At 65.8% G+C, this 56477-nt stretch carries 48 protein-coding genes (2 of these 48 cut by a window edge); 17 read left to right on the forward strand and 31 right to left on the reverse strand.

Annotated features, from left to right (window positions below):
* On the forward strand, positions 1-135 hold the final stretch of the coding sequence (gene ung / locus ACLIMP_RS03885) for a uracil-DNA glycosylase (RefSeq protein WP_324697662.1). The gene continues 555 nt to the left of window position 1, outside the view; the window shows 135 of its 690 coding nt (coding positions 556-690); its start codon lies beyond the left edge, outside the window; it ends in the stop codon at positions 133-135.
* A 42-nt stretch (positions 136-177) separates the two neighbouring features.
* Here the strand turns inward: ung and ACLIMP_RS03890 are convergent, their stop codons facing one another.
* From ACLIMP_RS03890 to ACLIMP_RS03910, 5 genes are all read right to left on the reverse strand, one after another.
* Complete coding sequence (locus tag ACLIMP_RS03890; protein WP_324697664.1) at positions 178-486, reverse strand: putative quinol monooxygenase; 309 nt, start codon at positions 484-486, stop codon at positions 178-180.
* A gap of 155 nt (positions 487-641) precedes the next feature.
* On the reverse strand, positions 642-2075 hold the full coding sequence (locus ACLIMP_RS03895) for a glutamate synthase subunit beta (RefSeq protein WP_054441086.1): 1434 nt from the start codon (positions 2073-2075) through the stop codon (positions 642-644).
* 17 nt (positions 2076-2092) lie between these two features.
* Entirely contained in the window at positions 2093-6730 is a 4638-nt protein-coding gene (gltB, locus tag ACLIMP_RS03900; RefSeq protein WP_324697667.1) for a glutamate synthase large subunit, read from the reverse strand.
* Positions 6731-6995: 265 nt separating this feature from the next.
* Entirely contained in the window at positions 6996-8981 is a 1986-nt protein-coding gene (locus tag ACLIMP_RS03905; protein WP_324697669.1) for a hypothetical protein, read from the reverse strand.
* The gene (locus ACLIMP_RS03910) at positions 8905-10146 is read right to left on the reverse strand and encodes a TIGR04063 family PEP-CTERM/XrtA system glycosyltransferase (protein ID WP_324697671.1); all 1242 of its coding nucleotides are present in this window, start codon (positions 10144-10146) and stop codon (positions 8905-8907) included. The genes ACLIMP_RS03905 and ACLIMP_RS03910 overlap by 77 nt, the downstream gene beginning before the upstream one ends.
* 66 nt (positions 10147-10212) lie before the next feature.
* Here ACLIMP_RS03910 and ACLIMP_RS03915 point away from each other — a divergent pair, with 66 nt between their 5' ends.
* The 4 genes from ACLIMP_RS03915 to trmB all read left to right on the forward strand — a co-directional run bounded on the left by ACLIMP_RS03915 (position 10213) and on the right by trmB (position 13673).
* Positions 10213-10419 carry a hypothetical protein gene (locus ACLIMP_RS03915; RefSeq protein ID WP_185998948.1) on the forward strand — a complete coding sequence of 69 codons (207 nt, stop codon included), beginning with the start codon at positions 10213-10215 and terminating at the stop codon, positions 10417-10419.
* Positions 10412-11830, forward strand: coding sequence for a putative O-glycosylation ligase, exosortase A system-associated (locus tag ACLIMP_RS03920; protein ID WP_443478050.1), 1419 nt, complete (start codon positions 10412-10414; stop codon positions 11828-11830). Before ACLIMP_RS03915 ends, ACLIMP_RS03920 begins: the two co-directional genes overlap by 8 nt.
* A gap of 169 nt (positions 11831-11999) precedes the next feature.
* The gene (ctrA, locus tag ACLIMP_RS03925; RefSeq protein WP_054441077.1) at positions 12000-12695 is read left to right on the forward strand and encodes a response regulator transcription factor CtrA; all 696 of its coding nucleotides are present in this window, start codon (positions 12000-12002) and stop codon (positions 12693-12695) included.
* Between the two features lie 261 nt (positions 12696-12956).
* Positions 12957-13673, forward strand: a complete 717-nt coding sequence (gene trmB, locus ACLIMP_RS03930) for a tRNA (guanine(46)-N(7))-methyltransferase TrmB (RefSeq protein WP_054441075.1) — start codon at positions 12957-12959, stop codon at positions 13671-13673.
* A 105-nt stretch (positions 13674-13778) separates the two neighbouring features.
* Here trmB and ACLIMP_RS03935 read toward each other — a convergent pair whose 3' ends face one another.
* A complete protein-coding gene (locus ACLIMP_RS03935) occupies positions 13779-16046 on the reverse strand; it encodes an NADP-dependent malic enzyme (RefSeq protein WP_132469370.1) in 2268 nt (755 codons plus the stop codon).
* A gap of 114 nt (positions 16047-16160) precedes the next feature.
* Between ACLIMP_RS03935 and mutS the strand changes: the two genes are divergently transcribed.
* Together mutS and ACLIMP_RS03945 are read left to right on the forward strand one after the other, a co-directional pair.
* Positions 16161-18779 carry a DNA mismatch repair protein MutS gene (mutS, locus tag ACLIMP_RS03940; RefSeq protein WP_463920761.1) on the forward strand — a complete coding sequence of 873 codons (2619 nt, stop codon included), beginning with the start codon at positions 16161-16163 and terminating at the stop codon, positions 18777-18779.
* A 47-nt stretch (positions 18780-18826) separates the two neighbouring features.
* Positions 18827-18994, forward strand: a complete 168-nt coding sequence (locus ACLIMP_RS03945; RefSeq protein WP_231636162.1) for a hypothetical protein — start codon at positions 18827-18829, stop codon at positions 18992-18994.
* Here ACLIMP_RS03945 and ACLIMP_RS03950 read toward each other — a convergent pair whose 3' ends face one another.
* From ACLIMP_RS03950 to gluQRS, 5 genes are all read right to left on the reverse strand, one after another.
* Positions 18995-19315, reverse strand: coding sequence for a hypothetical protein (locus ACLIMP_RS03950; RefSeq protein WP_054441071.1), 321 nt, complete (start codon positions 19313-19315; stop codon positions 18995-18997). It abuts the gene before it with no gap.
* A 150-nt stretch (positions 19316-19465) separates the two neighbouring features.
* Positions 19466-20335, reverse strand: coding sequence for a 3-hydroxyacyl-CoA dehydrogenase family protein (locus tag ACLIMP_RS03955; protein WP_324697681.1), 870 nt, complete (start codon positions 20333-20335; stop codon positions 19466-19468).
* A 39-nt stretch (positions 20336-20374) separates the two neighbouring features.
* Positions 20375-20944, reverse strand: a complete 570-nt coding sequence (locus tag ACLIMP_RS03960) for a cob(I)yrinic acid a,c-diamide adenosyltransferase (RefSeq protein ID WP_324697683.1) — start codon at positions 20942-20944, stop codon at positions 20375-20377.
* A gap of 69 nt (positions 20945-21013) precedes the next feature.
* Positions 21014-21247 (reverse strand): HIG1 domain-containing protein, encoded by a 234-nt coding sequence (locus tag ACLIMP_RS03965; protein ID WP_054441067.1) that lies wholly within the window; start codon positions 21245-21247, stop codon positions 21014-21016.
* Positions 21244-22089, reverse strand: coding sequence for a tRNA glutamyl-Q(34) synthetase GluQRS (gluQRS, locus tag ACLIMP_RS03970; RefSeq protein ID WP_324697686.1), 846 nt, complete (start codon positions 22087-22089; stop codon positions 21244-21246). Before gluQRS ends, ACLIMP_RS03965 begins: the two co-directional genes overlap by 4 nt.
* 340 nt (positions 22090-22429) lie before the next feature.
* On the opposite strand from gluQRS, the gene ACLIMP_RS03975 reads away from it, so the two are divergent.
* On the forward strand, positions 22430-23038 hold the full coding sequence (locus tag ACLIMP_RS03975) for an HNH endonuclease (protein ID WP_054441063.1): 609 nt from the start codon (positions 22430-22432) through the stop codon (positions 23036-23038).
* A 13-nt stretch (positions 23039-23051) separates the two neighbouring features.
* Here ACLIMP_RS03975 and ACLIMP_RS03980 read toward each other — a convergent pair whose 3' ends face one another.
* Positions 23052-24344: a dicarboxylate/amino acid:cation symporter gene (locus ACLIMP_RS03980; RefSeq protein WP_324697688.1), complete on the reverse strand. Its 1293-nt coding sequence runs from the start codon at positions 24342-24344 to the stop codon at positions 23052-23054.
* A 166-nt stretch (positions 24345-24510) separates the two neighbouring features.
* Between ACLIMP_RS03980 and glmM the strand changes: the two genes are divergently transcribed.
* The 3 genes from glmM to thiD all read left to right on the forward strand — a co-directional run bounded on the left by glmM (position 24511) and on the right by thiD (position 26947).
* Positions 24511-25851, forward strand: a complete 1341-nt coding sequence (gene glmM, locus ACLIMP_RS03985) for a phosphoglucosamine mutase (protein ID WP_132469372.1) — start codon at positions 24511-24513, stop codon at positions 25849-25851.
* 36 nt (positions 25852-25887) lie between these two features.
* On the forward strand, positions 25888-26112 hold the full coding sequence (locus ACLIMP_RS03990; protein WP_054441061.1) for a DUF1272 domain-containing protein: 225 nt from the start codon (positions 25888-25890) through the stop codon (positions 26110-26112).
* A gap of 85 nt (positions 26113-26197) precedes the next feature.
* Positions 26198-26947 (forward strand): bifunctional hydroxymethylpyrimidine kinase/phosphomethylpyrimidine kinase, encoded by a 750-nt coding sequence (gene thiD, locus ACLIMP_RS03995; protein ID WP_324697691.1) that lies wholly within the window; start codon positions 26198-26200, stop codon positions 26945-26947.
* Between the two features lie 33 nt (positions 26948-26980).
* Here the strand turns inward: thiD and ACLIMP_RS04000 are convergent, their stop codons facing one another.
* Entirely contained in the window at positions 26981-27856 is an 876-nt protein-coding gene (locus ACLIMP_RS04000) for an LOG family protein (RefSeq protein ID WP_054441159.1), read from the reverse strand.
* Positions 27857-27953: 97 nt separating this feature from the next.
* Between ACLIMP_RS04000 and ACLIMP_RS04005 the strand changes: the two genes are divergently transcribed.
* Both ACLIMP_RS04005 and ACLIMP_RS04010 read left to right on the forward strand, forming a co-directional pair.
* On the forward strand, positions 27954-29009 hold the full coding sequence (locus ACLIMP_RS04005) for a S66 peptidase family protein (RefSeq protein ID WP_185998251.1): 1056 nt from the start codon (positions 27954-27956) through the stop codon (positions 29007-29009).
* 72 nt (positions 29010-29081) lie between these two features.
* A complete protein-coding gene (locus ACLIMP_RS04010; protein WP_324697694.1) occupies positions 29082-29783 on the forward strand; it encodes a Crp/Fnr family transcriptional regulator in 702 nt (233 codons plus the stop codon).
* A gap of 111 nt (positions 29784-29894) precedes the next feature.
* Here ACLIMP_RS04010 and rplL read toward each other — a convergent pair whose 3' ends face one another.
* The 6 genes from rplL to ACLIMP_RS04040 all read right to left on the reverse strand — a co-directional run bounded on the left by rplL (position 29895) and on the right by ACLIMP_RS04040 (position 33525).
* Positions 29895-30266, reverse strand: a complete 372-nt coding sequence (gene rplL / locus ACLIMP_RS04015; protein WP_185998250.1) for a 50S ribosomal protein L7/L12 — start codon at positions 30264-30266, stop codon at positions 29895-29897.
* A 124-nt stretch (positions 30267-30390) separates the two neighbouring features.
* Positions 30391-30903: a 50S ribosomal protein L10 gene (gene rplJ, locus ACLIMP_RS04020; protein ID WP_132469373.1), complete on the reverse strand. Its 513-nt coding sequence runs from the start codon at positions 30901-30903 to the stop codon at positions 30391-30393.
* Positions 30904-31239: 336 nt separating this feature from the next.
* Positions 31240-31500: a helix-turn-helix domain-containing protein gene (locus tag ACLIMP_RS04025; protein WP_054441052.1), complete on the reverse strand. Its 261-nt coding sequence runs from the start codon at positions 31498-31500 to the stop codon at positions 31240-31242.
* Entirely contained in the window at positions 31500-32048 is a 549-nt protein-coding gene (locus ACLIMP_RS04030) for a DUF2975 domain-containing protein (RefSeq protein ID WP_292637309.1), read from the reverse strand. The genes ACLIMP_RS04025 and ACLIMP_RS04030 overlap by 1 nt, the downstream gene beginning before the upstream one ends.
* Before the next feature lie 41 nt (positions 32049-32089).
* On the reverse strand, positions 32090-32260 hold the full coding sequence (locus ACLIMP_RS04035) for a hypothetical protein (protein ID WP_156336802.1): 171 nt from the start codon (positions 32258-32260) through the stop codon (positions 32090-32092).
* 242 nt (positions 32261-32502) lie between these two features.
* Positions 32503-33525, reverse strand: coding sequence for a hypothetical protein (locus ACLIMP_RS04040; protein ID WP_324697699.1), 1023 nt, complete (start codon positions 33523-33525; stop codon positions 32503-32505).
* 534 nt (positions 33526-34059) lie between these two features.
* Here ACLIMP_RS04040 and rpoB point away from each other — a divergent pair.
* Together rpoB and rpoC are read left to right on the forward strand one after the other, a co-directional pair.
* On the forward strand, positions 34060-38211 hold the full coding sequence (gene rpoB, locus ACLIMP_RS04045; RefSeq protein ID WP_054441046.1) for a DNA-directed RNA polymerase subunit beta: 4152 nt from the start codon (positions 34060-34062) through the stop codon (positions 38209-38211).
* Between the two features lie 78 nt (positions 38212-38289).
* Positions 38290-42585: a DNA-directed RNA polymerase subunit beta' gene (rpoC, locus tag ACLIMP_RS04050; protein WP_132469375.1), complete on the forward strand. Its 4296-nt coding sequence runs from the start codon at positions 38290-38292 to the stop codon at positions 42583-42585.
* An 85-nt stretch (positions 42586-42670) separates the two neighbouring features.
* Here rpoC and ACLIMP_RS04055 read toward each other — a convergent pair whose 3' ends face one another.
* Both ACLIMP_RS04055 and ispG read right to left on the reverse strand, forming a co-directional pair.
* The gene (locus tag ACLIMP_RS04055) at positions 42671-44314 is read right to left on the reverse strand and encodes a hypothetical protein (protein WP_324697702.1); all 1644 of its coding nucleotides are present in this window, start codon (positions 44312-44314) and stop codon (positions 42671-42673) included.
* A gap of 367 nt (positions 44315-44681) precedes the next feature.
* Complete coding sequence (ispG, locus tag ACLIMP_RS04060; protein WP_054441040.1) at positions 44682-45809, reverse strand: flavodoxin-dependent (E)-4-hydroxy-3-methylbut-2-enyl-diphosphate synthase; 1128 nt, start codon at positions 45807-45809, stop codon at positions 44682-44684.
* 170 nt (positions 45810-45979) lie between these two features.
* Between ispG and ACLIMP_RS04065 the strand changes: the two genes are divergently transcribed.
* Positions 45980-46990 carry a CorA family divalent cation transporter gene (locus ACLIMP_RS04065; protein WP_054441038.1) on the forward strand — a complete coding sequence of 337 codons (1011 nt, stop codon included), beginning with the start codon at positions 45980-45982 and terminating at the stop codon, positions 46988-46990.
* Between the two features lie 13 nt (positions 46991-47003).
* On the opposite strand, the gene ACLIMP_RS04070 is transcribed toward ACLIMP_RS04065, so the two are convergent.
* From ACLIMP_RS04070 to ACLIMP_RS04110, 9 genes are all read right to left on the reverse strand, one after another.
* Positions 47004-47516: a GNAT family N-acetyltransferase gene (locus tag ACLIMP_RS04070; protein ID WP_324697705.1), complete on the reverse strand. Its 513-nt coding sequence runs from the start codon at positions 47514-47516 to the stop codon at positions 47004-47006.
* A complete protein-coding gene (locus ACLIMP_RS04075) occupies positions 47516-47983 on the reverse strand; it encodes a GNAT family N-acetyltransferase (RefSeq protein WP_054441034.1) in 468 nt (155 codons plus the stop codon). The genes ACLIMP_RS04070 and ACLIMP_RS04075 overlap by 1 nt, the downstream gene beginning before the upstream one ends.
* The gene (locus tag ACLIMP_RS04080) at positions 47980-48951 is read right to left on the reverse strand and encodes an RDD family protein (protein ID WP_185998245.1); all 972 of its coding nucleotides are present in this window, start codon (positions 48949-48951) and stop codon (positions 47980-47982) included. The genes ACLIMP_RS04075 and ACLIMP_RS04080 overlap by 4 nt, the downstream gene beginning before the upstream one ends.
* The gene (locus tag ACLIMP_RS04085) at positions 48948-49994 is read right to left on the reverse strand and encodes a stage II sporulation protein M (protein WP_324697709.1); all 1047 of its coding nucleotides are present in this window, start codon (positions 49992-49994) and stop codon (positions 48948-48950) included. Before ACLIMP_RS04085 ends, ACLIMP_RS04080 begins: the two co-directional genes overlap by 4 nt.
* Positions 49991-51328, reverse strand: coding sequence for a DUF58 domain-containing protein (locus ACLIMP_RS04090; RefSeq protein WP_324697712.1), 1338 nt, complete (start codon positions 51326-51328; stop codon positions 49991-49993). The genes ACLIMP_RS04085 and ACLIMP_RS04090 overlap by 4 nt, the downstream gene beginning before the upstream one ends.
* A 4-nt stretch (positions 51329-51332) precedes the next feature.
* The gene (locus tag ACLIMP_RS04095; RefSeq protein ID WP_054441027.1) at positions 51333-52307 is read right to left on the reverse strand and encodes an AAA family ATPase; all 975 of its coding nucleotides are present in this window, start codon (positions 52305-52307) and stop codon (positions 51333-51335) included.
* Complete coding sequence (locus ACLIMP_RS04100; RefSeq protein ID WP_185998241.1) at positions 52304-53605, reverse strand: DUF4350 domain-containing protein; 1302 nt, start codon at positions 53603-53605, stop codon at positions 52304-52306. The genes ACLIMP_RS04095 and ACLIMP_RS04100 overlap by 4 nt, the downstream gene beginning before the upstream one ends.
* Positions 53602-54249 (reverse strand): hypothetical protein, encoded by a 648-nt coding sequence (locus ACLIMP_RS04105; RefSeq protein WP_324697714.1) that lies wholly within the window; start codon positions 54247-54249, stop codon positions 53602-53604. Before ACLIMP_RS04105 ends, ACLIMP_RS04100 begins: the two co-directional genes overlap by 4 nt.
* Positions 54250-54327: 78 nt before the next feature.
* Positions 54328-55221, reverse strand: a complete 894-nt coding sequence (locus ACLIMP_RS04110; protein ID WP_054441021.1) for a prephenate dehydratase — start codon at positions 55219-55221, stop codon at positions 54328-54330.
* 130 nt (positions 55222-55351) lie between these two features.
* Here ACLIMP_RS04110 and ACLIMP_RS04115 point away from each other — a divergent pair, with 130 nt between their 5' ends.
* Entirely contained in the window at positions 55352-55978 is a 627-nt protein-coding gene (locus ACLIMP_RS04115; protein WP_132469377.1) for a c-type cytochrome, read from the forward strand.
* Positions 55979-56047: 69 nt separating this feature from the next.
* Here the strand turns inward: ACLIMP_RS04115 and ACLIMP_RS04120 are convergent, their stop codons facing one another.
* A protein-coding gene (locus ACLIMP_RS04120; protein WP_054441018.1) for an RBBP9/YdeN family alpha/beta hydrolase crosses the window boundary here: on the reverse strand, positions 56048-56477 show its 3' portion. Its footprint extends 110 nt past the window's final position; only the last 430 of its 540 coding nucleotides appear in the window; the start codon falls outside the window, past its right edge; it ends in the stop codon at positions 56048-56050.

The following is a 56477-nucleotide window of genomic DNA, read 5'->3' on the forward strand; positions in this document are numbered from 1 at the left end:
TCGAGCCATCACCTGGTGCTGACGGCACCGCATCCCAGCCCGCTCTCGGCCTACGCGGGATTTTTCGGGTGCCGGCATTTCAGCAAGGCGAATGCGTTTCTCGAAGCGAACGGACGTGGGCGGATCGACTGGTAGGTTTGCCACCTGGCGCCCCGGATCACGTTCGGGAGAAGGGGGTCAGGCAGCCCGGCCTGGAATGGCTTCGTCCATGACGTAATGGCTCATTGTGCCGCCCACGCCCAGATCGCCAAAGGCGGCGCGAAAGCGGCCGAAGCTGTCGAGCTTGCGCGCGGAATCGTGCGCTTCCATCGAGGTCCACACGACGTTGAACGTGAACTTCGACGGGTTTTCCACACCTCGGCCGAAACGGATCGAAACAACGCCTTCGCAGGCGGAGAGTTGTTCCAGCCCGACCTCGCGCATGGCGGCGGAAAAGGCTTCCTCCGTGCCGGGGCGGACTTCTATCTCGGCGATTTCCAGCAGCATCAGGTCATTCTCCCATTCGCCCGCCAAACTCCCCGAGCGTGTTCGCGAGGTCAACGCGGATGCGCCAGAAATCGCTGCCGCGTCGGAATCCTCAGTTCAAACGAAAAGGGCGCCCGCTGCCGGACGCCCTTCCTGTTCGTTCCACGTGTAACGTGTCAGCGCGGCAGTTCGGAAACGCCCATGAGCGCCTCGTCCACCGCGCGGGCGCACTGGCGACCTTCGCGGATGGCCCAGACGACCAGCGACTGGCCGCGACGCATGTCGCCACAGGCATAGATTGCCGGATCGCTGGTGCGGTAGTCGGCCATGGTGGCCTTGACGTTGCCGCGTGCGTCCAGTTCGACGCCCGACTGGTCGAGCATGCCGGCCTTGCGCGGACCGACGAAGCCCATGGCGAGCAGGATGAGGTCGGCTTCGAGCGTGAACTCGCTGCCTTCGACTTCCTGCATCTTGCCGTCCTTCCACTCGACGCGGACGCATTCGAGGGCGCGGACGTCGTTGTCGCCGATGACGCGCTTGGTCAGCACGGCCCAGTCACGCTCGACACCTTCTTCGTGGCTCGACGAAGTACGCAGCTTGAGCGGCCAGTTCGGCCAGGACATCGCCTTGTTTTCGTGAAGCGGCGGCTTGGGCATGATTTCGAGCTGGGTGACCGAAGCCGCACCCTGGCGGTTCGAGGTGCCTACGCAGTCGGAGCCGGTGTCGCCGCCGCCGATGACGATGACATGCTTGCCGGTAGCCGAGAGCGTGCCGCGCGGGGCGGCGCGCAATTCGTCGTCACCCGCGTTGCGCTTGTTCTGCTGGGTCAGGAACTCCATCGCGAAGCGTACGCCGGGCAGTTCGAAGCCCGGAATGTTCAGCGGACGGGGATCTTCGGCACCGCCGGAGAAGACCACGAGGTCGAAGTTTTCCTTCAGCGAGGCGACCGATACCGTCACGCCGACTTCGGTGGATGTCCGGAATTCCACGCCTTCCGCCATCATCTGCACGAGACGACGGTTGATGAGGTGCTTTTCCATCTTGAAGTCGGGGATGCCGTAGCGAAGCAGGCCACCGACGCGGTCGCTCTTCTCGAACACGGTGACCGAGTGGCCGGCGCGGGCGAGCTGCTGTGCGCAGGCCATGCCTGCCGGCCCGGAGCCGACGACGGCCACCGACTTGCCGGTCTTCTTCGCGGCAGGCTTCGGCGTGATCCAGCCTTCCTGCCAGCCCTTGTCGACGATCGCGCATTCGATCGACTTGATGGTGACAGGCTGGTCCACGATGTTCAGCGTGCAGGCCGCCTCGCACGGAGCGGGGCAGATGCGACCGGTGAACTCGGGGAAGTTGTTGGTCGAGTGGAGGACTTCCAGCGCGTTGCGGAAGTCGTCCTCGTAAACCAGGTGGTTCCAGTCCGGGATGATATTGTTGACCGGACAGCCGGTATGGCAGTGCGGCACGCCGCAGTTCATGCAGCGTGACGCCTGGTCCTTCAGCGCCTGCGGCGCGAGCGGGACTACGAACTCGTTGTAGTTCTTGAGGCGCTCCTTGGCATCGCCATAAGTGCGGTCCTGGCGGTCCAGTTCGAGGAAGCCGGTTTCCTTGCCCATCTTACTAATTCCCGATCTTATTCTGCTGCGACCGAAGCGGCTTCGAGGCGTTCCGCCTCCTGCTGGCGCAGAGCCTTTGCGTAGTCGCGCGGCATCACCTTGACGAACTTGCCCAGCGTGTTCGACCAGTCGTCGAGCAGCGCGCGGGCTCTTTTCGAGCCGGTGTGCAGGTGGTGGCGTTCGAGCAGGATGCGCAGGCGCTCCGCATCGTGGCGCAGCATGTCGCCCATGCCGAGGTCGCGGACCGAGACGGTGCGCTGTTGCGGCCGGCCCGTTCCCTCTTCCTCGTCGGCTTCGGCCGAGATCCGGATGAGATCGACCATCGCCGGGTTCACCAGCTTATCGAACTCGCCGTCCTCGTCGTAGACGTAGGCGATGCCGCCCGACATGCCCGCCGCGAAGTTGCGGCCGGTCTTGCCCAGCACGGTAACAACACCGCCGGTCATGTATTCGCAGCCGTGATCGCCGCAGCCTTCGACGACCGCGATCGCGCCCGAGTTGCGGACCGCGAAACGCTCGCCGCCGACACCGTTGAAGAACGCCTCGCCGGAAATCGCGCCGTACAGCACGGTATTGCCGACGATGATGTTCTTGGTCGGATCGCGATCGACATGGCCGGGCTGGCGCACGATCACGCGGCCGCCGGACAGGCCCTTGCCGACATAGTCGTTGGCATCGCCGGTCAGGTCGAGCGTGACGCCGTGGGCAAGCCAGGCGGCGAAGCTCTGGCCGGCAACGCCGGTGAGCTTCACGTGGATGGTATTGTCGGGCAGGCCGTCATGGCCGTAGCGACGGGCCACCTCGCCCGAGAGCATCGCGCCGACCGTGCGGTTGACGTTGATGACGCTCTTTTCGATGCGAACGGCCTGACGGTTTTCCAATGCATCGGCTGCACCTGCGATCAGGGCATTGTCCAGCGCGTTTTCGAGGCCGTGGTCCTGCGCTTCGCTCCAGCCCAGCGAGGGGCTGTCGCCCAGCGGTGCCTGGTAAAGCACCTTGGACAGATCGACGCCCTTGGCCTTCCAGTGCTGGACTGCCTTCTTCATGTCGAGCTTGTCGACGCGGCCGACCATTTCCGCGATCGTGCGGAAGCCGAGTTCGGCCATGATCGCGCGCAGTTCCTCGGCGACGAAGAAGAAGTAGTTGACCACATGCTCGGGCTGGCCGGTGAAGCGGGCCCGCAGGACGGGGTCCTGGGTGGCGACGCCGACGGGGCAGGTGTTGAGGTGGCACTTGCGCATCATGATGCAGCCGGCGGCGATCAGCGGGGCAGTGGCGAAGCCGAACTCCTCCGCGCCAAGCAGCGCCGCAACGGCAACGTCACGGCCGGTGCGCAGGCCGCCGTCGGCCTGAACCACCACGCGGCTGCGCAGGTTGTTGAGCAGCAGGGTCTGCTGGGTCTCGGCCAGGCCGATTTCCCAGGGCGAACCCGCGTGAGTCAGCGAGGTCAGCGGCGAAGCGCCGGTGCCGCCTTCGTAGCCCGAGATCGTGATGTGGTCCGCGCGGGCCTTGGAAACGCCTGCCGCAACGGTGCCCACGCCGACTTCCGACACCAGCTTGACCGAGACACGGCTGGTCGGGTTCACGTTCTTGAGATCGTGAATGAGCTGCGCAATGTCTTCGATCGAGTAGATGTCGTGGTGCGGCGGCGGCGAGATCAGGCCGACGCCCGGCGTCGAGTGACGGGTCGCGCCGATGGTCTTGTCGACCTTGTCGCCCGGCAACTGGCCGCCTTCGCCGGGCTTGGCGCCCTGGGCCATCTTGATCTGGATGTCGTCGGCATTGACGAGGTACTCGGTGGTCACGCCGAAGCGGCCCGAAGCAACCTGCTTGATCGACGAACGCATGGTATCGCCATTGGGCAGGGGCGTGAAGCGCGAGGGGTCCTCGCCGCCTTCACCGGTGTTCGACTTGCCGCCGATGCGGTTCATCGCCAGCGCCAGCGTGGTGTGCGCCTCCCAGGAGATCGAACCGTAGCTCATCGCGCCGGTGGCGAAGCGCTTCACGATTTCGCTGGCAGGTTCCACTTCGGAGATGTGGATCGCCTGACCGGGCACGAATTCCATCAATCCGCGGATGGTCAGCATCCGGGTCGACTGGTCGTTGATGGTGCGGGCGAATTCCTCGTACTTGGCGGGGATGTTGCCGCGCACGGCGTGCTGGAGCGCGCCGATGTTCTCGGACGTCCAGGCATGTTCCTCGCCGCGCACGCGCGAACCGTAGATGCCGCCGACATCGAGCATGTTCGCGTAGATCGGATTATCGCCATAGGCCGCATCGTGGCGGCGCACGGCTTCCTGCGCGATCTCCGCGAGACCGGCACCCTCGATCGAGGTCGCGGTTCCGGTGAAGTACTTCTCAACGAAGGCGGTCGAGAGGCCGACAGCATCGAAGATCTGGGCGCCGCAATACGACTGGTAGGTCGAGATGCCCATCTTGGACATGACCTTACGGATGCCCTTGCCGATGGCGTAGACGTAGTTCTTCGCCGCCTGCTCCGCCGTTACCGGCAGGTTCTTGCGAACGCGCACGGCTTCGATGGTCTCGAAGGCGAGGTAGGGGTTGATGGCTTCGGCGCCGAAGCCCGCCAGCGCGCAGAAGTGGTGGACTTCACGCGCTTCGCCGGTTTCCACGACGAGGCCGGTCTGCATGCGCAGGCCCTGGCGGACGAGGTGGTGGTGGACGGCGGCGGTTGCCAGCAGCGCCGGCATCGGGATGCGGTCCGGGCCCTGTGCGCGGTCGGACAGGACGAGGATGTTCTTGTCCGCCAGCACCGCTTCGGTCGCGGCCCAGCACATTTCCTTGATCGCCATTTCGAGGCCCGCGGCGCCGCTCTTGGCGTCCCAGGTCATGTCGATGGTGGCGGTGCGGAAGGCGCCGTCAAGTGCGGCTTCCACCGAGCGGATCTTGGCGAGGCCAAGGTCGGTCAGGATCGGCTGGCTGACTTCGAGGCGCTTGTGGCTGCCGGCGTCATGGCCGAGCAGGTTCGGGCGCGGGCCGATCATCGAGACGAGGCTCATGACCAGTTCCTCGCGGATCGGGTCGATCGGCGGGTTGGTGACCTGCGCGAAGTTCTGCTTGAAGTAGTCGTAAAGCAGACGGGCCTTGTTCGACAGCACCGGGATCGGCGTGTCGGTGCCCATCGAGCCGAGCGGATCGTCGGCGGCGACGGCCATCGGCTCCAGGAAGCGGGTAACGTCTTCCTGGGTATAGCCGAACACCTGCTGGCGATCGAGAAGGGTGCCGGTGGGCGCGGGCAGCTCGGCCAGCTCGGGCTCGATCACGTCGAGGTCCGCCAGCTTGTACTGCGCCTGGTCGAGCCACTTTTCATAGGGCTCGGCGGCGGCAAGCTGGGTCTTGATTTCCTCGTCCTCGATGATGCGGCCCTGATCGAAGTCGATCAGGAGCATCCTGCCGGGCTGGAGGCGCCACTTGCGGACGATGTTGTCTTCCTTGATCGGAAGCACGCCGGATTCCGACGCCATGACGCAGATATCGTCGTCGGTGACGAGGAAGCGCGCGGGGCGCAGGCCGTTACGGTCGAGCGTGGCGCCGATCTGGCGGCCGTCGGTGAAGGCCACGGCGGCCGGGCCGTCCCAGGGCTCCATCAGGGCGGCGTGATACTCGTAGAACGCGCGCCGTTCCGCCGTCATCAGCGGATTGCCCGCCCATGCTTCCGGGATCAGCATCATCATCGCGTGGCTGAGCGAATAGCCGCCCGCGAGCAGCAGCTCGAAAGCGTTGTCGAGGCAGGCGGTGTCCGACTGTCCATGCGGGATCAGCGGCCACATCTTGTCGAGGTCGGCGCCGAGCAGCTCCGATTCCATGGTGCGACGGCGGGCGTTCATCCAGTTCACGTTGCCGCGAACCGTGTTGATCTCGCCGTTGTGGGCCATGAAGCGGAACGGGTGTGCCAGCTTCCAGCTCGGGAAGGTGTTGGTCGAGAAGCGCTGGTGCACGAGGCCGAGCGCCGAGACGAACTCGGGATTGCGCAGATCGTCGTAGAACGAGCCGACCTGGGTTGCCAGCAGCAGGCCCTTGTAGACGATCGTGCGGCTGGAGAAGCTGGGCATGTACAGCTCGGTCAGGCCGGGCAGGTTATGCTTCTTCGCCATCGCTTCGAGCGGGTTCTGCGTCTGCTTGCGGATCGCCAGGATCTTGCGCTCGAACGCGTCCTGGTCGGCGCAGTTGTCGCCGCGGCCGACGAAGCACTGGCGGATCACCGGCATTGAGTTGATGACGGTCTTGCCGAGGCCATCGAGCGTGACGGGCACGTCGCGCCAGCCGATCAGGTGCTGGCCTTCCTTGGCGATGAACTTCTCGAAGGTCTGCGTGATGAGGTCGCGGCTGGCTTCGTCCTGCGGGAGGAAGCACATGGCGACGGCATAGTCGCCCGCCTGCGGCAGTTCGACGCCGGTGGCGGCGGCCCAGCTGCGGAACAGCGTATCGGGAAGCTGGGTCAGGATTCCTGCGCCGTCACCCAGCAGCGGGTCGGCGCCCACCGCACCGCGGTGGTCAATGTTTTTAAGGATTTCCAGTGCCTGAGTAATGATCGCATGTGTTTTCTGGCCTTTGATATGGGCTACGAAGCCCACACCACAGGAGTCGTGTTCGTTACGCGCATCATAAAGGCCCTGGGGCTTAGGAAATCCCATCGATAAAACCCATCCTGTCATTTTTTGTCGGGTTGCCTTCCATGCTCCGCCTCGGCGCGCACGAATCGTGCGACGCCGATACGCGTCATGGGGTCCCAAGCGCCCCCATGACGATTACGAGACGTTTTTGCAATGGCGAAGGCAGGGGGTCGCGCAGGATTTAGTGCGTGTGCACGGTAAAAAAGGGAATTTTGTTATGCAAAAACCCGGAACGGTTGCGCCGGACCGGGTTTTTGCAGGGATGTGACGTCGATTTGCCGGGGCGTCAGGCGGCGCCGCTCATCCGCTGGAGTGTGGCGAGTGCGGCGCGCAGTGCCTTTTCGGTTTCGGTAGGATCCGGCCGGGCCGGCGGATCGAACGGCCGATCGGGCGATGCCTGCGTCATACCGCTCTCTTCGGCATCCGCCGGAAGCATGTTTGCATCGAAATGAACGAAATTCTGCCGCGGGGCCTGACGGGAAAGGTTCAGCAGGGACGAGTAGCCCTGTTCGAGCACGGCCTCTTCCTCGTCGTCCTCGGGCTTCTCGTCATAGGCGAAGTCCTGCGAGAGAGCGTCGAATTCGGCATATCGGCCGGCATCTTCCTCTTCTTCGTCCCCGGCCTCGAACGCGTCAGGCCCGATTTCCACTGCAACGGCATGCGCGGTGCCGAGGGAGACCGGCGCGGCGGCGAGGCTGATATGGCGCGGCGGAAGGTAGCCGGGCAGGGCATCGTCGTCATTTCCGAACGAATCGAGCCCCACCGGGCGCAGGGCCGCCGGGATGCGGGAAATTGCGGAAGGTCCGTCCTCGCTTTCACCGGGCGCCTTATGCACGGGCAATGCGAATGGGGCGACCGAAGCAAGGCGCGGCAGAGGCGAGCGCAGGGTTTCGGTGAATGGCGGTTCTGCGAAAGGCGGGGCAGGGAATGCGATGGTTTTCGCCGTCGTGACCGAGGCTTCGGTTGCCGTCGGGAGTTCCGGCGAACTTGCGGGTGCATCGGGCGCGAACAGCGGTTGAGGCGCGGGCTGCCCGACGAACGCCGACGAGGAGGGCGTCACGGCGCTGCGCTTGCGGCGCTGTTCTTCCATCGCAAGGGCGAGGCGTTCGAGCAGTTCGACCTGCGACAGTGTTTCCAGTTCGGCTGCCGCGATTCGTTCCGCGGCATTCCGCGCGCTCTCCGTGTCCGCTTCGGGCAGGGTTGCGGCCGCGTCTGATTCGGCCGCCGGCGGGGCGGAAGCCGCGAATCCCGGAGCGGGTGTGCTCGCCTCGGCGGGTTCGGAAACCTTGTTCGCATAGGCTTCGAACAACCGGTTGTTCAGCGCTTCCGGCGCCGGCGTGGAAGGCGCGGGTTCCGTTTCCGGCCCGTCTTCGGCCTCGGCCCCGGTCTTGTCTTCGTGCGCCCATGCAGCCGGTGAGAAGCTGTGGATTTCCTGGCGAGGCTCAAGCCATTCGGGAACGCGGCCGAACGGAGCTTCGGAGCGATCGTCGCTTTCTTCCCGGCTCTCACCTGTCTCTTCTGCCGGGAACTGGCCGGGAACCGTCCATGCAGGAGCGGCGTCCGGCGCTGCCGCGATCGGCGCGAAACTGGGTCCGTCCTCGAAAGCGGGGGCCTCCGAAGCCGTTGAAGCGGGAAGCTGCGTGGTCACGATCCCGTCGATGTCGAGCTCCGACAAGTTGAGGATCTGGGGGGCTTCCTCGCCTTCGGGCCGTGTTTCGAGCGCTTCGGCGGGCTGTTCCTCGGCCACCAGCGCGAATGCGCGACGGCGGCGTGGCTGGTTTGCCTGCGGTGCGGGATCGGCCTCTTCCGCGCTTTCCGCCGTCTCGAAGCCGGCGAAAGGCATGCGAGCGGGCTGTGCCTCGGTGGTCTGGGCGACCCGGCGGCCGGCCACGAGGCCGACAAGTCCGCCGAGCCCGGTCATGGCGAGTGCGAAGAGGATGCGGGCGGTGTTGCCCAGCGGCGGCGTGGCCATCGGGAGCACCTTGCCCAGCCCGGTTGCGCCGACGATGCGTTCCAGCAGTGCCGGGCTCACCATGATCGACCCGAGGCCGAAGAGGGCGGCAAACCACAAGGCGACGATCGCGGGAAACAGGGGGTGACGGCTGATCGGCTGGGCCACGGCGGGCTTCCTGTTCTCTGCTTTCGCCACGAATTGTACCCCGTTTCTCACGTTGGAATTGCGGAATTCCGCCTTGTCAGGCAGCGGTTCCCAGTCCTTTTTCAGCATCGAGAGGTGCCACCATTTGGTAAACGTCTCGATAACGACGGGCATTGGCGGCCCAGTCGTGCCGTTCCCGGACATGTCGGCGCCCGGCCTCGCGATAGGCTTCCCACGATTCGCGGTGTGCGAGCAACCCTGCAAGAGCGGCCGCGCAGGCAGCCGGATCGTCAGGCGCGAACAGGGTTCCGGTCACGCCGTGGTCCACCAGTTCGCGGTGCCCGCCGACATCGCTGGCCGCGACAAGCTTGCCCTGTGCCATGGCCTCGAGCGGCTTGAGCGGGGTGACGAGGTCCGTGAGGCGGCTTTTCTTGCGCGGATAGGCCATGATGTCGGCCAGGGCGTAATAGCGATCGACTTCATGGTGAGGCACCCGGCCGATGAAGCGGATTGCCGACGCCGCCGGGGAGGCCAGCGCCTGAGCGCGCAGCGCCTCCTCGCGCGGGCCGCCGCCGACCATGAGCAGCCGCGCGTCGGGTTGTCTCTTCAGTAGCAGCGGCATGGCGGCGATCAGGTCGTCCAGCCCCTCATAGTCGTAGAAACTGCCGATGAAACCGATCACCGGACAGGCGCGGCCATCGGTTTCGAAGCCCAGTTCCTTTGCCAGCGCCCTGTCGCGCGCGGGCGGCGTACCGAACAGTTCCAGATCGACGCCGTTTGGCATTTTCGTGATCTTCGCGGTGGGAACGCCCCGGGCGATGAGATCGGCGCGCAGGCCGTCGCAGATCGTCACGATCGCATCGGCGCGGGCGACGACCCGGTTTTCGAGGGCGCGGGTCAGCCGGTATTTCAGCGAACCCTCGGCGCCGGTACCGTTGCCGACGGCCGCATCCTCCCAGAATGCGCGGATTTCATAGACCAGCGGGATGCCGTGCCGGCGCGCGACGCGCGACGCTGCGGCGCCGCAGAGCGAGGGGGAATGGGCGTGGATCACGTCGGGGCGCCATTCGCGCACCACCTGTTCGATGGTCTGCGCGAAGAGCCCGATCTCGCGCCATTCGCGCAGCCCGGCGGGCCCGCTTGCACTTCCGCGGGTGCGGTGGAAGACGAGGCCGTCCGCATCCTCGACATCGGGGCCAGTCGCTGTATGGCGCAGGCCTGTCACGCCGCGCACCTCGAAGCCCATCGCTTCCTGTGCCTTGAGGATCGCGCGGGTCCGGAAGGTGTAGCCGCTGTGCATCGGCAGCGAATGGTCGAGGACGTGGAGAACACGGGTCATGGTCGCAATTCCTATGCCTGCAAGGCTTAACGCCGCGTCAACTCCGTACTGCTAGGCCCGGCAGCGATGGTCGACATCCTTGCCCTTGCCGTGAGCCACGCCCTCTTGGCGCTTGCCGCCTGGCGCCTGCTGTGGCGGCCGGAACTGGACGTGGAGGGCGGGGCGGAGAAAAGCCGCCGCATCGTCCGCCGCGGGATGCAGTGGGGCGGCGCGGACGACCGGGCCGGAAGCCCGGATTCGAGCGACACGCAAGAGGCGGCAGGCGATGATTGATCTTGCGCTGAGCGGCTTTCTCTTCGGGTTTCTCCTGCTGGGGCTCAAGCGTCCGTTTCTCTGGGTGCTGTGCTATCTCTATGTCGACATCGTGTCGCCGCAGGTCATTTCCTGGGGGATACTGGCGCATTTTCCGGTCTCGCTCATGGCCTTTGCCGCAGCCTTTCTCGGCTGGGTTCTGTTTGACGACAAGCGCGATTCGCGCATTACCGGGCGCCAGATCCTGCTGGCGCTGCTGTTGTTCTATTGCGCGGTAAGCACGCTTCGGGCCGTTTATCCGGTGGAGGCGCAGGAGAAATGGGCCTGGGTCTGGAAGGCGCTGGTCTTCGCGATCTTCCTGCCTTTCACCTTGCGAACGCGGTTGCGGATAGAGGCGGTGGCGCTGGTCATGGTGCTGTCCGCTGCGGCGCTGATCGTCGATGGAGGGCTGAAAACCGCGCTTGGCGGCAGCGGCTACGGCACTTTGCGGATCTTCGTGGACAACAACACCGGGCTCTACGAAGGGTCGATCCTTTCCTGCGTGGCGATCGCCATCATTCCCATCATCCTGTGGCTGGCGAAGTACGGGACGGTCTTCCCGCCTGACTGGCGCGTGCGTGTTTTCGCGGCGGCGCTGATCTTTGCCTGTGCCCTGATTCCGGTGGGAACCCAGGCCCGGACGGGGCTGGTGTGCCTGGGCGTGCTATGCCTGTTCTACTTGCGAACGGCCCGGCACAAGGTGCTGATCGCGGGGGGAATGGCGCTGGCCGTCATGGTTGCCTTGCCGTTCCTGCCGGCCTCTTTCCTGGCGCGCATGGGGACGATCGAGAACCACCAGTCCGACCAGTCCGCCGGTACCCGTCTCGGGGTGTGGAGCTGGACCTGGGACTATGTGAAGCACAATCCGCTGGGCGGCGGCTTCGTGGTCAGCATGGCGAGCAAGGTGGCTTACGATACGGTCTCCGTGCAGACGGTGGGCAACAGCACGACGGTCACGCGAACGCCGGTCGTCGAGCAGGGGCGCGCCTTCCATTCGAGCTATTTCGAAATGCTGGGAGAGCAGGGTTTTCCGGGGTTCTTCCTGTGGATACTGCTGCAACTGACCGGGCTGGTGCAGATGGAGATGATCCGCCGCCGCTGGAGGAAACGCACCGGTGCCGACGAGGCCTGGGTGGCGCCGCTGGCGATCGCGCTCCAGCTTGCGCAAGTGGTCTACCTGATCGGATCGCTGTTCGTTGGCATCGCTTTCCAGCCCTTCATCCTGATGCTGATCGGCCTGCAATGCGGCTTCTGGAGCTACCTGAAGCGGATCGACACAACCGCACCAGAACGACACCTGAAGGCACCAGAGATGCGGGTGCAGGCTGCCACGTCGCCCAGGGGGGTAGCCGGTCGGCACAGGCACCGGATCGGGACCGGCCGTGCTCCTTGAGAAAATTTAATCCTAACGCGCGACGGTTTCCTATCGCTCTGAAAAGTCCCGGGCTTCGCCATTTACGGCAAATTAACCTTTAACCTTCATTGGTCCTATGGTTAATACAGGGAAATGTCCGTTCCGGCTGGGGTTTGCGCCGAGAGGACGGGGGCGAAAGGGAATTCCGATGCGAGTGCTGCTGATCGAGGATGAACCGACCACCGCGCGGGCTATCGAGCTCATGCTGACGGCCGAAGGCTTCAACGTCTATTCGACGGATCTGGGCGAAGAAGGCCTCGATCTCGGCAAGCTCTACGATTACGACATCATCCTGCTCGACCTCAACCTGCCCGACATGCACGGCTATGACGTGCTCAAGAAGCTGCGCGTCGCCAAGGTGCAGACGCCGGTGCTGATCCTTTCGGGCATCTCGGAAATGGATTCGAAGGTCCGCTCGTTCGGCTTCGGCGCCGACGACTATGTGACCAAGCCCTTCCACCGCGAAGAACTGATCGCGCGCATTCACGCCGTGGTTCGCCGCTCGAAGGGCCATTCGCAGTCGGTCATCCGTACCGGCAAGCTGGTCGTCAACCTCGACGCCAAGACCGTCGAGGTCGACAGCGCCCGCGTGCATCTGACCGGCAAGGAATATGCGATGCTGGAGCTGCTCTCGCTGCGCAAGGGCACCACGCTGACCAAGGAAATGTTCCTCAACCACCTTTACGGCGGCATGGACGAACCCGAACTCAAGATCATCGACGTCTTCATCTGCAAGCTGCGCAAGAAGCTGGCCCATGCCTGCGGCGGCGCCAACTACATCGAGACGGTCTGGGGCCGCGGCTATGTGCTGCGCGACCCGGACGAGCTTCAGGACGTCGCCTGAACCGACCCGCCTCTAAACATAGGGGCGCGTGCGTAACTGATGCGGGAACAAAGCGGCCTGCCCTTCCGGGGGCGGGCCGTTTCGCTTTCGAGGCCTGCGGCCTTCAGGTTCCCCCTTCGCCTTCGGCGCCGGCGAAGGCCGGGGAAGGGGGCTGAGAACAGGCCCGGTTCCGTCTCCGTCGCCGGGAAATCGGCGCGAGTGGGGCCGTAGCGGCGGGTCCCACGTTGACCTTGCCGGGCAACGGTGCCAGTGCCCCGCGCCATGACGGCTCACAAACCCGGCGATCCGACCACGCTCAACCGCCTCTACGGCCGCGCCAAGGGCAAGCCCCTGCGCGCGGGCCAGCAGGCGCTGGTCGACAACCTGCTCCCGCGAATCGCGGTTCCCCTCGAAGGTCCGGTCACCTCCGACCTGCTGTTCGGCGACGATCGCCCGATGCATTTCGAGATCGGCTTCGGCGGCGGCGAACATATGGCGGGCCGGGCGGACATGCTGCCCAACCACGGCTTCATCGGCGCCGAACCCTTCATCAACGGTGTTGCCCAGGCGCTCACCCATGTTGCCGGAGACAATGGCGCCAGCACGCCGCTCGGCAATGTGCGCATTCATCACGGCGATGCGCTGGAAGTGCTTTCGCGCATTCCCGACGGTTCGCTCTCGTTCCTCTACCTGCTGCACCCGGACCCCTGGCCCAAGGCGCGCCATGCCAAGCGGCGCATGATGAACGATGGCCCGGTGGACATGTTCGCGGCCAAGCTGAAGCCCGGCGGCGAGTTCCGTTTCGGCACGGACCACGCGGTCTACGTGCGCCACGCGCTGATGGTGATGCAGCGCCATACCGACCAGTTCGAGTGGCTTTGCGAGAAACCGCAGGACTTCCAGGTCCGTCCGGGCGGCTGGCCGGAGACGCGCTACGAGAACAAGGCGCGCACCGTCTACGGGCACGAGGTCTGGTATTTCCGCTATCGGCGCAAGTAAGCGTCAGGCCCAAAAGAAACGCCGCCCCGGATCAGGTCCGGGACGGCGGCATCTCTGGGAAAAAAAGGGGCGTCCGGACATGATCCGGGCGCCCCTTTTTCGATGTTATCCGGCGATACCGGCCGCCGCGAGCACGGCCAGCGTCAGCACGTCCGGCGCCAGCGCGGTCATCGGCACGATCTGCACCGGCTTTTCCGCGCCCAGCAGCATCGGGCCGATCGACGTCGTGCCGCCGATTTCCTTGAGCAGCTTGGCCGAGATATTGGCGGACTGCAGGCCCGGCATGATCAGCACGTTCGCCGGAGCCGACAGGCGGCTGAACGGATAAAGCGCCATGATCTTGGGGTTGAGCGCGGCGTCAGGCGCCATTTCGCCTTCGTATTCGAAGTCCGGCTTTTCCTCGTCGAGGATGCGGATGGCTTCGCGGGTCTGCTCCAGCCACTTGCCCGAGGGATTGCCGAAGGTCGAGTAGCTGAGGAAGGCGACGCGCGGTTCGTGGCCCAGGCGGCGGGCGACGGCGGCAGTTTCCTTGGCGATCACCGCGAGCTGTTCGGCGTTCGGGCGTTCGTTGATGGTGGTGTCGGCCATGAACACGGTGTGGTTCTTGCCCACCAGCATGTGGATGCCGAACGCCAGCTTGCCCGTTGCCGGGTCCAGCACGCGGCGCACTTCCTTCATGGTCTGCGCGAAGGGGCGGGTCATGCCGGTGATGAGCGCATCGCCCACGCCCAGCTTGAGCAGGCCGGAGGCGAAGATGTTGCGGTCGGTATTGACCATGCGCTGCACGTCGCGCTGGAGGAAGCCGCGGCGCTTGAGGCGCTCGTAGAGCATCTCCACCATCGGGCCGACGTGCTCGGACACCATCGAATTCTCGATGTGGTAGCTTTCGGGGTTGGGCACGCCCAGTTCGGCCATCTTGTCGAGGATGACCTGGGTGCGGCCGACCAGCACGGGCTCGCCGTAGCCGAAGTCGCGGTACTGGATCGCTGCGCGCAGGACCACTTCGTTGTCCGCTTCGGCGAAGATCACGCGCTTGGGATTGGCGCGGACCTGCTCGTAGACGCGGGTGAGCACCGAGGTCGTCGGGTTGAGCCGCGCCTTGAGCTGGTCGCGGTAGGCTTCGAAGTCCTCGATCGGGCGACCGGCGACGCCGGATTCCATCGCCGCGCGGGCGACCGCCATCGGTACGACTTCCATCAGGCGCGGGTCGAACGGCGCGGGGATGATATAGTCGCGCCCGAACTGCTGGGTTTCACCGCCGTAAGCGGCGGCCACGTCTTCGTGGACCTGTTCGCGGGCCAGTTCGGCGATGGCGTTGGCAGCGGCGATCTTCATCTCTTCGTTGATCGCGGTGGCATGGACGTCCAGCGCGCCGCGGAAGATGAAGGGGAAGCCGAGCACGTTGTTCACCTGGTTCGGATAGTCCGAACGGCCGGTGGCCACGATCGCATCGGGGCGCACGGCCTTGGCATCGGGCGGGGTGATCTCGGGATCGGGGTTGGCCATCGCGAAGATGATCGGCTGTTCGGCCATCTTCTTCACGTATTCGGGCTTGAGCGCACCGGCGGCGGAAAGGCCGAGGAACACGTCGGCGCCGACCAGCGCCTCTTCCAGGGTGCGGTGCGGGGTGTCGATCGCGTGCGCGCTCTTCCACTGGTCCATGCCGGTCTCGCGGCCGCGATAGATCACGCCGGTACGGTCGCAGACGGTGACGTTCTCGTGGCGCACGCCGATCGACTTGATAAGCGCGGTGCAGGCCAGCGCCGAGGCGCCGGCGCCGTTGACCACGACCTTCACGTCCTTGAGGTCACGCCCGGTGATGAGGCAGGCGTTGATCAGGCCGGCGGCGGCGATGATCGCGGTGCCGTGCTGGTCGTCGTGCATGACCGGGATGTTCATCCGTTCGCGCAGGGCCTGCTCGATGATGAAGCATTCGGGTGCCTTGATATCCTCGAGGTTGATGCCGCCGAAGCTCGGCTCCATCATGGCGATGGCCTCGATCAGGGCGTCGGTATCCTCGCTGGCCAGCTCGATGTCGATGGAATCGACGTCGGCGAAGCGCTTGAACAGCACGGCCTTGCCTTCCATCACCGGCTTCGACGCCAGCGCGCCGAGGTTGCCCATGCCCAGGATCGCGGTGCCGTTCGAGATCACCGCAACGAGGTTGCCCTTGGCGGTATAATCGTAGGCGGTGGCGGGATCGTCGGCGATCGCCTGGACCGGAACGGCCACGCCGGGGGAATAGGCAAGGCTGAGGTCGCGTTGCGTGGCCATGGGCTTCGACGCAATGATCTCGATCTTACCGGGGCGGATCGTGTTGTGATAGAACAGCGCTTCGCGCTCGGTGAACTGGATCTTGGCTTTGTCGGACAAGCGATTTCTCCCGATTTGGAAGCGGCCCTAACGAATGTTCTCGCCACGCGATAGGGGAAAGGCACGCCAGACACGCTTCACAACAGGGGAACCACAGGGCTAACGCTCTGGGCCATGAGCGGTATTCCGGAGAAGACGGGCACGACCCCGATGATGGCCCAGTACCTTGCCTTGCGCGAGGTGGCGGGGGATTGCCTGCTGTTCTACCGAATGGGCGATTTCTTCGAGCTGTTCTTCGAGGATGCGAAAACCGCAAGCCAGGTTCTCGACATTGCACTTACCACGCGGGGCGAGCACGGCGGCCAGCCGATCCCGATGTGCGGCGTGCCGGTCCATGCCGCGGAGGGCTACCTTGCCCGCCTGATCAAGGCAGGTTGCCGCGTGGCTATAGCCGAGCAGACCGAGACCCCGGCCGAGGCGAAGAAGCGCGGCGGCTCCAAGGCGCTGGTCACGCGCGATATCGTGCGCTTCGTCACCGCGGGCACGCTGACCGAGGAATCGCTGCTCGAACCGCGCCGGGCCAATGTGCTGGCGGCGGCCTGCGAACTGCGCGGCGTGGTGGGGGTGGCGGCCTGCGACATTTCCACCGGGCGCATGGAACTGGAAGAGTGCCCGCCCGACCGGCTGGGCGCGGCGCTGGCGCGGCTGGGGGCACGCGAACTGGTCGTGCCCGAAGGCTGGGAACTGGCGCCCGACGGCGCGATCCCGCGTTCGGGCCACGAGTTCTCCTCCGATGGCGGGGACGAGCGGCTGAAGCTGGTCCACGGCGTCGCCACGCTTGACGGCTTTGGCACGTTCACCCGCGCCATGCTGGCGGCGGCGGGCGGGCTGATCGCCTATCTCGACCATGTCGGCCGGGGCAAGCTGCCGCTGCTGCTGCCGCCCGAGGCGCGCAGCGGGGACGCGGCGCTGGCGATGGACGAGGCGACGCGCGCCAGTCTCGAAATCCTCGAATCCTCGCAAGGCGGCCGCAAGGGCAGCCTTGTCGAGGCGATCGACCGCTGCGTGACGGGCGCCGGTGCGCGCCAGCTCGCCGAGGACCTCTCCGCCCCGCTGACCGATCGCCATGCGATTGCCGAGCGGCTGGAACTGGTCGAATGGCTGCACGATGACGCCCTGCTGCGCGAGGACATGCGCGCGGCGCTGCGGGCGCTGCCGGACGTCGGCCGCGCGCTGGGCCGCGTGGTGGCGGGCCGTGGCAGTCCGCGCGATCTCGGCCAGCTTCGTGACGGTCTTTCCGGTGCGCGCCGGATCGGCGAGCGGCTGGCGCCCATGGTAGGGTTGCCGGTGCTGCTGGACCGGCTGATGCCGGACCTCGGCGGGCACGCGGCGCTGGTCGATCACTTCGCGCGGGCGCTGGTGGAAACCCCGCCGACCGAGCGCGGGCAGGGCGGCTATATCGCCAGCGGCTACGATGCCGCCCTTGACGAACTGCGCGTCACTTCGGGCAATGCCCGCCGCGCCATCGCCGCGCTGGAGGCGAAGTACCGCGAGCAGACCGGCGTGGCCGCGCTCAAGATCAAGCACAACAACGTGCTCGGCTACTTCATCGAAGTGCCGCAGCGCCATGCCGACAAGCTGCTGGAGCCGGACAGCGGCTTCTCGCACCGCCAGACCATGGCGGGTGCCATGCGCTTCAATGCGCTGGCCCTGCATGAGGAAGCCAGCCGCATCACCGAGGCGGGCGCCCATGCGCTCGCCGCCGAGGAAGCGCATTTCGAGGGACTGGTGGCGCAGGCCGTGGCCGCGCGCCATGCCATCGCCCGCACCGCCGCTGCGCTCGCCCGTATCGACGTGGCGGCGGGACAGGCCGAGCGCGCCGCCGAAGGTGGCTGGACGCGGCCCGTGGTCGTGGACGGTATCTCGCTGGACATCGAAGGCGGCCGCCATCCGGTGGTCGAGGCCGCGCTGAAGGTGCAGGGCGAGCGCTTCGTCGCCAACGACTGCCGGCTCGCCAGCCATGACCGGCTCTGGCTGGTCGGCGGCCCCAACATGGGCGGTAAGTCCACCTTCCTGCGCCAGAACGCGCTGATCGTGCTGCTGGCGCAGGCGGGCGGTTTCGTACCGGCCAAATCGGCGCGGATCGGCATGGTGGACCGCCTGTTCAGCCGTGTCGGCGCTTCGGACAATCTTGCGCGCGGACGTTCGACCTTCATGGTCGAGATGGTGGAGACCGCCGCCATCCTCGCGCAGGCGACCGACCGCAGCTTCGTCATCCTCGATGAAGTGGGGCGCGGCACCTCGACTTACGACGGGCTTGCGCTGGCCTGGGCCGTGGCGGAAGCCGTTCACGAAACCAACCGCTGCCGCTGCCTCTTCGCGACGCACTATCACGAGATGGCGCGGCTCGGCGAAACCTGCGAGGCGCTTTCGCTGCATCACGTCCGCGCGCGGGAGTGGAAGGGCGATCTGGTGTTGCTGCACGAACTGGCCGAAGGTCCGGCGGATCGCAGCTACGGCCTTGCCGTGGCGCGCCTTGCCGGGGTGCCGCCCAAGGTCATCAGCAGGGCCAAGTCGGTGCTGGAAAAGCTGGAGAAGGGCCGCGCGGAAACCGGCGGCCTCGCGGCGGGGCTCGGCGACCTGCCCCTGTTCGCCGCGGCGCAGGACGCGCACGAGGAACAGTGCGACGCCCTGCGCGACAAGCTGCGCGACATGGACATCGATGCCCTGAGCCCGCGCGACGCGCTGGAGATCCTCTACGATCTCAAGCGAGAGGCAGGCACGGAGTCTTAACCAGCCTGCGCTAGCCTGCGCGCATGTTCGGGCCCAAGATCAGGAATGTGTTCAAGAGCCGCTGGCAGGCGCTGTTCTGGTCGGCCAGTGTCCTGCTGACCGCCTATTGCTCGGTGCCGTCGCCCGACGATCAGGGGCAGGGCGACACTGCGGCCAAAGCCGCCGCGAAGCCCTCGCACAAGAACCCCTGGGCCAGGGACGCTGGGCCCGGCTAGTCAGCTATCGTCGTCCGCGAAATCCTCGTCGGCGGCGTTTTCCTTGCCGTAGCGGTCTTCGAGATCGTCCATCGTCTCTTCGCCGCGATAAGCGGACATGTCGATCACGCCGCTGGAATCCATCTGCTTCATGTGATCGACGAGATCCTCGATGTCGTCCTCGTCGGCGATGCCGCCCTTCACTTTCTCGCTGTCTTCCAGACCGAAGCTTTCAGAGCCGCGACCTTGCGCCTCCTCGGCGAAGGTCTGGGCCTGGGTGTCTTCGTCTTCCTGCTCGGGGTTGACCGTTTCGGGGGCGCGGTCGTCGGGGCGTTCGCTCATCTCGGGTCTCCTTTGCCGAAGTAACGGTCAGGCGGAGTGGCCGGTTCCTCAGGCGGCGTGGACAATTTCGGCCGCGCCGCCTGAGCAAGGTGGAATGAGACGCCAGTATGGGGACAGCGCTGCCGCCCCCTTCGCTCCGGGATCGCCGGTTCAGCGCGTGGGAACGGGAACCTCGCCCGAATAATCGTAGAAGCCGCGGCCCGTCTTGCGGCCGTACCAGCCGGCCTCGACGTACTTCTGCAGCAGCGGGGCAGGGCGGTACTTGGGATCGCCGGTGGTCGCCAGGAACACTTTCATGATCTCGTAAAGGGTATCGAGGCCCACGAAATCCGCCAGCGTCAGCGGGCCCATCGGGTGATTGGCGCCAAGCCGCATGCCCGCGTCGATATCCTCGACCGAGGCCAGCCCTTCGCCCAGCACGAAGATCGCCTCGTTGAGCAGCGGGCAGAGGATGCGGTTGACCACGAAGCCCGGCGCATCGCCCGCCAGCACCACGGTCTTGCCCAGCGCTTCGCCGAAGGCCTTCATGCGCGCGGTGGTTTCCGGCGAGGTGGCAAGGCCGGGGATCACTTCCACCAGGCCCATGACCGGCACCGGGTTGAAGAAGTGCAACCCGCAGAACCGCGCGGCGTCGGGAGAGGCGGCGGCCATGCGGGTGATCGGAATCGAACTGGTGTTGGAGGCGAGGATGGCATCGGCGCCCAGAACTTCGCCCACGGCGGCGAAGATCTTCAGCTTGATATCCTCCCGCTCGGTCGCGGCCTCGATGATGAGGTCGCAGTCGCCCATGGCGGAATAATCGCCCGCCGTGGTGATGCGGGGCAGCAGCGCGTCGACGTCGGCCTGGGCGATCTTTTCCTTGGCCACCAGCCGGGCGAGGCCCCTGGCGATGCCGGCCTTGCCCTTCTCGGCGTTTTCGATCGAGATATCGGACAGGATCACGTCCATGCCCTTTCCGGCCACGGTCTGGGCGATGCCCGAGCCCATGATGCCCGCGCCGATGATTCCGACTTTACGCACTGCCAAACTCCTCTGCTGATCCGGTGACGGAAAAGGTGCCTAGCGGTTCTGGCCCGGCACCCAAAGGACGTCGTCGGCCCCATTGGCATTCACCGCCCGGGCGAGGACGAAGAGATAGTCGCTGAGCCGGTTGAGATAGCCGAGCGCGGCCGGATTGGCAGGCACTTCGGCGGCCATGGCGACGGCGGCACGCTCCGCCTTGCGGGCGGAGGCGCGGGCGATGTGGACGCGGGCGGCGGCTTCGCTGCCGCCGGGGAGGATGAAGCTCCTGAGCGGCTGGAGATGGGCGTTGATCGCGTCGATCTCTCCTTCGAGCCAGGTGACTTGCGAGGGCACGACGCGCAGGGTCATCTCGCCGGGCGCGAAATCGTCCCCGGGGGTCGCGAGGTCGGCGCCAAGGTCGAACAGGTCGTTCTGGATACGAGTGAGGGTCGCGGCATGCGGGGTTTCGCCCAGCGCGCAGACGGCCAGGCCGATGGCGCAGTTCGCCTCGTCCACCGCGCCGATCGCCTCCATGCGGGCGGCGTGCTTGGGCAGCCGCGAACCGTCGACGAGGCCCGTGGTGCCGTCGTCACCCGTGCGGGTGTAGATCTTGTTGAGCTTTACCAAGTGAGAGTCCTTCGAGAATCCGCCGGGGGCGAATTTTTGGCGGCACTGCCGCCATGCTCATCGAAAAGGTCAGCGGGCCATTGCCAGCAGGATGGCGCAGACCAGCACTGCCGCCGCCTGATACTTGATGCGGTTGAACATCATCTTGTTCTGGAGAAGCTGGTTCGCGGACGGCCCGGTTGCGGCGGGATCGCGGTTCAGGTCTTCCTTGGCGCCCTGCATGAAGGCGACGATGCCGCGCACGAGGGTGACGACGACCATGATCATCAGCAGGATGATGATGGGGATGAGAATGGTGCTCATGCCGGATGGTCTACGCCCGCCGAAAGCGAAATGCCAGCAGGGAACTGGCGCCGGCGAAGCGCCTCGGCGATGGCCTTGCCATCCTCTCCCGCGCGGCGCCGATCGCCGAGCGAGGGCGATCCGCGCCGCTTGGCCAGCTTGCGGCCATCGGATTCCACCAGCAGGGGGTGATGATGCCAGACCGGCACCGGCAGGCCGAGCAGGGCCTGCAGCAGCCGGTGGACGTGGCTCGCCGGGAACAGGTCCATCCCGCGCGTGACGAGCGTGATGCCGTCCGCCGCATCGTCCAGCGTGGCGGCGAGGTGGTAGCTGGCGGGAAGATCCTTCCTCAGCAGCACCACGTCCCCGAATATCTCCGGCGTGGCGGGCAGGGTGCCGGCCTGTTCGTCGGTCCATTCGAGCGGGCCGGCGATCTCCAGCGCGCGGGCCACGTCCAGCCGCCAGGCCGCGCCTTCCGCCTTGGCCTGCCGGTGGCGGCAGGTGCCGGGATAGACCGGACCGTCAGGCCCCATCCGCGTGGCGGCGGCGGCGATTTCGGCGCGGGTGCAGTGGCAGGGATAGAGCAGGCCCATGGCCTTCAGCCGCTCCCCGGCCTGCGCGTATCGCGCCAGCCGGTGCGACTGGAAGCGCGCCTCCCCATCCCAGGCGAGACCGAGCCATTCGAGGTCGCGAAAGAATTCCTCGACGAACTGCGGGCGGCTGCGTTCGCCGTCGATATCCTCGATCCGCAGCAGGAATTCGCCGCCGCGCGCGCGGGAAAGGTCGTGCGCCGTCACTGCCGCGAAGGCATGGCCGAGGTGCAGCGGGCCGTTGGGGCTGGGGGCGAAGCGGGTGCGGATCATCTCGCCCGCGTCCTAGCCGCGCCGCCGTTTGTCGCAAAGAGGGCATGGAGGAAGCCTTCGGGGGCCCGAACCCGGTACGCCGCGCCCGCTCTTGCAGGAAAGCCCGCCGCCGGCGGCCGTCATCTCGCGCCCGGCGCGGGGGTAAGGGTGTGGATAATAGTGGTATATCCTGTCTTCAGGGTGTGGAGTGCCTGTGGGGTGTTTGTGGAATTCTTGTGGTGAACCTGTGGATTGTTGTATGGGGCCACCCCGGTCCCGGCTTGACGGCGACTCGCGTAGATGCTGCAAAGAAAAACATGCGTTGCCATGAAACCGCAATCAGGGCCTGCGACAGGAGGCCATGCTCAAGTCGGAGCTGATCGAGCGCGCGGCCCGGTTCCGCAGCGCGGAGGATGACCCCTCCCGAAGTCTTTCCGACTGTCCTGCTCTGGTGCTCAATGCGGACTACACGCCGCTTTCCTACTACCCCCTCAGCCTCTGGCCCTGGCAGACCGCGATCAAGGCGATCGTCCTGGAAAGGGTGGACATCATCTCCAGCTACGACCGGGTGGTCCACAGCCCCAGCTGGTCGATGCAGATCCCCTCGGTCATCGCGCTTCGCCAATATGTGAAGCCGTCCGAATTTCCCGCCTTCACCCGCTTCAACCTGTTCCTGCGCGATCGCTTCAGCTGCCAGTATTGCGGCTCTCCCCAGCACCTTACGTTCGATCATGTGGTCCCGCGCCGCCTCGGCGGGCGGACGAGCTGGGAAAACATCCTCACCGCCTGCGCGCCGTGCAATCTCAGGAAGGGTGGCCGCACGCCGAAGCAGGCGAACATGCCGCCGCTGGTGGCGCCGATCCGGCCGACGAGCTGGCAACTCCTCGAACGCGGCCGGGCCTTCCCGCCTAACTATCTCCACGAAACCTGGCGCGACTGGCTCTACTGGGACATCGAGCTGGAGGCCTGAGCGCCTCTGTCGCTCAGTGCAGCGTTTCCGGGGCCGCTTCGCGCTCCTGCGCCGGGGCATTGCGGTCGGCCGCCGTGGTTATGGCCACGTCCATTGTCACATTGCCGAGGGTTCGCATCAGGTCGGGCAGGACTTCCACCGCCACCAGCACGCCCAGCGGCCAGAGCGGCACGCCCATGGCGGCCGCGATCGGCCCGATGGTCGAGACGAAGCTGATCGTGCCCGGCAGCGAAACGGTGCCGAACGTCGTGACGAAAGCGACAAGCGCGCCTGCCGCCAGCGCCCCGGTGGTCAGCTCCATGCCCGCCAACTTCGCGGCATAGACCGCCACGGCCATGTTCATCGCCGGTCCGGTCGCGCGGAACAGGGTTACGGCAAGGGGCAGGACGAACTCCGCCGTCGTGCCGGAAACCCCCAGCTTGCGGCTGGCGGCGAGCATGGCCGGCAGGGTTGCCATGGAGGACTGGGTGGAGATCGCCACGACTTGCGCAGGCAGCACGGCAGCGGCGAAAGCGCGCAGGCGGCGCCGTCCGCCGAAGACCGCGATCAGGTAGCCTGCCGGTAGCACCACGGCGCCCACCGCCACCACCAGCACGATGTAATGCGCCAGCGCCCCCAGCGCCGCGCCGCCGCTTCTCACGCCGAGCCCGAAGCCCAGCGCGAAGACGCCGATCGGCGCCAGCGCGAGCACCCAGCCGATCACCACCATCATCGCGCCCGCCACGCCTTCGAACAGCACCGCCAGCGCGCGGCGCGGCTCCTCGGCCAGTCTGGTGGAGGCGATGGCGAAGAGCGTGACGAAGACGATCACCGGCAGCATGGCGTCGGCCGCGGCGGCGGAGATCACGTTTTCCGGCATAAGGGAGGACAGGAAATCGGCGATGCCGGGCACTTTGGCGGGTTCCTCGCCGTGGGCGAACCGCACGCCGGAGGGAATCGGGAACAGGTCCAGCAGCAGCGGCATGGCCACCGCGCCCAGCACGGCGCTGAAGGCAAGGAAGCCCACGATCATGCCCAGCGCCCGCCGCGCCAGGGCGCCTGCCTGCGCGGCGGCGATGGTTTCCACGATGCCGCTGAACAGCAGACCCGCGACCAGCGGCAGGATCGTCATCTGCAGGCCCTGCAGCCAGAGCGTGCCGATCGGCCCGGCGATCCCGAGCACCGGCGCCGCGCGCGGATCGCCTGCCAGAACCAGCCCCAGCACCAGTCCGGCGACGAGGCCGGCCAGCGTCAGCATTCCGGGCACCCGAATCTCGGGAATGCGGGAGGTGCCCGTTCGAGGTGGCGTGGGGTTCGGGGAAGTCATCGGGCTCCTGGGAAAATGCGGCCTGAAGTCTTGCTTTCTCATAAGCGGCGGCGCGCCCGATGGCAATTTGCCCTCGCTGCGGTTACAGAGCGCGCTTGAGGGAGCGGCGAAGGCCGGGGTGCGCACGTCATTCGGCGTTAACGAAAGAGTCTCCAAGGGGCAGGTCATGAGCAGACAGTTCTTCGGCACCGACGGTATCCGCGGTCGCACCAACCACGGCGCGATGACCGCCGCCATCGCCATGAAGGTCGGCCAGGCGGCCGGCACCCGGTTCCTGCGCGGCACGCACCGGCACCGCGTGGTGATCGGCAAGGACACGCGCCTTTCTGGCTACATGCTGGAAAACGCGATGGTCGCGGGCTTTACCAGCGTGGGCATGGACGTGGTCCTGCTGGGACCGATGCCGACCCCGGCGGTCGCCCTGCTCACCCGCGAACTGCGCGCCGATGTGGGCGTGATGATCTCGGCCAGCCATAACCCTTACGAGGACAACGGCATCAAGCTGTTCGGCCCGGACGGCTTCAAGCTTTCCGACGAGGACGAACTGGCGATCGAGGCCATGCTCGGTCAGGAAATCCCGCTCGCCGCATCGGAAGACATCGGCCGGGCCCGCCGTATCGACGATGCGCGCGGCCGCTACATCCACGCGGTCAAGCGCTCGCTGCCGGAGGCCGTGCGGCTGGACGGGCTGAAGATCGCGGTCGATTGCGCAAACGGCGCGGCCTATCAGGTTGCCCCGTCGGCGTTCTGGGAACTGGGCGCCGAAGTGGTGGCCGTGGGCGTCACGCCCAATGGCCGCAACATCAACGCCAAGTGCGGTTCCACCCATGTCGAACTGCTTCAGGAAACCGTGGTCTCCTCGGGCGCCGATATCGGCATTGCGCTCGATGGCGATGCCGACCGCCTGATCGTGGTGGACGAGAAGGGCAAGACCGTGGACGGCGACCAGATCATGGCGCTGATCGGCACCCAGCTGGCCGCGCGCGGCGCCCTGCGCGGCGGCGGCGTGGTGGCAACGGTCATGTCGAACCTCGGCCTCGAACGCTATCTGCAAGGGCAGGGGCTGACCCTCGAACGGACCAAGGTGGGCGACCGCCACGTCCTCGAACGCATGCGGGCGGGTGGTTTCAACCTGGGCGGCGAACAGTCGGGTCACATGATCCTGCTCGATCATGCCACCACGGGCGATGGCACCGTGGCCGCGCTCCAGGTGCTGGCCGCGCTCGTCCAGTCGGGCAAGCGGGCGAGCGAACTGCTCCACCTGTTCGACCCGGTGCCGCAGCTTCTGCGCAATGTGCGCTTCTCGGGCGGGCAGCCGCTGGAAGCCGCCAGCGTGAAGAGCGCGATCGCCGATGCCGAAGCCTCGCTCAACGGCAGCGGGCGCCTCGTCATCCGCGCCTCGGGCACCGAGCCGCTGATTCGCGTGATGGCGGAAGGCGACGATGCCGGGCAAGTGGAGGCCGCCGTGGCCGCGATCTGCGCCGCGGTGGAAAAGGCCGCCGCCTGACCCTTCGACAAGCTCGGGATGAGCGGGAGATCTTGAATGCTTGAAATGCGCCCTGACTGCGAACGCTGCGGCACCGACCTTCCGGCCGATGCCCCCGGCGCGTTCATCTGCAGCTTCGAATGCACTTACTGCGCGGAATGCGCGGACGATCTCGACGAGCTTTGCCCCAATTGCGGCGGCGAACTGCTCGACCGGCCGACGCGGGCGAAGCGGCACTTCGATTCCGCGCCGCCTTCGAAGGAGCGCAGGTTCAAGGGGTAGAACAGGAAAGGCAGGGGATCATCCCCCGGGACTGCCCCCTTTCTCTTCTCTCGACACCGCTCCCGCCACGCGGCAAGGGAGCGCCATGATCACACCGCCCCGCATTCTCTCCATTGCCGGTTCCGACAGTTCCGGCGGTGCCGGTATCCAGGCCGATATCAAGACCATCGTGATGCTCGGCGGTTATGCCATGACCGCGATCACCGCGATCACCGCGCAGAATACCTGCGGGGTGACGGACGTGGTGGCGCTCTCGCCCGAGATGGTGGCGGCGCAGATCGACGCCTGTCTTGGCGACATCGGCGTGGATGCGGTGAAGATCGGCATGCTCGGCAGCCCCGAGATCGCCCATGTCGTGGCGGAGCGGCTGGAAGCGCTGAACGTGCCGGTGGTGTTCGATCCGGTGATGATCTCGACGAGCGGCTCCGTTCTTGCCGATGCGGCCACGATCGAGGCGTTCGAGCGGCTCATGGCGCTGGCCACGCTGACCACGCCGAACGTGCCCGAACTGGCGGCGCTGGGCGGTGACAGGGCGATGGCTGCGCGGGGCGTGTCCTATATCGCCAAGGGCGGCGATGCCGAAGGTCCGATCGTGGAGGACAGGTTGCTGCGGCCCGGCGAACTGCCGCTTTCGTGGACGGCATCGCGCATCGAGACGCGCCATACGCACGGCACCGGCTGCACTTTTTCCAGCGCCATCGCGACCTTCATGGGGCAGGGGGCAGGGCTGGAAGCGGCGATCGTCAGCGCCCGCGACTATGTGCGCGCCGCCCTGCTCAATGCGCCCGGTTTCGGTGCAGGGCACGGCCCGCTCGGGCATCACGTCAGGGGGTAGCGGGCAGACCCGGGGGCCTGCCCGCCCGATGCTTCAGCAGCAGTCCAGATCGTAGAACTTCTGGACCACGTTCCAGCCTTCGTCGGCGGTTTCGCACCAGTGGAACAGCTTGAGGTCGGCGGCATTGATCACGCCTTCCTCGGCCAGCGCCTCGAAGTTGACGACGCGTTCCCAGAACTCCCGGCCGTAGAGCAGGATCGGCAGCGGCTTCATCTTGCCGGTCTGGATCAGGGTCAGCAGTTCGAAGAACTCGTCGAACGTGCCGAAGCCGCCGGGGAACACCGCCACCGCGCGGGCGCGCAGCAGGAAGTGCATCTTGCGCAGCGCGAAGTAGTGGAACTGGAAGGACAGGCGCGGCGTCACGTAGGGATTGGGCGCCTGCTCGTGCGGGAGCACGATGTTGAGGCCCAGCGTCTCCGCGCCCACTTCGCGCGCGCCGCGGTTGGCCGCTTCCATGATCGAGGGGCCGCCGCCCGAGCAGACCACGAACTGGCGCATGCCCTTTTCCACCACCGAGCACTGGCTGGCGAGGCGGGCAAGCTTGCGGGCTTCCTCGTAGTACTTCGCCTTGGCGACGAGGCGTTCGGCGACCTTCTTTTCCTGATCGGTCTTGGCGCGGGCGAGCACTTCGTCGCACTGGTCGGGCGAGGGGATGCGGGCGGAGCCGTACATCACCATGGTCGAGCCGATATTGGCTTCTTCCAGCAGCATCTCGGTCTTGAGCAGTTCGAGCTGGAAGCGAACCGGGCGCAGTTCGTCGCGCAGCAGGAACTCGGTGTCCTGGAAGGCGAGGCGGTAAGCCGGGTTCTGGGTCTGGATGGTGCCTTCCTGCGCATCGGCGAAGGTGGCTTCCTGCTCCGCCTTGTAGAAGCGGCGGTTGGTGACTTTCTTGTCTTCTTTTTCGGTCATCTGCATTCCATGGCCGCTGGGAGGCGCGGCGTCGAGATATAAGGATTTAAGTAAGATACGGTTGCACGCAAGCCTTGCGCTCGCCTAGCCTGGATTCATGTCGAACCAGAAACTTACGCGGCGCTCCGCTCTGGCGGGCCTTGGTGCGGCGGCGGCCGTTGCCGCATTTCCCGCGCTTCCGGCGATTTCCGCGCCCCTGCGCAAGCTGGTGAAACCGCCGCGCCTGCGCGAGGGCGACGTGCTGGGCCTCGTCGCTCCGGCGCGGTTCGTGGGGGACCGGTTCGGCCTCGATTCGATCATGAGCACCGTGCGCGCCATGGGGCTGGAGCCGAAGGCGGCGCCGCATGTGCTTGAGCGGGAAGGCTACCTTGCCGGTTCCGACGCGGCGCGGGCGGGCGATCTCATGGCCATGTTCGCCGATCCCAAGGTGCGGGGAATCATGTCGGTGGCGGGCGGCTGGGGGTGTGCCCGGCTCCTGCCGCTGCTCGATTTTGACCGGATCGCCGCCAGTCCCAAGCTGTTCGCGGGCTTCAGCGACAATACCGCCCTGCATCTCGCTTTCGCCGCGCGAACCGGCGTGGCGTCGATCCACGGCCCCAATGCTGCCGCCTCCTGGCCGCCTGCGGCCTGGGAATCGTTCCATGCGCTGGCTTTCGAAGGGGCCACGCCGACCTGGCAGGTACCGCAGGGCGCGGGCGCGAACCTCGCGGGGCGGGGCAAGGATCTGCGCACGTTCCACGGCGGCAAGGCACGGGGGCGGCTGCTGGGCGGCAACCTCACCGTGCTTTCGGCGCTGGTGGGCACGCCCTACCTGCCCGACTTCACCGGCGCGGTGCTGTTCATCGAGGACACCAACGAATCCGAGTACCGGATCGACCGCATGCTCACCCAGCTCTCCCTGGCGGGGATGTTCGACAAAGTGGCGGGCGTGGTCTTCGGCCAGTGCACCGGCTGCCAGAACCCGGATGGCGGCTATTCCAATTTCACGATCTACGAAGTGCTTGACCGCCAGTTCTCCGGGCTTCGGGTGCCTGCCTTCCAGGGGCTCCAGATCGGCCACATCGCCGCGCAGGTCAGCGTGCCGGTAGGCCTGCCGGTGGAAATCGACGCCGATGCCGGCACCATGCGCCTGCTGGAGCCGGCCGTTACCTGAAACGGTGCAGGCCATCATCGCGCGGGTGCGCCTGCACTTGAGGCACGGGGAAGTGGCTGTTATCGCGGGGCCATGTCCAACTGTGACCTGTGTGTCGTTCGGAACCGGGCGATCTGTTCATCCCTCGATGCGAAGGAGCTCGAAGCGCTCAACGCCATCGGGCGCACCCGCACGATCCAGCCCGGCGAATCGCTGATCTGGGAAGGCGAGGATTCGGTTCTCGTCGCGAACGTGATCGACGGCGTGCTCAAGCTGTCCACCAACACCGAGGACGGGCGGGAGCAGATCGTCGGCGTGGTCTATCCGTCCGACTTCATCGGCCGGCCCTTCGGCGGCACCAGCGGCCACGGGGCCACGGCGCTGACCGAGGCGAAGGTCTGCGTGTTCTCCCGCCGCGATTTCGATGCCTTTGCGCGCGAACATCCGGCGCTGGAGCACAAGCTGCTGGAGCGTACGCTGGCCGAGCTTGACCGCACGCGCCGCTGGATGCTGCTGCTGGGTCGCAAGTCCGCCTCCGAAAAGCTGGCGAGCTTCCTGATCGAGATGGCGGAGCGGCTCGAGGTGCCGGGTTGCACGTGGAACTTCGAAGAACCGGGCCAGCGCCGCGTGACGCTGCCGTTCTCCCGCCAGCAGATCGCCGACGTGCTCGGCCTCACCATCGAGACGGTGAGCCGCCAGTTCACCCGGCTCAAGAACGATCGCGTGATCGACCTGCCTTCCCGCCGGGAGGTGACGATCCTCGATTACGAGGTGCTGGTGGCCGAGGCCGGCTGAGCATACCGAAAGCGCCGTACCGGCCCCTTCGCCAGCCCGGACAGGACAAAAAAAGGGCGGCCCCGAGAGGCCGCCCTTCCTTTTTCTGCTCGGAAGAACCCGAGAAGAAGATTACTTGAGCTCGACGGTGCCGCCGGCTTCTTCGATCTTCTTCTTGATGTCTTCGGCTTCAGCCTTGTTGACGCCTTCCTTGACGGCCTTGGGAGCGCCTTCAACGAGAGCCTTGGCTTCAGCGAGGCCCAGACCGGTGATGGCGCGGACTTCCTTGATGACCTGGATCTTCTTGCCACCGTCGCCGGTGAGGATGACGTCGAATTCGGTCTGCTCTTCAGCGGCAGCGGCTTCGCCGGCCGGGGCAGCAGCCACGGCAACGGCAGCAGCGGCGGAAACGCCCCATGCTTCTTCGAGAGCCTTGGCGAGGTCAGCGGCCTCGAGGACGGTCAGCTGCGACAGTTCTTCAACAAGCTTGGCGATATCGGCCATGATAATAACTCCTGATCTGTGGTCCCGGGGTGCAGGATGCGATCCACCGGGATAAATCGAAACGAATAGAATTGCTTAGGCTTGGCCCTTCGCGATCTTACGAAAAATCGCTCGGGGCTTGAGCTCAAGCAGCCTTGTCGGCGTAGGCAGCGAAGACGCGCGCCAGCTTGGCCGCCGGAGCGGTCTGAAGCTGGGCGATCTTGGTCGCCGGAGCCTGAACGAGGCCGATGAGCTTGGCGCGCAGTTCGTCGAGCGAGGGCATCGAGGCGAGAGCCTTGACACCATCGGCGTTCAGAACCTGCGAACCCATCGCGCCGCCGACGATCTCGATCTTGTCGGTCGTCTTGGCGAATTCGACGACGGCCTTGGCAGCCGCGACGGGGTCGACCGAAGTCGCGATAGCCGTCGGGCCGTTGAGGAAGTCGCCGATACCGACATAGTCGGTGTCCGCGATGGCAAGCTTGGCAAGACTGTTCTTCGCAACCTTGTAAGTCGCGCCCGCATCACGAATCTTGCCGCGCAGGGCGGTGGACTGAGCCACCGACATGCCGAGGTTGCGGGTGATGACCACCACGCCGACCTCGTTGAAGACCGCGTTGAGAGTGGCGACCGAATCGGCTTTCTGCGAACGATCCATGCCTTACTCCTTCACATGTGACCGCTTGGGACTTGCATCCCGCACGGCCGGCTACGTTTGTCCGAAGCGCTGATGCACTTCGGGCGGGTCCGTTTGCGATGGGGAAGGAGTTCTTCGTGCCGAAGCCCGAATATGGCACCACGCTTCGAAAAGGAGCGAGGGCCGGAAAATTTCCTGTTCCCCGTCTAGGCTGGAAATTAAGCTCTCGCAGATCGAGGGCACCAACTGTCTCGGACGGATGAACGATGGGCCGGGGCCCAACGGTTCGAGCGCGCCTCTGAAGGAAAGCGCGCCCGGAGTCAAGTAATCTCGGTTTGCAGGATCAGTCTGGCAGGGTCAGTCCGGCTGGGCTTCCGGTTCCGGCGTTTCCGGCGCGCCATATCCCAGCAGGTCGCCAGGCTGGCAGTCCAGTTCCCGGCAGATCGCCTCCAGCGTGGAGAAGCGGATCGCCTTGGCCTTGCCGGTCTTGAGGATCGAGAGGTTGGCCAGGGTGATGCCGATGCGTTCCGCCAGTTCGGTCAGCGTCATGCGGCGGGCGTAGAGCAGGTCGTCGAGCTTGACCACGATATTGCCTCCTTCGTTGCCGTCTTCGGCCATCATACGGTCCCTTCCAGTTCGGCGCGCATTTCCGAGCCCTTGCGGAACACGCGTGCCAGAATGAACAGGATCAGCATCAGCAGCAGGCCGTTGCCCGAGATTCCGCCCATGCCCTCGAGATCGGTATGGCCTTCGCCGATCCGGTTGACCCACGCGCCGAGCCCGGAAAGCGGCAGGCCGATGAGCTGCACTACGAGGCTGAGCCATGCCATCTGCGTGAGCCGCCGGGCATTGTCCGGCACGAAGGGGTCGCCCTCGCCCACGGTGCCGACGATGCGCTTGAGCAACTGAAAGATCCGGAACAGGACGCCGCACAGGATCGCGGCAAAGACCAGGATACCGCTGACCGCCCAGAAGAACTGCGGCGTGACGAGCGGCATCTCCCGCGCAAGTTCGACCGAGATGTCGTTCTGGAAGAACAGCAGCAGCGGGATGGCCACAAGGCAGGCGGCGACGGCGATGGCCATCGTGGCCATCAGGAACCACAGTAGGCCCTTGGCGATGGCGAGCAGCGGATCGCGGGTGATCGAGTTCATGGTGGAAGGCATTGTCCGGGTCCCCCTGGTTGTTCGTTCTGTGGTTCGCGAAATTACATCAGCGCCGGGGTGATCGGCGCCGCGAGCACGATCACGTCGTTTCCGGCGGTGGCGGCGGCTTCGGCGGGCGTGGAAACGGTGGGGAGCCAGAAGGCGGCCATGAGGACCGCGGCCAGGACAACGGCGAGAGGGCGTGAAGCCGATGAGGTGTTCGAGAGGGTCATGTTCGTTCTCCGATATGCTTGATATCGATATTCAATAAGCGCGATTCGCCTTATCGTCAATCGATAATATCGAAAAACAATATGTGCCTGATTGTATTTCGAGAAATCCGTCTTCCGCGACCGCTTGCGGGGCAAGGCCGGGCGGCGCCGGTGGCGGAGGCACGGAAAAGCGGGGCGACTCCCGAGGGAATCGCCCCGCATTGGGACCGGTCCGCCGCGCAGGGGTTACGGCGGAGTCGGCGTCAGGCGTCGACCGGTTCTTGTTGTTCGGCCCTGGAGGGTGGGGAGGGCTTGGTCGTGGGCCTGTAGGTGCGCCAGTCGAAAGGCTTGCCCTGGGTCTGCAGGTGCTCGCGGTGTTGCAGGATCAGCCGCGCGCGGCGCATCCGGGCCTTGTGCGAGGTGAACGGGTTTGCGGCGTCGGGCGGCGCGGCCACCATGGTTTCGAGCAGGGCCTGACGGTCCTCGCCAAGCGGAACCGGGCCTTGCGCGGCGGGGATGGCGGTAGCGGCGGGCGGCGCAATCTCCGCGCCTCGCGGATGCACTGCCGTGGCGGGATAGGCCTCGATCTCGTCGGCGTAGTCCGGGCTGGTGTAGTCGGGGCTGGCGTAGTCCGGCTCGATCCGGTCCTGCCTGCGGCGCAGGGTCATGAGCGCGATCCCGGCGCCGGCCACGCCGAGCGCGGCGAGCAGACCGACGATGCCCTCCACCGGGAGGCGATCCGAGGCGGGGCTGTCATTCGCGGCTTGCGGTGCGGCTGCGGGCGGAGGAGTGGCCGGGACATCGCCTGTCGTGGCCGGAGCCGGCGCCGCGTCCCCCTGTGCCAGGGCGCCGTCCCGCGCAGTTCCGGCATCGGATGCGGTGGGAACGCGGGTGGGTTCGGGCGGCGAACGGGTGACTGCGGTGGCGGCGCTCGTCGTGCGGGCCTGTCTGGTTGCGGGTTCGCGAGCCGGGGCCGCCTGTTCAGCCGGGGCGGCGACAGGAACAGCGGCGACAGGGACTGGCGTGGCCGCCTCTACGGCCGGCGGAGCGGGCGTATCGGCCGCCGGTTCCGAGCCCAGATCCGGCAGGACAAGCGTCGGCACGGCCGAAGGTACGGCGGACGGCGGGGGCGCTGGCTCCGCCGGCACGGCAATTGTCGGTGCGGCTGCGTCGGGCAGTGGCGGTGATACCGCTTCCTGCGCGAAGGCAGGGGCGGAAGTGAACGCGAGGACGGCGGCAATCGCCGTAAGCGCGACATGCGAGCGGGGGGCGTGAGCTTTTTCCATGCATGTCCAATGCGGGAAATGCGACGAAGTTACCCGACAACTTGTGAATTCGCGGCGAAACGAAGCAAATAGGACGACGAATTGCTGGGTTGTGTGCGCATGATACTCATGAATGATTTTTTCCTAATAAATAACATTTCAAAATGAAAACGCGTTGTTCATTTGGCGTTCACGATTTTGGCATCTGTCGCCGCTGCCTTGATTGGTTGCGGCAATGGCCTTGTCGGCTCGTCATCTGTTTTCGGGGCGAGGCGGGGTTTGACACCATGGTCCCGCACTCCTATATGACGCCCTCGCTCGATCGCTTCGAGCAAGGCATGTCCATGCGCGGGGACATGCCCGGGAAGGAAGCGGAACGAGTTCATCTGACGCAGAAGGCTGCTGGCCGCATCGGTAAAACCTCAGGGTTTCCGCGCGTGCCGTGCGGCCTTTTGGTGTTTCGGATAAGCGGACAAGACGTCCTCGCGAAGACGAAATTACTCGGGCCGGTCCTTTCGAATCGGCCCTCAGAAGCGAAGAGGCAAAGACCAGGTCATGGCCACCAAGCCCGTCGATAACCGCCGCTCCGTCAAGAAGCGGATCCGCAAGATCTTTGGCGACATCCACGAAGTCGTCCAGATGCCGAACCTCATCGAGGTCCAGCGCGAGAGCTACGAACAGTTCCTGCGCTCGAACCCGGCGACGGGCTACGTCTCGGGCCTCGAGAAGACCCTGCGTTCGGTCTTCCCGATCCGCGACTTCGCCGGCACCAGCGAACTCGACTTCGTCCACTACGAGCTGGAAGAGCCGAAGTACGACGTGACCGAGTGCCGCCAGCGCGGCATCACTTATGCGGCCCCGATGAAGGTCACTCTGCGCCTCATCGTGTTCGAAGTGGACGCCGAGACCGAGACCCGCTCGGTCCTCGATATCAAGGAGCAGGACGTCTACATGGGCGACATGCCCCTGATGACGGAAAACGGCACCTTCTTCATCAACGGCACCGAGCGCGTCATCGTCTCGCAGATGCACCGTTCGCCGGGCGTCCTTTTCGACCATGACCGCGGCAAGACCCACTCCTCGGGCAAGTTCCTCTTCGCTGCCCGCGTGATCCCCTACCGTGGTTCGTGGCTCGACTTCGAGTTCGACGCCAAGGACATCGTGAACGTGCGTATCGACCGCAAGCGCAAGCTGCCGGTCACCGCGCTGCTTTACAGCCTCGGCCTCGATAGCGAGCAGATCCTCGACTATTTCTACCAGACCGTGACCTGGAAGCGTGGCTCGGGCGGCTGGCAGCTGCCTTACCAGCCCGAAGCATGGCGCGGCGCCAAGCCCGCCTTCGACATCGTCGACGCCAAGTCGGGTGAAGTCGTGTTCGCGGCCGGCCAGAAGATCAGCCCGCGTGCCGCCAACAAGGCGCAGAAGGACGGTCTTGAGGAACTCCTCATCCCGACCGAGGAAATCTTCGGCCGCTATTCGGCCAAGGATCTGATCGACGAGTCGACCGGACGCATCTACATCGAGGCCGGTGACGAAGTGTCGCCGGAGAACCTCGAAGCGCTCGACCGCGCGGGCATCGACCAGATCGACCTGCTCGACATCGACGACGTGAACACCGGTCCCTGGATCCGCAACACGATGAAGGCCGACAAGGCCGAAAACCGCGACATGGGTCTGGAAGCGATCTACAAGGTCATGCGTCCGGGCGAACCGCCGACGAAGGAAACCGCCGAAGCTCTCTTCGCCGGCCTGTTCTTCGACGCCGATCGCTACGACCTCTCGGCCGTGGGTCGCGTCAAGCTGAACATGCGTCTCGGCCTCGAAGTCGAGGATACCGTCACCACCCTGCGCACCGACGACATTCTCGCGGTCGTGAAGGAACTGGTCGGCCTCAAGGACGGCAAGGGCGAAATCGACGACATCGACAACCTCGGCAACCGCCGCGTGCGTTCGGTGGGCGAGCTGCTGGAAAACCAGTACCGCGTCGGCCTGCTCCGCATGGAGCGCGCCGTGAAGGAGCGCATGTCGTCGGTCGACGTGTCGACGGTCATGCCGAACGACCTCATCAACGCCAAGCCCGCCGTGGCCGCCGTTCGCGAGTTCTTCGGTTCCTCGCAGCTCTCGCAGTTCATGGACCAGACCAACCCGCTGTCGGAAGTCACCCACAAGCGCCGCGTTTCGGCCTTGGGCCCGGGTGGTCTTACCCGTGAGCGCGCCGGCTTCGAAGTCCGCGACGTTCACCCGACCCACTATGGTCGTATCTGCCCGATTGAAACGCCGGAAGGCCCGAACATCGGTCTGATCAACTCGCTCTCGACCTTCGCCCGCGTCAACAAGTACGGCTTCATCGAAACGCCGTATCGCCGCGTGGTGGACGGTCATGTGTCGGGCGAGGTCGTCTACCTCTCGGCCATGGAAGAGCAGAAGCACACCGTCGCGCAGGCTTCGGCCGGACTGAACGCGGACGGCTCCTTCGTCGAGGAACTCGTCTCGGCTCGCCAGAACGGCGAATTCGTGATGAGCCCGCGCGATCAGATCACGCTGATGGACGTTTCGCCCAAGCAGCTCGTCTCGGTGGCCGCCTCGCTCATTCCGTTCCTGGAAAACGACGACGCCAACCGCGCACTCATGGGCTCGAACATGCAGCGTCAGGCCGTGCCGCTCGTGAAGGCGGACGCTCCGTTCGTCGGCACCGGCATGGAAGAGACGGTGGCGCGCGATTCGGGCGCCGCGATCTCGGCGCTGCGCGCCGGTATCGTCGACCAGGTCGATGCCACCCGTATCGTCATCCGCGCCTCGGGCGATATCGAACCCGGCAAGTCGGGCGTCGACATCTACCGCCTGCAGAAGTTCGAACGCTCGAACCAGTCGACCTGCATCAACCAGCGTCCGCTGGTGAAGGTGGGCGAAGTGGTCCAGGCCGGCGATACCATCGCCGACGGTCCGTCGACCGAGTTCGGCGAACTGGCGCTGGGCCGCAACGTGCTCGTCGCGTTCATGCCCTGGAACGGCTACAACTACGAAGACTCCATCCTCATCTCCGAGCGGATCGTGAAGGAAGACGTCTTCACCTCGATCCACATCGACGAGTTCGAGGTCATGGCCCGCGACACCAAGCTGGGTCCGGAAGACATCACCCGCGACATCCCGAACGTCGGCGAGGAAGCCCTGCGCAACCTCGACGAAGCGGGCATCGTCTACATCGGCGCCGAAGTGCACCCGGGTGACATCCTGGTCGGCAAGATCACGCCGAAGGGCGAAAGCCCGATGACGCCGGAAGAAAAGCTCCTGCGCGCCATCTTCGGTGAAAAGGCTTCGGACGTCCGCGACACCTCGCTGCGTCTGCCGCCGGGCGTTTCGGGAACGATCGTCGACGTGCGCGTCTTCAACCGCCACGGCATCGAGGTCGACGACCGTACCCGCGCGATCCAGAACGAGGAAATCGAACGCCTCGCCAAGGACCGCGAGGACGAACGTGCGATCCTCAACCGCGCCACCTACAACCGTCTGAAGGACATGCTCCTCGGCCAGGTCGCCGCTTCGGCGCCCAAGGGCATCAAGAAGGGCGTGGACATCACCGACGAGGTGCTGGACGAGGTCGAGCGTCACGAATGGTGGAAGTTCGCGGTTGCGGACGATCACATGCAGTCGCAGCTCGAAGCGGTGAAGACCCAGTACGACCTCACCGTCAAGGCGATCCAGGAGAAGTTCGAGGACCGCAAGGAGAAGCTGGAACGCGGTGACGAACTCGCGCCCGGCGTGCTCAAGATGGTCAAGGTCTTCGTGGCCGTGAAGCGCAAGCTTCAGCCGGGCGACAAGATGGCCGGCCGTCACGGTAACAAGGGTATCATCAGCCGCATCCTGCCGCTGGAAGACATGCCCTTCCTCGAGGACGGTACGCCTGTCGACTTCGTGCTGAACCCGCTGGGCGTGCCTTCGCGCATGAATGTCGGTCAGATCTTCGAGACGCACCTTGGCTGGGCCGCCCGCGGCCTCGGCAAGCGCATCGGCGCGGCTCTGGACGATTGGCGTGCAGCCAATCCGAACCCGGAAGCCGGCCAGCCGCCCGAAGCGGTTCGCGAGCTGCTCAAGGAAGTCTACGGCGACAACTACACCGCGGAGATCGACGCGCGCACTGACGAGCAGATCGTCGAGTTCGCCGGTGCCGTCCGTCTGGGCGTGCCGATGGGTTCGCCGGTGTTCGACGGCGCGGTCGAGAAGGATGTCACCGACATGCTGCGTCTCGCCGGTCTCGACGAGTCGGGCCAGGTGGACCTGTACGACGGCCGCACCGGCGACCGCTTCGACCGCAAGGTCACTGTCGGCTGCAAGTACGTGCTCAAGCTGCACCACCTTGTCGACGACAAGATCCACGCGCGTTCGATCGGCCCCTACTCGCTCGTCACCCAGCAGCCGCTGGGCGGTAAGGCGCAGTTCGGTGGCCAGCGCTTCGGTGAAATGGAGGTCTGGGCTCTCCAGGCCTACGGCGCGGCGTACACTCTGCAGGAAATGCTCACGGTTAAGTCGGACGACGTTGTCGGCCGCACCAAGGTCTACGAAGCGATCGTCAAGGGCGACGACACCTTCGAGGCCGGCATTCCCGAGAGCTTCAACGTGCTCGTCAAGGAAATGCGCTCGCTGGGTCTCAACGTCGAACTCTCGTCGATCGATACCGACGACGACGGCGTGGCGATCGCGGCGGAATAACGGGATCGGGCGGAGCCTTCGCGCTCCGCCCTGCCTGCCCCGCGCCCAGAGAATTTACCCTCCAGAGGGACTGAAACTATGAACGACCTGTCCAAGTTCACGAACCAGATGGCGAAGCCCGAGACGTTCGACCAGATCCAGATCGGTCTGGCGAGCCCCGAGCGCATCCGCTCCTGGTCCTTCGGCGAAATCAAGAAGCCGGAAACCATCAACTACCGTACGTTCAAGCCTGAGCGTGACGGCCTCTTCTGCGCCCGCATCTTCGGTCCCGTGAAGGACTACGAATGCCTTTGCGGCAAGTACAAGCGCATGAAGTACAAGGGCGTCGTCTGCGAAAAGTGCGGCGTCGAAGTCACCGTGACCAAGGTGCGCCGCGAGCGCATGGGCCACATCGAACTGGCCGCGCCGGTTGCGCACATCTGGTTCCTCAAGTCGCTGCCGTCGCGCATCGGCCTGCTGCTCGACATGCAGCTCAAGCAGCTTGAGCGCGTCCTCTACTTCGAGAGCTACATCGTCATCGAGCCGGGCCTGACCCCGCTCGAGAAGTACCAGCTCCTCACCGAAGACGAGATGCTCGACGCGCAGGACGAGTATGGCGAAGACGCCTTCTCGGCCGGTATCGGCGCCGAGGCGGTGAAGCACATGCTCATCAACCTCGACCTCGAGCAAGAGCGTGCGGACCTTCTCCAGGAACTTGAGACGACCAAGTCGGAACTCAAGCCCAAGAAGATCATCAAGCGCCTCAAGGTCGTGGAATCGTTCATCGATTCGGGCAACCGTCCCGAGTGGATGATCCTTGAGGTCGTGCCGGTCATCCCGCCGGAACTGCGTCCGCTGGTGCCGCTGGACGGCGGCCGCTTCGCGACGTCGGACCTCAACGACCTCTATCGCCGCGTCATCAACCGCAACAACCGCCTGAAGCGCCTGATCGAGCTGCGCGCGCCGGACATCATCGTCCGCAACGAAAAGCGCATGCTCCAGGAAGCCGTTGACGCCCTGTTCGACAACGGCCGCCGCGGCCGCGTCATCACCGGCGCCAACAAGCGTCCGCTGAAGTCGCTGTCCGACATGCTCAAGGGCAAGCAGGGCCGCTTCCGTCAGAACCTTCTCGGCAAGCGCGTCGACTATTCGGGCCGTTCGGTCATCGTGACCGGTCCGGAACTCAAGCTGCACCAGTGCGGCCTGCCCAAGAAGATGGCGCTCGAGCTGTTCAAGCCGTTCATCTACGCCCGTCTGGATGCCAAGGGTCTTTCGATGACCCTGAAGCAGGCCAAGAAGTGGGTCGAGAAGGAGCGCAAGGAAGTCTGGGACATCCTCGACGAAGTCATTCGTGAGCACCCGGTCATGCTGAACCGCGCGCCCACGCTTCACCGTCTCGGCATTCAGGCCTTCGAGCCCGTGCTGATCGAAGGCAAGGCGATCCAGCTGCACCCGCTCGTCTGCTCGGCCTTCAACGCCGACTTCGACGGTGACCAGATGGCCGTCCACGTGCCGCTCTCGCTGGAAGCCCAGCTTGAAGCGCGCGTGCTGATGATGTCCACCAACAACATCCTGTCGCCGGCGAACGGCAAGCCGATCATCGTTCCTTCGCAGGACATGGTTCTCGGTCTGTACTACCTGTCGATGGACCGCACCGGCGAGCCGGGCGAAGGCATGAAGTTCGCGGACATGGCCGAAGTGCATCAGGCACTTCACGTCGGCGCCGTGACGCTGCACTCGAAGATCGAGGCCCGCGTGCCGCAGACCGACGAGAACGGCGGTCAGTACATGAAGCGCTTCGAGACCACTCCGGGCCGCATGCTGCTGGGCGAATGCCTGCCGAAGTCGCACACGGTGCCCTTCGACGTCGTCAACCGCCTTCTGACCAAGAAGGAAATCGGTGACGTCATCGATCAGGTCTACCGTCACACCGGCCAGAAGGACACGGTGCTGTTTGCCGACGCGATCATGTCGCTCGGCTTCCGCAACGCGTTCAAGGCGGGCATCTCCTTCGGCAAGGATGACATGATCATCCCGGATTCGAAGGAAGCGCTCGTGGGCGAGACCAAGGAACTGGTCGCCGATTACGAGCAGCAGTACCAGGACGGCCTCATCACCCAGCAGGAAAAGTACAACAAGGTGATCGACGCCTGGAGCCGTTGCGGCGACCAGGTGGCGAACGCCATGATGGAAGAGCTGAAGGCCCAGCCGATCGATCCCGAAACGGGCCGCATGGCCCAGATCAACTCGATCTACATGATGAGCCACTCCGGTGCGCGTGGTAGCCCGGCGCAGATGAAGCAGCTTGGCGGTATGCGCGGCCTCATGGCCAAGCCGTCGGGCGAGATCATCGAAACGCCGATCATCTCGAACTTCAAGGAAGGTCTGACCGTTCTTGAATACTTCAACTCGACCCACGGCGCCCGTAAGGGCCTGGCCGACACGGCACTGAAGACGGCGAACTCGGGTTACCTGACCCGCCGTCTGGTCGACGTGTCGCAGGACTGCGTCGTCGTGATCGAGGATTGCGGTACCGAGCGCGCGCTGGAAATGCGTTCGATCGTGCAGGGCGGTTCCACCATCGCCTCGCTCGCCGAGCGTATCCTGGGCCGTACCCTGGCCGAGGACATCGTCGACAAGGAAGGCAATGTCGTTGCCGCCAAGGGCCAGCTCCTCGACGAAGCCGCAGTGGCTGCGATCGAGGCGACCGGCCTGCAGGCTGCCCGCATCCGTTCGCCGCTGGTCTGCGAAGCCCAGCAGGGCGTCTGCGGCAAGTGCTACGGCCGTGACCTGGCGCGTGGTACTCCGGTCAACATCGGTGAAGCTGTCGGCGTCATCGCCGCGCAGTCGATCGGTGAACCGGGCACGCAGCTCACCATGCGTACCTTCCACATCGGCGGCGCCGCCCAGCTCAACGAAACCAGCCACCTGGAATCGATGTGCGACGGTAAGGTCGAGTATCGCGATATCCCGACGATCGTCGACAAGCGCGGTCGTCGCCTGTCGCTCGCCCGTAACGGCGAAATCGTGGTCTATGACAGCGAAGGCCGCGAGCGCGCCATGCACCGCGTGCCTTACGGTACGGTGCTGCTCCACACCAACGGCGCTTCGGTGAAGGAAGGCGAACGCCTGGCAGAGTGGGATCCGTTCTCGCTGCCGATCATCACCGAAACCTCGGGCGTGGTGAAGTATCAGGACCTCCTGGATACCCGCACCCTGACCGAGCACGTCGACGATGCAACCGGCATGACCAGCCGCGTCGTCACCGAAGACCGTTCGTCGCGCACCGCGAAGAAGAAGGAAGACCTGCGTCCGCGCATCACTCTTCTGGACGATTCGTCGGGTGAAACCGCGCGCTACATGATGGCGCCGGGCACCACCCTCTCGGTCGAGGACGGCCAGACCGTCGAAGCCGGCGACATCATCGCCCGTGCTTCGCGCGAAGCCGCCAAGACCCGCGACATCACCGGCGGTCTGCCGCGCGTTGCCGAACTGTTCGAGGCCCGCAAGCCGAAGGACAACTCGATCATCGCCAAGGTGTCGGGCCGCATCGAGTTCGTGCGTGACTACAAGGCCAAGCGCAAGATCGCGATCATCCCGGAAGAGGGTGAACCGATCGAGTACCTGATCCCGAAGAGCCGCGTGATCGACGTTCAGGAAGGCGACTTCGTGAAGAAGGGCGACAACCTGATCTCCGGTTCGCCCGATCCGCACGACATTCTGGAAGTCCTCGGCGTCGAGGCTCTGGCAGAATATCTCGTTGCGGAAATCCAGGAAGTCTACCGCTTGCAGGGCGTGAAGATCAACGACAAGCACATCGAAACGATCGTTCGTCAGATGCTGCAGAAGGTCGAGATCACGGCCGGTGGCGACACCACCCTGTTGCCGGGCGAACAGGTCGACTACGAGGAAATGTTCGAGATCAACAGCAAGCTTCCCGAGGGCAAGATGCCCGCGGAAGGCAAGCCGGTGCTTCTCGGCATCACCAAGGCGTCGCTCCAGACCCGCTCGTTCATCTCGGCGGCGTCGTTCCAGGAGACCACCCGCGTGCTCACGCAGGCGGCTGTCGAGGGCAAGAAGGACTCGCTCATCGGCCTCAAGGAAAACGTCATCGTCGGCCGCCTCATCCCGGCGGGTACCGGTGCCGGCATGAACCGCGTCCGCGTGGCGGCTACCAGCCGCGACCTCGCGCTGCGTGCGTCCTACCGCCGCATGCAGGAAGCCCTGATCGCCGCCAACACGGCGGAAGAAGAGCATGCAGCCGAACTGGCCCAGGGCCCGGAAGCTGCGATCGGCAACGATCCTCTCGCCGCGGTCGAAGGTGAAACCCATGGTCTGGACGCCGATGCCGGCGATTACCTGATCAAGGGCGACGAGGAGGGCGGCGAGGCGTAAGCCTCTCCCCTCCCGCCACACAGGCAAACTAAAAGCCCCGCCGGATCGCTCCGGCGGGGCTTTTTGCTGGTCCGTCTGTCCGGGGTCAGGCGGTCTTGCGCCGCGCCGCCAGTTCCTCGGGCGAGGGAATGACCTTGCGCAAGTCGGCGATGACGGCATCGGCATCGAGATAGCTGCCGGACATCATCCCCGCATCGCCGGGATTGCCGAAGCGGACGATGCCGCTTTGCGGACGGTTGGGCAGGGAGAGGTAGATGAAGCCGCTGAACCCCCTGGCCTTGGCCAGAAGCGCGCTGTGGAGCAGCAAGGCTTCGGGCTGGGTCATCGCATCGGACCAGATATTGACCACGTAGAACTTCGAATTCCTGATCGGCTCCTTGGCGATCAGTTTCGATTTCTGCGCGTTCCAGACGTCCTTGCTGAGGCGCTCGTAGTCCTTGATCTGCGCGTAAGGCAGGATGTAGGTGAACAGCGTCCGGTTGTTGCCGTCCGTTTCGAGCAGCTTGGCCATCTCGTTCTTCTCTCGCAGGGCCCAGATCTGCTCGGGAGTCTGGGCCAGCGATCCGAAGAGCTGTTCGGGCTTTGCATCCTTCCTGAGCATGGCATTGGTGGCCAGAAGGGCGCCGAAGCTGGGCGAGAGCCATTGCGAGCGGGCTGCGAAATTGCGGCGGGCGTCGTCGACCTTGCCGTCATGGGCGAGCAGCAGGATATCGTAGAGGTCGAGACGCTCGACGATGGCCGACTGGTTCTCCTCCGGTTTTCCCTTGGCTATCAGGGCGTCCATGTTTTCGCGGGCCTTCTTCGCCCGTTCGGCCGCCAATGCCCAGTTTCCGGCCAGTGCATGGGAGATGGCGGCGTTGGCGAGTGGCCAGGAACGCTGTGTATCGCCGTCGAGTTCCGTGAGGAAGCCGATCGTCTCGTCGCGCAGCACGGCAGCTTCGGAGAAGCGTCCCACTTCGTCGAGACGGTCAGCCAGGGCCACGCCGAAAACGCCGGAAATCCGGCTCATGTTGCGATAGTACTGCTCTTCCTCGGTGCTCATGCTGCGCTGGAAGGAGCTATAGGGCCGCGTCGAAATGCCGGCGTAGAAGCTGTAAGGCATGGCCAGCGCGTTGCGCAGGCTGACCTGACGGGCCTCGGCAGGTTGACCCAGGCGCAGCAGGGCCTGGGATTCGAGGAGGTTGAAGGAAAGCCCCATCGAACGGTCGAAGTAGGAATTGCCGATCAGCCCCAGCGCCTGCGCCTCTCCCCGCGCCTTGGCGACATCGGCAAGCGCCGCCTTGTAGTCCTTGGCTTCGAACTGGTGGACTGCCCGGGCGAGGATCAGCGGCAGGCGGCGCAGGCCGTTGGTTTCCTCTTTGGGATCGTCGAGCAGCTTGCTGCAGGCCGCCACGCCGCGTTCGGCAAGCAGCCGCTTCGAGGGATTGCCAGCCTCGGGCGGAGGGGCGAACAGGGCCAGTAGCGTGACCGCGCCCAGAAGCCGCGCAAAGCTTTCCGCGCCGGTGATGTTGTTGGGTTGGCCGTCGCACCGCAGATAGAGCGAGCCGTATTTCTTCACGTCCTCGGGAAGGACGGACAGCGGATCGGCAGGTCCCTTGTCCCTGGTGTCGTTGATCGTCGGAGCCGGCGGTGCGATGCTGCCCGCATCGAGCGCCGTTTGAGCCGTTGCGCTCGTCGTGCAGACGAGCGCGGTCGCCAGCAGCAGGGCTGCCGAAGCCTTTGATTTCAAGATTTCCCCCTTTTGTAGTCGCGGCCACTGGATAACGCTGGGGCTGGGGATACGGCAAGACGCAAGAAGGCGCGCGCGGACGCAGAGCGGGGCGCTGTGTTCGACGGGGCGCGGAATCCGTCCGACCTGCGACATGGCCCCGCCGCGCCGGCGCCGCTAGAAAGGCGCCATCCCGCTCAGGCAAAGCACTTTGGCAAGGCATGGACAGGTTATGAGCAGCCCCGAATCGAAACTCGTCCCGGCCGTCATGGCCTCGATCATTGCCATGGCCACTTTCGTGGTCTGGTCCGGGTTCTCGGGGCTGGGCGCCTGATCCGGCACCGTTGATGCAGGTTGTCGCGCCCCTTGGGAGCGCGACAATGCGGGCTTACTCCGCCGCCTGAGCCTCGGCCGCGTTGGCGGCTTCGATCTCGGCAGCCTTGGCTTCCACCAGCCTCACGATGTGGTCGAGCATTTCCTCGGACTGCACGACGTGGTCGGTCACGCCCGAGAGATAGACCATGTGCTTGCCGTTGCCGCCGCCGGTGAGGCCGATGTCGGTCTCGCGCGCTTCGCCCGGGCCGTTCACCACGCAGCCGAGCACGGACAGTGAGATCGGCGTCTTGATGTGCTGGAGGCGGTCTTCCAGCGCCTCCACCGTGCGGATCACGTCGAACCCCTGGCGGGCGCACGACGGGCAGGAGACGACGCGCACGCCGCGCGTGCGCAGGCCCAGCGCCTTGAGCATCTCGAAGCCGACGCGGACTTCCTCTTCCGGCTCGGCTGAGAGTGAGACGCGCAGGGTGTCGCCAATCCCGGACCAGAGCAGCATGCCCATGCCGATCGAGGATTTCACGGTGCCGCCGATCAGCCCGCCCGCCTCGGTGATGCCAAGGTGCAGGGGGCAGTCCACCGCGTCTGCAAGCCCTTGATAGGCGGCCACGGCGAGGAACACGTCGCTGGCCTTCACCGCCACCTTGTACTCGTGGAAATCGTGGTCCTGAAGCAGCTTGATATGGTCGAGCGCCGATTCGACCAGCGCTTCGGGGCAGGGCTCGCCGTATTTTTCCAGCAGGTCCTTTTCGAGGCTGCCCGCATTCACGCCGATGCGGATCGCGCAGCCGTTGGCCTTGGCGGCACGCACCACTTCGGCCACGCGGTCGGACGAGCCGATGTTGCCGGGGTTGATGCGCAGGCACGCGGCGCCGGCATCTGCCGCTTCAAGGGCGCGCTTGTAGTGGAAATGGATGTCCGCGATCAGCGGAACGCGGGACGCTCGCACGATTTCGCGCATCGCTGCCGTGCTTTCCACATCGGGGCAGGAGACGCGGATGAGATCGGCCCCGGCATCCTCGCAGCGGCGGATCTGGTCGATCGTCGCCCCGGCGTCGGAGGTCAGGGTGTTGGTCATGGTCTGCACCGTGATCGGGGCATCGCCGCCGACGGGTACATTGCCGACCATGATCTGGCGGCTCTTGCGGCGTTCGATATCGCGCCAGGGACGTATGGAAGACATGGCGCCCCCTATAGGCGCTTGCGGGCGTGGTTTGAAGCACGATTGCGCGGGCGGCGATAAGCCTTTCGGCTTTCGATGCAGGACCGGGGGCAGATGGGCTTGCCACCGGTTTCGCGGCGGATATCGCCAGGGCCTTTTGCGGCCCAGGGATTTCGGGCATCAGGGCCGGCATGAAGGAAGAAGTCCTGAACGATGACAGCGGCGCGCACCTGCCCCTGCTGTTCGGCCGCGTGCTCGATGGCGAAGGCGGAGGCCGGCCGATCGACTGGGACGAAGTGCAGCGCTGGCATCCCACTGCCGCCGAACCGGTGCTGTGGATTCACCTGCTGCGCACGCACCTGGGCGTGCAGGAATGGCTGGAAGACTGGCTGGAACTGACCGAGCCGACCGCCGAACTGCTCACCAGCGACGCCACCCGGCCGCGTGCGTTCCGCGAGGGCCATTCGCTGGTCGCCACCTTGCGCGGCATCAACTTCAATCCGGGCGCGGAGCCGGAGGACATGGTCTCCATGCAGCTCTGGAGCGATGGCGTCCGCGTCGTCACCCTGCGCCGCCTGCCGCTCCAGACCCCGCGCATCGTCTGCAACGAGATCGACAGCGGGATGGGGCCGAACGATGCCGGCGCGCTCGTCACCGCGCTGACCGAGCACATGATCGACCGCATGAGCCACTCGATCATCGACATGAACGACATGATCGACGAACTGGAAGACGAGACGATCGGCAACGATACCGGGGAGATGCTGGACAAGATCGTGGCGGTTCGCCGCAACTGCCTGGCGCTCAAGCGGCACATGTCCCCCCAGCACGAGGCACTGACCAGCATCGCCAACAGCGCGCCTGCCTGGTTCGAGGAGCACGACCGGCGCGAGATCGCCGAGACCATCGCCCGGCTGCGCCGCCATCTCGACGATCTCGACATCAGCAAGGAAAGCGCCGTGGTCCTGCAGGACGATATCCGCGCCCGTGCCGCCGCCAATACGCAGAAGACGCAGTACCTGCTGACGATCGTGGCCGGAATCTTCCTGCCGCTCAGCTTCATCACCGGGCTGCTGGGCATCAACGTGGGGGACATTCCGCTGGCCGCGCCGGGCTCTCACGGGTTCTGGATCATCGTCCTGATGTGCCTGTGCATCTTTGCGGCGGAGATCATGGTGGCGCGCCGGCTCAAGTGGCTTTGAAGCGCGCCGGCCCTCACATCATGCGGGCGAACAGGAATTCCTCGTCGCGCTGCTCGCCGACCATGAAGTGGATGTCGGCAACCTTGCCGAAGCCGTAGCGGGCATAGAACTTCTGCGCGCCCTCGTTGCCGCTCCATACGGAGAGCTGCACTTCGTCAGCGGCGCGTTCCCGCGCGAGGTCGAGCGCCCAGTCCATCAGGCTGGCGCCGATGCCCTGCCCGGTGGCCTCGGGATCGGTATAGAGCTGCTTGAGTTCGATGACCGCGCCGCCGCGCGCATGTTCGGGCCAGCCGCAGTCCAGCACCATCTTGCAATAGCCCAGTAGCCGGTCTTCCTCGACCGCCAGCATGATACGCATCCCGGGATCGGCGATTTCCTTGGCGACTTTCGCCTCGCTGTGCGAATCCTCGAGGAAATTGGCGAGATCCTCGGGCGTGTACATGTGCCCGAACTTCACCACGAAGCTGCGCCTGCCGAGATCGGCGAGTGCGGCGGCATCCTCGGCGGTGGCGGGGCGCAGGTTCATCACAGTTCCTTGGTCATGCAGATCGAGAACGGATCGGGGCGGTAGCCTCCGAAAGGTTCGCATTCGGTGAAGCCGTTGGCGCGGTAGAGGCCGTGCGCGGCGTGGAAGGGTTCGGGGCGCCCGGTTTCCAGGCTCACGCGCGCATAGCCGCGCGCCCGGGCTTCGTCGAGAAGGCGCAGCAGGATCGCCTTGCCGGCGCCCCGGCCCCGATAATCGGGCGCGGCGCGCATCGACTTCAGCTCGCCGTGCCCCTCGCCGAGATGCTTGATCGCCCCGCATCCGGCCAGGCGCTCGCCGTCCCATGCCGAGAAGAACGTCACGTCCGGCTGGCGCAGGCGTTCGGCGGGCATGGCGTGCACGCTTTCGGGCGGCGACCACTGGTGCATTTCATCGAGATGGAGCTGAAGCAGGCCGAGCACCTCGTGCCCGGTCAAGTCGTCCTCGACGATGGTGAAATGGAGAGTCATTCGGGCGCTCCGGAGAACTTGTCAGCCTTGCGGCGGCCCATGCGCATGCCCGCTTCCAGTCGGGCGCGCAACTGGGTGTAATAGGCTTCGAGGAAGGCGCGCTCGTCGTTCCAGCCATCGTTCCGGCCGATCTTCTGCGCGATCGTCTGGTACACGCTTTCCATCGACTGCTGGCGATTCTCGCGCAGCACCCGTTCGAGTGCCTGAAGCTCGAATTCGCCGTAAACCGCCAGTTCCGCGTCCTCGAAGCGGTAGGCGCGGCGCGTGGCAACGGCAGGAAAGTCTTCGTCGCCGCGGGCCATGGGAGGGTTCGGCGCGGCCTCCAGTCCGACCGACAGCGCCGCCTCGAGCTTGCGGCGCGGCCGTTCGAGAACCCAGGTGCCGGCGATCACGTCCCCGGCGCGCAGGGCGTCGCGGTTGAACAGGGGGAACAGCAGGAACAGGGCGAACCACCCGGCGGCGGCGAACCAGCCCATGCTGCTTTCCACCCCGGCCTGCATGATGAAGATCACCGGCAGGAACAGTTCGATATCGCGCAGCAGGTTGCGGGCGATCACCATTTCCGCGGTCAACCGCCCGCCATCGCGCGCGGCGATCCTCATGCCGGCCAGGCGCTTGCCCGGTGTTGCCCCGCGCGGACCCAGCTCGAAAAACAGGAAATAGGCGTTTCGGAACAGGAACATGATGACGATCCAGACGATCACCAGGAACTGCAGGGCATGGCCCAGCGCGTTCTTCGATTCGAGCTGGCGGTCGAACGCGGTCATGCCGCCGGCAATGAAGATCAGCGCGGCCGTCGTGGCCGCGATCAGTACGGCGATGATGACGAGATCGAGGATCAGCGCCCCGGCCCGCGAACCCCGGCTGGCAACGGTGACCGGCACCGTTATGCCTTCCGGCGTCACCAGCATGCGTTCACGGGAGGATCGCCGGTGCGTGAAACGGGTGCGGGTCGCGGATGCGTTCATGCCGCGCGGACCTTGCCCCGATTGCCGCGGAAGGCGAAGAAATAGGCGCTCCACAGCGCCAGCATGAAGCCGCCGACGACGAAGCGGCCGAACGTCTGGTCGATGAGCTGGCGCGCGAAGCCTTCCAGCAGGGCGGCGACGATCAGCATCAGCACCACGCCGGTCATGACCAGCGCGGCACGGCGGCCCGCTTCGGCCGTGGCCTGGAGGATCGGCCGATTGCCCGGAAAGGCGATGGCGCGTCCGATGTGCAGGCCCGCGGCGCCCGCCAGCAGGATCGCGAAAAGCTCGGTGGTGCCGTGGATGGCCAGCCATCCGGCGAAGTCGACCAGCAGCCCCGCACTGTTGTAGAGCCACAGCATCGCTCCCAGCGAGGCCAGATTCTGCACCAGCAGCAGCAGCGAGGGTATGCCGAAGGCGAAGCCCAGCGCGAAGGCGAGGATCGAGACTTGTGCGTTGTTGCTGAAAAGCTGGGCGGCGAACACGCTCATCCCCGGCTGGTCGGTATCGCCGAAGATCGTCTGTCGAAGCGCTTCCGGCGTGGCGCCGGGAACGCGATTGCCCGCCATGTCGCCCACGAGGATCTGGTACCAGTCGGCATCGTGCGAGACGAGCAGCCAGCCCACGGCCGCGCCCGCGATCATGACCGCCAGGGCCACGAGCACATCGATCCAGATCGCCCGCACGGCGGCGCTCCACCCGCCGCCGAGAAAGCCGCGCAGCCAATCCCATAGCGAACTGCGCGGACCGTAGACGACGAACCACGCGCGCTGCACCAGCGCTTCGAGGTAAGCCAGCGTGGCGGCATCGAGCGAGGTTTCGCGCGCGATGGAAAGGCTTGAGGCTACCGTGCGGTAAAGGCCGGGCAGCGCCAGCAGGTCTTCGTCGGAAAGGCGGCGCAAACGGCCTTTTTCCATGCGGGTGACGATCGCCTCCAGCCGCTGCCAGTCGGCCTCGCGCTCCAGCCGGAAGCGGTCGGACCGGAGCGCCGCGCTTTCGAGAGCGAAGATGGCGTTGTCGGGAAGAAGGGTGGCCGCGTTCATCCGATCGCTCCCGATCGCTTGATTTCCAGATAGGCGTCGATCAGCCGCGTGCCGATCGTGTGCCAGGGCGCCTCGAGCACATCGACGCCGAGTTGCTGGAGCCGCCGCGTGACCAGCGCGCGCTGGCGCAGCAGGGTATCGGCGGAGACCGCCATCGACAGCACTTCCATGTCCTCGGGCGGGGCATCGGAGATGGCCTCCAGTTCGTCATCGGCCATGGTCACGAACAGCACGACATGGCGGGAGACGAGGCGGCCAATCGATTCGATCATGAGCTGCGCGCTGGTGGGATCGGCGAATTCGGAGAATACCACGATCAGCGAACGACGTTGCAGCCGCGAAGCCAGCGTCGCCAGCGCGAGCGTGAAGTTGGGCTCTTCCGACCGATATTCGAGGCCGGCGGCCGCCCGCTGGAGGCGGTGGAAATCGCGCGAGGCAGAAACGAAGGGCGTCGCCACTTCGGGGCGCGATGCAAAGCCGAACAGCGAGACGCGGTCTCCGCCCTTCAGTGCGACATAAGCGGCGGCCAGCGCCGCCGAGACCGCGCGGTCGAGCCGGGGCATGCCCTGGATCGGCTCGCACATCGCCTGCCCGCAATCGAAGGCGAAGACGATCTGGTTGTTGCGCTCGGTCTCGTACTCCTTGGCATAGAGATGGACGTGACGGGCCGAGCTTTTCCAGTCGATCCGGCGGCGGTCCATGCCCGGCTGGTATTCCGCCAGCGATTCGAACTGCGTGCCTTCGCCCCGGATGCGGCGGGCGATCAGGCCGAACTGCGCGTCCTTCAGGAAAGTCTGCAAGGCGGGCGAGCGCACGGCCTCGATGTTGGGCCAGACGCGCACGTCCTTGCCGACCGCGCCCCGGAATTGCCGTGCGCCAAGGCCGAGCGGCCCGGTCCAGCGCAGCCAGGCCGTGGAAATCCGGCCGGTGCCGCGCCGCGAAGGGCGGAATGCGAAAGTGCCTTTCCAGGGGGCCTTTCCGGCCGGAACCGGCCGCTCCAGCGGAAACGCGGCGCGGCCGCCCGGCGCGAGGCGGGGATCGCATTCGAGCGCGAGCTCGGCCCGCGCGGCGCGGCGCGGAAGATCCGCCTCGGCGGTGAAGTGCGCGTCCTTGCCCACTTCGATATCGCCGGGGGCCGAGATCCGCAGGTCTTCCATCCCGCCGGCGAGCAGGCCGTCGATCAGGATCAGCACCAGCACCGCGAGGCCGAAGGCCGGCGCCACGACCCATGCCTCGGGCCGCGTCGCGCCGATCACCAGCGCCACCGGCGCGGCGAGCGCCAGCAGCACGGCGGCGCGTGCGGTCGGGACGAGAGGGGCGGAGCGCAGGCTCATCGGTTCAGCGTGGCGCCTCGGTCTGTTCGACGAGCTGTGCCACGAGCGCCTCGACCTGCTTGCCTTCGATCTCGGCGGCGGGGCTGAGCAGGAGGCGGTGGCGCAGCACGGCGGTGGCGAGCGCCTTCACATCGTCCGGCACCACGTAGTCCCGCCCGTCAAGCGCGGCACGGGCACGGGCCGCACCGGCCAGCAGGACGGCCGCTCGCGGGCTGGCGCCGCTGGCAAGGTCCGGGCTTTCGCGAGTGGCGCGAACGAGCCGCACGACATAGTCGGTCACGCTGTCGGCCAGCGTCACCGCCGCGACGGTGCGCGAGGCGGCTTCGAGGATGGCCGTGCTCGCCACCGCTTCCACGCCGCATTCGGCCGGACTGGGCGCACCGCGATTCTCGCCGAAGCGCGAGACGATCCGCAGCTCTTCCTCGAAGCTGGGGTAGCTCACGTTCAGCTTGAACAGGAAGCGGTCGAGCTGGGCTTCGGGCAGCGGATAGACGCCCTGGTTCTCGATCGGGTTCTGCGTGGCCACGACCATGAACTGCGCGGGCAGGGCATGGGGGGTGCCATCAAGCGTGACGCGGCGCTCCTGCATCGCTTCGAGCAGGGCGGCCTGCGTCTTGGGCGGCGTGCGGTTGATCTCGTCCGCGAGCAGCAGGTCGCAGAAGATCGGCCCGTGCGTCAGGGTGAACTGGCTGGTCTGGAAATTGAACAGGTTCGAGCCGAGGATATCGCCCGGCATCAGGTCCGGGGTGAACTGGATGCGGCCGAAGTCCAGCCCCAGCGTGGCGGCGAAGCACTGCGCGAGGAAGGTCTTGGCGGTTCCCGGAGGGCCTTCCAGCAGCACGTGCCCGCGTGCGAGGAGGGCGATCAGCAGGTGTTCGACGGTTTCGGCCTGCCCGACCACCGCCTTGGCGATCTGTTCGCGGATATCCCCGGCGAGCGCGGCGACATCGGCGAGGTCGAGACTGGGGGCATCGGTCATCGGGTCAGCATCCTTTCGAGCGCGTGGAGATCGCGCGCCGCCTTGACGAGATCGTGCGGTTTCCGCGCGCGCCGGAGGCGGGCGGAAATCGCGGAAAAGGGTTCGGCATCGGCCTTGCGAGAGGCCAGCGCGCGGTCGATCGCGGCGTCGGCTTCTTCGCCCGGCATCGAGCGGGGAAGGGCGAGGGCGCGCATCAGGCGTTCACGGCTGCGGTCCGCGTAAGGGGCGCCGATCAGGTGCAGGCGGCGCGAGCGGCGCACCAGTCCTGCGGAATTGGCGACCAGCGCGCGCTTGCCGAAGGCGATCGCCCGTTCGGCGGCGAGCGGCGGTCCAAAGCGCAGGAAGGCACGCCAGCCCAGAATCAGCGCGGCCATCAGCAGGCAGAGCGTGGCGGCGAGGAAGGGCGGGGTGAAGGCCAGCGTGAGCAGGTTCCGTGAACGACCGAAGCCGTTGAGCGTCATGTCGAACGTGATCGGATCGCCGGGCTTCACCTCCATCGCGCCGACGAGGGCCTCGGCCAGCCGGGCATTTTCGAAGCGGGCCATGCCGTAGTTGTCCAGCAGGTCCGGCTCGAACACGATCACCAGCGGATAGAGGTCTTCCTCTTCACCGGAATAGAGCACGCGGTCCTCGGCCATGGCCTCAAGGCGGGGGTAGGTTCCGCCGTCATCCATGAACCCGGCCAGCGTCTGTGTTTCGTCCGCATGGATCAGCCGCACCAGGCCCGTGCCAGCGCCGGACATGACGAACCGTGTTCGCGGCAATTTGCCGGAAAGGCCTGCCCCCTGCCAGCCCGCCGCTGTCATCGGCGAGACCTGGGCCGAGAGTTCGTCGAGGAAACCTTCCCAGCGCGGGGGCGCGATGCCCTGCAGGTTCACCCAACCGCGCTTCGCGCCTTTCTGGCGGCTGTCGGCCGGCAAGGCCAGCCACTTGGGCGTGATGACGAGAGTGGGGCCGACATAGCGCCGGGCTGCCACGATCCGGTTGATTTCCTTGCCGTCGGCCTGTGCGGGCGGGGTGAGCACCAGCAGGCCCGGCTTGTCGAGACCGCCACGGCTCTTGCCGAGCGTCACGGCATAGCCGCGTCTGTCCAGATAGCCGGCCAGCGCGGCATAGCCGTTGAGGCCGCGTCCTTCGGCATGGGCCTTTCCGTCGTTGCCGGATTCGAAGCCCGCGCCGGTGGCGATCATCCACAGAAGGGCGACGAAGAGTGCGGCGCCCACGACAACGATTCCCAGGACCGCCCAGCGCGAGAACGGGTTGGCGCCTACGGCTACGGGGGCGTTCTTCCCGCTCATGCGCGCAGTTCCACTTTGGCGAAACGGGCATAGGCCTCGCGCGCGGCGTTCCAGTCATCCTGGTCGAGATCGCGCAAGGCGAAGCGGCTGCGTTCGACGCGCGCGGCGATGGTGGCGAACGTCTCGCGCCCGTTTGGCGGGAGCATCGGCAAGGAGGATATTTCGCGAGCGGTGGTGGCCGGGTGCAGCCAATCCGGCCGGGCGTCGCGAATCTGGCCGACGCTGCGTTTCAGCAGCAGGTGGACCGCGGCGGCAAAGCGGCCCTCGGCGGCGAGACGGTCGGCATCGCCGAGCAGTGCCAGCGCCTCCGCTTCGGCGGGCGCCCAGCTTTCCTCGGGCGCTTCGGCGGGACGGCTAAGCCAGGTTTCGATCAGCGGGCGGAAGATGCGCCAGAGCACGAAGAGAACGAGCACGATCGCCAAGGCGATAAGCACTTTCTCGAATACCGGCCACGACATGCCGAGCAGCTTGCCGATCGGTGCGAAGATGCTTTCCAGCACTTCGCCCAGCTTGCGCAGCCAGTCCGGAATTTGCGGGTTTGCGGGAGGCTTGACCCGGGCAAGCGGCGCGAACTGGATATCGCCGACGCTGCGCACGGCTTCCCAGTCGCTCGCCGCGTCGCGGCTTGCGGTCGTACCCGCCATCTGACCCCCACCAGCCATACCCGGCGATGATTGGCATGGGGGTATCAGCTGTGCAACCCGTTGTGGAAATTAGATGACTTATCCCCGCGCACGCGCCTGCCGGTAAGTGCCGAGCGGGCGGACATACTTGCAGTGGAATGCCAGTTCCTGGAGCGCCATGTCGATGCGCGGCTCTCCGGGGGCGCCCTCGATATCGGCATAGAACGTCGTCGCCGCGAAGCTGGCGCCGATCTGGTAGCTTTCCAGCTTGGTCATGTTGACGCCGTTGGTCGCGAATCCGCCGAGCGCCTTGTAGAGCGCGGCGGCGATGTTCTTCACTTCGAAGATGAAAGTGGTCATCGCCTTCTCTCCCTTCAGCGCGAAGGGATCGAGCGGTTCGCGGGCAAGCACGACGAAGCGCGTGGTGTTGTCCGCCGCGTCCTCGACGTTTTCCTCGACGATCTTGAGGTCGTAAAGTTCGGCGGCGAGCTTGGGCGCGATGGCGCAGGCGGCCATGTCGCCCTGTTCGCGCACGAAGGCGGCGGCACCTGCGGTATCGGCATAGGCCATCGGCACGATGCCCCGTTCACGCAAGTAACGGCGCGACTGGCCAAGGCCCTGCGGGTGGCTGTAGGCGGCCGAGAACGGTCCGTCGCCCAGCGCCATCAGCGCATGTTCGATTCTCATGAAATGCTCGCCGACGATCGACAGGCCGCTTTCGGGGAGCAGGAAGTGAATGTCCGCCACGCGGCCGTGCTGCGAGTTCTCGATCGGGATGATCGCCCGGTCCGCGCGCCCGTCCTTCACCGCATCGAGCGCGTCCTCGAATGAAAAACACGGCAGCGGCAGGCACTGGGGATCGTGTTCGAGCGCCGCCCGATGGGAGTTGCAGCCGGGCGCTCCCTGAAGCGCTACCGCGCGGGCGGGATCGGCCACGGCAGCCTCGGTCATGCGGGCGACAAGGTCGAGAGCGGGTTCGGGATAGGAATGCATAGCGCCCGCGCGATTAAGCCGCAAAGGCGATGTCCGCAATGGCTCTTGCACTAACCTGCTGGCAACTCTAGAGCCTGAGGCCAAAGAGGATGAGAAAAAACTCCACCCGTGGGGCAAGGGCAAACAACAAATGGATGATCGTTTCAACACCATTGCCGGCTGGGCTTTGTTCGCCGGTATCGTCGGTCTCGGTCTGACCAGCGTCAGCGCTCATTACTTCCGTGCGGACAAGCCGCATCGTCCCGAAACGATGGGTTATGCCATCGAAGGTGTGGAACAGGAAAGCGAAGCCGGCGGCGAAGCCCCTATCGCAACGCTCCTTGCCAGCGCCGATCCCGCCAAGGGACAGGCCACTTTTGCCAAGTGCGCCTCCTGCCACACGATCAACCAGGGCGGTGCCAACGGCATTGGTCCCAACCTTTATGGCGTGGTTGGCGAAGGCATCGGCCAGGGCGTGGCCGGGTTCGCCTTCTCCGATGCGCTTAAGGGCGTGGGCGGCAAGTGGGACTTCGACAAGCTGAACGAATGGCTGAAGAGCCCGAAGGCTTTCGCGCCCGGCACCAAGATGACGTTTGCAGGCCTGCCCAAGGGTGAAGACCGCGCCAACGTGATCGCCTATCTCAACGCGCAGGGTTCGAACCTGCCGCTGCCCGCAGCGCCCGCTGCCGGTGCGGCCCCGGCGGCCGATGCCGCCGCCGCTCCCGCGGAAGGTGCTGCGGCTCCGGCTGCCGAGGCAAGCGAAGCCCCCGCGCAGTAAGTCATTCCGGCTCAGGCCGGCAGAAAGCGGTCCGCGGGCGTCACCGAGTCGCCTTGCGGACCGTTTTCGTTATCTCGCGAGGCCCGCTTCGAAGCGATCGAGTTCCGCGCGGCCCCAGGCCCAGTCGCCAAGCGCGCTGGCGGCATTGATATGGCCGAGATCGCCTGCCTCCATCAGCGGACAGCTCCATTGGCCCGCCCTCAGCCGGGCATGTTCGAGCGTGCCGTAAGGATCGTTGGAACTGGCGATCAGCAGGCCGGGAAAACGCAGGGGCGCTTCCGGCGGATCGGCGAAACCGGCAGCCTCGGCGGGGAACGACGGGCCTTGCGGGTCCGGCAGCGCCACAAGGAAGGCGCCGCGCACGGTCAGGCTGGACCGGCGGCTCCAGTGCGCCACCAGCAGGCACGAGAGGCTGTGCGCAACCAGTACCGGAGGCTCCGCCGCGCGGGACACCGCGTGGTCGAGCGCTTCGATCCACTGGTCGAGGCGGGGCGCATCC

The sequence above is a fragment of the Novosphingobium aeonii genome (assembly GCF_052279045.1).
Classification (GTDB): domain Bacteria; phylum Pseudomonadota; class Alphaproteobacteria; order Sphingomonadales; family Sphingomonadaceae; genus Novosphingobium.

Coding starts and splice junctions, on each gene's coding strand:
- ACLIMP_RS03890 (WP_324697664.1), bottom strand. CDS start 486: ATGCTGCTGGAAATCGCCGAGATAGAAGTCCGCCCCGGCACGGAGGAA.
- ACLIMP_RS03895 (WP_054441086.1), bottom strand. CDS start 2,075: ATGGGCAAGGAAACCGGCTTCCTCGAACTGGACCGCCAGGACCGCACT.
- gltB (WP_324697667.1), bottom strand. CDS start 6,730: ATGGGATTTCCTAAGCCCCAGGGCCTTTATGATGCGCGTAACGAACAC.
- ACLIMP_RS03905 (WP_324697669.1), bottom strand. CDS start 8,981: ATGCCCGTCGTTATCGAGACGTTTACCAAATGGTGGCACCTCTCGATG.
- ACLIMP_RS03910 (WP_324697671.1), bottom strand. CDS start 10,146: ATGACCCGTGTTCTCCACGTCCTCGACCATTCGCTGCCGATGCACAGC.
- ACLIMP_RS03915 (WP_185998948.1), top strand. CDS start 10,213: ATGGTCGACATCCTTGCCCTTGCCGTGAGCCACGCCCTCTTGGCGCTT.
- ACLIMP_RS03920 (WP_443478050.1), top strand. CDS start 10,412: ATGATTGATCTTGCGCTGAGCGGCTTTCTCTTCGGGTTTCTCCTGCTG.
- ctrA (WP_054441077.1), top strand. CDS start 12,000: ATGCGAGTGCTGCTGATCGAGGATGAACCGACCACCGCGCGGGCTATC.
- trmB (WP_054441075.1), top strand. CDS start 12,957: ATGACGGCTCACAAACCCGGCGATCCGACCACGCTCAACCGCCTCTAC.
- mutS (WP_463920761.1), top strand. CDS start 16,161: ATGAGCGGTATTCCGGAGAAGACGGGCACGACCCCGATGATGGCCCAG.
- ACLIMP_RS03950 (WP_054441071.1), bottom strand. CDS start 19,315: ATGAGCGAACGCCCCGACGACCGCGCCCCCGAAACGGTCAACCCCGAG.
- ACLIMP_RS03965 (WP_054441067.1), bottom strand. CDS start 21,247: ATGAGCACCATTCTCATCCCCATCATCATCCTGCTGATGATCATGGTC.
- gluQRS (WP_324697686.1), bottom strand. CDS start 22,089: ATGATCCGCACCCGCTTCGCCCCCAGCCCCAACGGCCCGCTGCACCTC.
- ACLIMP_RS03975 (WP_054441063.1), top strand. CDS start 22,430: ATGCTCAAGTCGGAGCTGATCGAGCGCGCGGCCCGGTTCCGCAGCGCG.
- ACLIMP_RS03980 (WP_324697688.1), bottom strand. CDS start 24,344: ATGACTTCCCCGAACCCCACGCCACCTCGAACGGGCACCTCCCGCATT.
- glmM (WP_132469372.1), top strand. CDS start 24,511: ATGAGCAGACAGTTCTTCGGCACCGACGGTATCCGCGGTCGCACCAAC.
- ACLIMP_RS03990 (WP_054441061.1), top strand. CDS start 25,888: ATGCTTGAAATGCGCCCTGACTGCGAACGCTGCGGCACCGACCTTCCG.
- thiD (WP_324697691.1), top strand. CDS start 26,198: ATGATCACACCGCCCCGCATTCTCTCCATTGCCGGTTCCGACAGTTCC.
- ACLIMP_RS04000 (WP_054441159.1), bottom strand. CDS start 27,856: ATGACCGAAAAAGAAGACAAGAAAGTCACCAACCGCCGCTTCTACAAG.
- ACLIMP_RS04005 (WP_185998251.1), top strand. CDS start 27,954: ATGTCGAACCAGAAACTTACGCGGCGCTCCGCTCTGGCGGGCCTTGGT.
- ACLIMP_RS04010 (WP_324697694.1), top strand. CDS start 29,082: ATGTCCAACTGTGACCTGTGTGTCGTTCGGAACCGGGCGATCTGTTCA.
- rplL (WP_185998250.1), bottom strand. CDS start 30,266: ATGGCCGATATCGCCAAGCTTGTTGAAGAACTGTCGCAGCTGACCGTC.
- rplJ (WP_132469373.1), bottom strand. CDS start 30,903: ATGGATCGTTCGCAGAAAGCCGATTCGGTCGCCACTCTCAACGCGGTC.
- ACLIMP_RS04025 (WP_054441052.1), bottom strand. CDS start 31,500: ATGGCCGAAGACGGCAACGAAGGAGGCAATATCGTGGTCAAGCTCGAC.
- ACLIMP_RS04030 (WP_292637309.1), bottom strand. CDS start 32,048: ATGCCTTCCACCATGAACTCGATCACCCGCGATCCGCTGCTCGCCATC.
- ACLIMP_RS04035 (WP_156336802.1), bottom strand. CDS start 32,260: ATGACCCTCTCGAACACCTCATCGGCTTCACGCCCTCTCGCCGTTGTC.
- ACLIMP_RS04040 (WP_324697699.1), bottom strand. CDS start 33,525: ATGGAAAAAGCTCACGCCCCCCGCTCGCATGTCGCGCTTACGGCGATT.
- rpoB (WP_054441046.1), top strand. CDS start 34,060: ATGGCCACCAAGCCCGTCGATAACCGCCGCTCCGTCAAGAAGCGGATC.
- rpoC (WP_132469375.1), top strand. CDS start 38,290: ATGAACGACCTGTCCAAGTTCACGAACCAGATGGCGAAGCCCGAGACG.
- ispG (WP_054441040.1), bottom strand. CDS start 45,809: ATGTCTTCCATACGTCCCTGGCGCGATATCGAACGCCGCAAGAGCCGC.
- ACLIMP_RS04065 (WP_054441038.1), top strand. CDS start 45,980: ATGAAGGAAGAAGTCCTGAACGATGACAGCGGCGCGCACCTGCCCCTG.
- ACLIMP_RS04070 (WP_324697705.1), bottom strand. CDS start 47,516: ATGAACCTGCGCCCCGCCACCGCCGAGGATGCCGCCGCACTCGCCGAT.
- ACLIMP_RS04075 (WP_054441034.1), bottom strand. CDS start 47,983: ATGACTCTCCATTTCACCATCGTCGAGGACGACTTGACCGGGCACGAG.
- ACLIMP_RS04080 (WP_185998245.1), bottom strand. CDS start 48,951: ATGAACGCATCCGCGACCCGCACCCGTTTCACGCACCGGCGATCCTCC.
- ACLIMP_RS04085 (WP_324697709.1), bottom strand. CDS start 49,994: ATGAACGCGGCCACCCTTCTTCCCGACAACGCCATCTTCGCTCTCGAA.
- ACLIMP_RS04090 (WP_324697712.1), bottom strand. CDS start 51,328: ATGAGCCTGCGCTCCGCCCCTCTCGTCCCGACCGCACGCGCCGCCGTG.
- ACLIMP_RS04095 (WP_054441027.1), bottom strand. CDS start 52,307: ATGACCGATGCCCCCAGTCTCGACCTCGCCGATGTCGCCGCGCTCGCC.
- ACLIMP_RS04100 (WP_185998241.1), bottom strand. CDS start 53,605: ATGAGCGGGAAGAACGCCCCCGTAGCCGTAGGCGCCAACCCGTTCTCG.
- ACLIMP_RS04105 (WP_324697714.1), bottom strand. CDS start 54,249: ATGGCGGGTACGACCGCAAGCCGCGACGCGGCGAGCGACTGGGAAGCC.
- ACLIMP_RS04110 (WP_054441021.1), bottom strand. CDS start 55,221: ATGCATTCCTATCCCGAACCCGCTCTCGACCTTGTCGCCCGCATGACC.
- ACLIMP_RS04115 (WP_132469377.1), top strand. CDS start 55,352: ATGGATGATCGTTTCAACACCATTGCCGGCTGGGCTTTGTTCGCCGGT.